The following is a 57,221-nucleotide window of genomic DNA, read 5'->3' on the forward strand; positions in this document are numbered from 1 at the left end:
TGAGGCCGCTACTGACAAGCCGAAATGTTGATACAGCAACAGGCGCCAAACAGTTTGTATCGCATTCAAGCTTTTAATCAGGCCAATGCCCAATAAAGAGGCGGGCAAAAGGCTGGCACGACAACTGCAATAACCTTCCTGAAGCGGTCAGGCGAAGGCTGCGCTACAGCGTAGAACTTCGACCTTATATATAAAGGGAGTATGTGCAGTGCGTGCGAAAGTTAGACTTACCGGTCACCCCCTGGGCAGTGCCGCCAGCGTCGCGGTAATGATGGCCCTGCTCAGCCCAGCGGTGTTCGCCGCAGAAGACTCCACCCTCGACACGGTAACCGTCACCGGCGCTGCCGCCACTGGCGCGCAGAAAGACCAGAAGCGCCTGCAAAAGGTCGCTGGCAACACCGCAGTGATCGACAACCGTCAGGTCGAGCAGGGCAGGGCGTCCAACGCCGAGGATGTCCTGGCCCTGCAACCCGGCGTGTTCGCCCAGGGCACCAGCGGTACGGCCGCGAACAAGATTTCGATCCGCGGCTCGGGCCTGAACACCTTCTACCAGGGCTACGTGCTGGGCACCAAGTTCCTCTTCGACGGCCTGCCAATCACCGGTCCCGGGGGCACCCAGGAAGACTTCCTCGACATGCAGGGGATCGACCACACCGAGGTACTCTACGGCGCCAACGCTTCGGAGTACGCCGCGCTGTCGCTGGGCGGGGCGATCAACTTCGTCAGCAAGACCGGCCGCACCGACCCCGGCAACTACGCCCGCTTCGAAGTCGGCAGCTACGGCTATCGCAAGCAGCAACTGAGCACTGGCGGGGTGGTTGGCGACACTGACTACTACATCAACGTCCTGCACAACGAACGCGATGGCTATCAGGACGACGCCAACAACGAAGGTCGCGGCCTTGCGGCCAACTTCGGCCATGTGTTCAGCCCCAAGCTTGAGACCCGCCTGTTCGTCAAATACCGCGAAGAGCAGCTCACCAACGGCAACACCCTGACCCGCCAGCAGCTCAAGCACGACCCACGCAGCAACCTTGCCCCGACCGGGCGCCGTAAAGACGGCACCACCTTCGTCGGCAACAAGACCACCTATACCTTCGATGACGGCAACAAGCTCGAAGTCGGCGCGTCGTACAACAACTACCCGCTGCTCAACGGCTGGCGCTACTCGCCGACCCCACAAGACTGGCGCTCCAAGGACATCAACCTTACCTTGCGCTACTTCCGTACCGGCGATCGTTTCCTCGGTTTGCCCAGCGACAGCAGCATCATCTTCAGCAATACCCGCGCCTATCTGGCCGACGTCAAGTCGCACAGCCGCGCCACCGGGGCGAAGATCCAGGAAACCAACTACACCGGCTCGCGCGACACGGTGCTGACCTTCGGCAACGAGCTGCAACTGAGCGATGACCTGTGGCTGTCCTCGGGCCTGTCGTTCGTCAACATCCGCCGTAAGGCCGAGATCGAATCGACCACGCTGACCACCGCCAACCCAAGCAACCTACCCACCAGCGTCGAGTACGTGGAGAACGACCTGGCCCCGCGCCTGGGCTTGCGCTATCAGATCAACCCTGAGTTCCAGGTGTTCGGCAACGTCAGCCGCAGCATCGATCCACCGGTAACCTGGCAACTGGGCAGTACCGGCAACCCGTTCCTCTACGATGTGCGGCCACAGAAGGCCACCACCTTCGAGGTCGGCGTGCGTGGCAGCCACGGCATCTTCGATGGCAGCCTGACCTTGTACCGCTCCTGGGTGCAGAAAGAGCTGCTGACCGTGGTGGTGCGTCAGGCCAGCGCCACTCAAGACCAGCTCACCGCCACCTCCAACGCCAGCCCGACCCTTCACCAGGGCATCGAGGCCGGCCTGAACGCGCTGCTCTGGAGCGGGGCCAACGGCGATACCATCGACCTGCGCCAGGCCTACACCCTCAACGACTTCAAATACCGCGACGACGACACCTTCGGCGGCAACGAGCTGCCCAGCCTGCCGCGCCAGGTCTATCAGGCCGAGCTGGCCTACCGCCAGGCCAGCGGCTTCTATGCCTCGCTCAACCTGCGCGCAGCGTCAAGCTACTACATCGACTATGCCAACACCTGGCAGGCGCCGTCGTACGTGCTGTGGGGCGCCAAGTTCGGCTACCAGGCGCCGAGCAAGAAGTGGGAGGTGTTCGCCGATCTGCGCAACCTCACCGACCAGCGCTACGCCAGTGCGGCCAACACGGCTTACAACGCCAATGGCCGCGACTCGGCCAACTTCTATCCGGGGGACGCCTTCTCGGTGACCACTGGCGTGGCGTTTCGTTTCTGATGGCCGCCGTCATGCATAAGCTACTTCGGCCGTGCCTGATGACCGGCGCGCTGCTGCTCGGCGCCTGCTCGCCACCGCCGCCTGGGCAAACTGCAGGCACGCTCAAGGGCGAGGCGGTGAGCGAGGTGAACGGGGTCATGCGTTACCCGGCCAGCGATTTTGTCGAGCAGCGCGAGGGGATACGCGGCGGCACCTTGCGGGTGTCGGCCGCCAGCGATTCGGGCAGCTTCGATATCCATGCGCTGTCGCACGGCAACATGCAGTGGCTGGGCAGGATTCTGTTCGATTGCCTGGTCTACCAGGCCGAGGACGGCACCCTGACGCCGTGGCTGGCGAAAAGCTGGGAGATCAGCGCCGATGGCCTGACCTACACCTTCCACCTGCGCGACGATGTCCGCTTCAGCGATGGCGAGCCGTTCAACGCCGAGGCGGTGCGGGTCAACCTTGAGCACATGCGTGATCCGGCGACCAAGTCGCCGTTGGCAGCAGCCTATATCGCGCCGTTTCTCAAGGGCCGGGTGGTGGATGAGTTCACCTTCGAGGCGACCCTGCGGGCGCCTTATGCGCCGTTTCTCGATGTGCTGTCGCAGGCCTGGCTGGGGATGATTTCGCCCAAGCAGATCCGCGAGGCGCCGCGCACGATCGCTACCCGGCCGATTGGCAGTGGGCCGTTCGTGCTCGACAACTATGTACGCGATCAAGGCGCGACGTTTTCGCGCCGGGATGATTACCACTGGGCGCCCGCAGCGATCAATCATCAGGGCGCGGCTTACCTGCAACGCATCGAGCTCAGTTATGTGCCCGAGGCGATGATCCGCTACACCTCGCTTGAGGCCAACGACAGCGATATGGCTCTGGACGCGCCGCCACAGAACGCCGCGGCGATTCGCGCCAATCCGGACCTGACCCTGCGCAGCCGCATCCGCAAGGGTAACCCCGCGCGCAGCATCACCTTCAATGTCGAGCGCGTGCCATTCGACGATGTGCGGGTGCGCCAGGCCGTGGCCAAGGCCATCGACCGCGATGGCCTGGCGTGGATCTCCGGTTTTGGTGAGTTCCTGGCCAAGGGCGACTTCCTCGCCGTGAACACCCCAGGCTATGACCCGATAGCACGTGATGCGCTGGCCTTCGACCCGGCACAAGCCAACCACTTGCTGGATGCTGCTGGCTGGACCGGGCGCGACGCCGAGGGGTTTCGTACCCGCGCCGGCCAGCGCCTGCAAGCGACCTTGCTGACCTACGACAACCCGGCGTTCCCAGCCAACGTCTCGGTGGCGGTGCAGGCCGACTTGCGCAAGATCGGCTTCGACATGGTGATCGAAGTGTTGCCGCTCACGCGGGTGATGGAGCTGCGCTATGCCGGCCGGTTCGATGCCATTGGCGGCGGCTACTGGCACACCAATACCGCCGATGGGCTGTTCATCCTCTATCACAGCCAGGCCATCCCCAGCGCGCGGATGATCGGCCAGAACGTCGGTCACTTTCGCGATGCGCTGCTCGACCAGTACCTGGGCCAGGCGCGGCAGAGCACTGATCCGCAGCAGCGGCGCACGCTGTATCGCCAAGCGCAGCAGCGCCTGGGCGAAACCGTACCAGCGGTGCCTTCGGTGGAGAGCCAGATGCTGTTGGCTTATCGCAAGGCAGTCGGCGGGGTGCTGTTCGATGGTTCGCACAATGTCCCTCTGTTCACCAGCGTGTGGCTGGCCAAGGAGCAACCATGAAACTTCTGGCACTGGTGCTAAGGCGCCTGCGTGACGGCCTGATCGTGCTGTGGGCGGCTGCCAGCCTGACGTTCATCGGCATGCAGCACAGCGGTGGCGATACCGCGCTGGCGATTCTCGGCGGCCCGGACGCCATGCCCACGCCGCAGATGCTCGCCCAGGTGCGCGCCGAGTACGGCCTCGATCAGCCGCTGTGGCTGCAGTACGGCAATTACCTGGGGCGCTTGGCCCACGGTGATCTGGGCGAGTCGTATCGCCTGCGCATTCCGGTCGGCCAGGCGATTGGCGAGCAACTGGGCGCGACCTTGGCCCTGGCCAGTAGCGCGGCAGTCCTGGCGGTGCTGCTCGCGCTGACTTCGGCGCTGCTGACTGCCAACCGTGGGCGGCGCCTGCGGGCGTTGGTGTCGGGCATCGAGTTGGTGCTGTCGGCAGCGCCGAACTTTGTCATCGGCACCGTGCTGTTGCTGGCCTTCGCCTTCTACTTCCACCTGTTGCCGCCATCGGGCTCGCGTGGCTGGCAGTCGCTGGTGCTGCCGAGCCTGGCCCTGGGCTTGCCGGTGGCGGCCGTGCTGGCCCAGGTGCTGCGCCAGTCGCTTGAGCAGGTGCTGGAACAACCCTTCATCACCCAAGCCCGCGCGCGCGGCATGTCCGACACCGGTGTCCGCCTGCGCCATGCCTTGCGCCATGCCCTGGTGCCGTTGGTGACCCTGGCCGGCTATGTGTTCGCCAGCCTGCTGGGCGGCGCCGTGGTGCTTGAACTGCTGTTCGGCCGCCAAGGCATTGGCCGCCTGATGCTCGACGCAACGGCCAACAAGGACGTGCCACTGGTGCTCGGCGTGACCTTGCTGGCCGCCGCCATCTACGTGCTGGTCAACCTGGTGGTGGATGTACTGACCCAGGCTATCGACCCGCGCACCGCGCACAACTGAAATCCCCGTGAAAGGAACCCACATGAGTCAACAAGCAAGCATTACCGACGCCGAACTCGATGCCCGTTTCGCGCCAATCTTTACCCGTATCGCCGCTGGCGCGGTTGAGCGTGAGCAGCAACGCACGCTGGCCCATGAGCCAGTGGCGTGGCTGCGCGAGGCCGGTTTCGGCGCGCTGCGTGTGCCGCAAAGCCATGGCGGGCTGGGTGCCAGCCTGGCGCAACTGCTGCGCCAGCTGGTGCGTCTGGGCCAGGCAGACTCCAACCTGCCGCAGATCCTGCGGGCGCATTTCGGTTTCGTCGAAGGGCGGCTGTCTTCCAACGATGCTGCGTCGCAGGACTACTGGTTCGCCCGGGTCGTGGCAGGCGAGCTGTGGGGCGCGGCCATGGCTGAGCGCACTGACAGCACCGGCAATACCGTGCAACTGACCCAGGGTGAAGAGGGCGATTACCGCCTCGACGGCGAGAAGTATTACTGCACTGGCACCCTGTATGCCGATTGGGTCGCGGCGGTGGCCAACCACGGCGACGAATTCGTCAGCCTGGCCGTGCCAACCCGCGCTCCTGGGGTCGAGGTGGTGGACGACTGGGATGGTTTTGGCCAGCGCCTGACCGGCAGCGGCACCACCCGTTTTCGCCAGGTGGCGGTGCCGCAGCGGCATGTGCTGCGGCGCTTCGCCAAGGGCGAGTTGCGCGCCGAATCCTACTTGACCGCGTTCTATCAGGTGGTGCACCTGGCCACCCTGGCCGGCATCGCCCGTGCCGTGCTGGCCGACGCAGTTGCCTTCGTCCAGGGCCGAACCCGCGCCTTCGGCGTACCCGGCCAATCGAAGCCAAGCGATGACCCACTGGTGCAGCGAGTGGTCGGTCGGCTGTCGAGTCTGGCCTTTGCAACCGAGGCGCAGGTCAGTGCCGTGGGCCATGGCCTGCAAGGGGTATTCGAGGCGGGCCAGGCTGGGGAGGTCCCTGAGCAGTTGTACACCGATGCCGAAGTACAGGCCTTCCAGGCCCAGCAGATCGTCCTGGCGCAAGTGCTTGAGGCCACCACCTTGCTGTTCGAGGTCGGCGGCGCTTCGGCGACCAGCAATGCCCGACGCCTGGATCGGCACTGGCGTAATGCACGCACCTTGGCCTCGCACAACCCGGCGATCTACCGCGAGCAGGCGTTGGGCGACTACTACCTCAATGGCGTCAGCCCAGCCGCCGCCTGGCGTGCCAAACAGGCTGCGGCCAGTGTAGGGCAGGGCGCAGGCGATGAAGCCAGCGCAGTCTGAACAGGAGAACGCACATGACACAGCAAAAGCAGATGAGCCTGGGCATGAATATCTTGGGTTTCGGCTCGCACTCCGGCGCCTGGCGCCAGGGCGAGGCCGCGATCGATGCCTATATCGACGTTGATTACTACCGCAACATCGCACGCATCTCCGAGCGCGGTTGCCTGGATGCGATCTTCCTCGCCGACGGCCCGGCGTTACCGCCGGATGTCGCCAGCCAGGCCGGTGGCCGTCTGGAGCCGACCATCCTGCTCACCGCCGTGGCTGGCGCCACCGAACGCATCGGGGTGATCGCCACGTGCTCGAGCACTTACAACGAGCCATTCAACCTGGCCCGACGGATAGCCTCGCTGGACCACATCAGCGGCGGCCGGGCGGCCTGGAACGTGGTGACCAATGCCGGTGACGCCGCCGCGCAGAACTTCGGCTACGCCGGCGCGCCACTGCATGTCGACCGCTATGGGCGGGCCGAAGAGTTCGTCGATGTCACCCTCAAGTTGTGGGACAGCTGGGAGGACGACGCGATCATCGGCGACCGTGCCAATGGCCGCTTCGCCGACCCAAGCAAGGTGCATACCCTGGATTTTCACGGCAAGCACTTCCAGGTCAAAGGCCCGCTCAACCTGCCTCGCTCGCCGCAAGGCCGGCCGGTGCTGGTACAGGCGGGCTCCTCCGAAGGCGGCAAGGCCTTGGGCTCGCGTTATGCCGATGCGATCTTCACCACCCAGACCACCTTGCCCGACGGGCTGGCCTTCTACCGCGAGATGAAATCCCGGGCCAAGGCCTGGGGGCGTAATCCGCAGCATTTGAAAATCATGCCGGGGCTGTCGACGGTGATCGGCAGCACCGAGGCCGAGGCGCATGCCCGCTTCGACCAGCTCAATGCCTGGCATGGCGAGCATGGCTTGCTGCAGCAGGTGGCGGGGCGGATCGGTATCGATGCCAGCAAACTGGACCCCGATGCGCCGCTGCCTTGGGCACGGATTGGCGCGGTGGCGGATTTTGAGCGCGGCTCGCACGGTTTTCTGGAAGCGCAGCTGAACTTGGCCCGGCGCGAGAACCTGACCATTCGCGAGCTTTCGCGGCGCATCCTGGTGGGCCATCGTCTGGCGGTCGGCACGCCCGAGCAAGTCGCCGACACCTTGGCCGAGTGGTTCCTGGCCGGGGCAGGGGATGGCTTCAACATCATGCCGGACATGTTCCCGTCCGGGGCGCAGGTGTTCGTCGAAGAGGTGGTGCCGCTGTTGCAGAAGCGTGGGTTGTTTCGCCGCGAGTATCACGGGCACACCTTGCGCGATCACCTGGGCTTGCCCAAGGCCGAGAACCAATATGCGCAGATAAAGGTGGCTCAAGCGTCGGCCTGATAACCGCTGCAAGCGCGTAACAGGCACCGCGCCCCTTGTAGGAGCCGGCGTAGCCTGCGATGGGCTGCAAAGCAGCCCGAAACGCTCAAATCCAACCCATTACCCAAGGACCACCGCATGCTCTACCGCCCGCTAGGCCACACCGATCTCCACGTCAGCCTGCTCAGCCTAGGCACCATGACCTGGGGCCACCAGAACAGCGAACCAGACGCCCATCAGCAACTGGACGCCGCGCTTGCCGCCGGCATCAACTTCATCGACACCGCCGAGATGTACCCCACTCCAACTCGCGCCGAAACCTGGACCACCACCGAGCGTTTCATCGGCACCTGGCTGGCCGCCCGCGGCAATCGCGACAAGCTCATCCTGGCCAGCAAGATCGCCGGCCCCTCGCGCGACCCCGCCGGGCAAACGCACATCCGCGACGGCCTTTCGCACCACGACCGACGCAACATCGTCGCGGCTCTCGATGGCAGCCTGAAACGCTTGCAGACCGACTATCTGGACCTCTATCAACTGCACTGGCCCGACCGCACCACCAACATCTTCGGCGCCCGCGAATACCCCTACGTCGACGACCACCCAGACAGCGCAGCCATCCAGGAAACCCTGGCGGTGCTCGATGAGCAGGTCAAGGCCGGCAAGATCCGCCACATCGGCGTGTCCAACGAAACCCCGTGGGGTGTCGCGCAGTTCCTGCGTCATGGCGAGGACCAGAGGTTGCCGCGCATTGCCAGCATCCAGAACCCCTACAGCCTGCTCAATCGCCTGTATGAGAACGGCCTGTCAGAGTTCAGCCACCGCGACGGCGTCAGCCTGCTGGCCTATTCGCCGCTGGCGTTTGGCGCGCTGACGGGCAAGTACCTCGATGGCGCTCGCCCGGAGGGTGCGCGTTTGTCTTCGGTGTATCGCACCTTCAACCGCTACGACAGCGCCGAGGCCAACAGCGCCATCGCCAGCTACGTCGATATCGCCCGTCGCCGGGGCCTGAGCCCTGCGCAGCTGGCCTTGGCCTTCGTCATTCGCCAGCCCTTCGTGGCCAGCGCCATCACTGGGCAGACCACACTGCTGCAGCTGCAGGAAAACCTCGGTGCGCTCGACCTGCAACTGGACGACGAGCTGTTGGCCGAGATCCAGGCTGTGCACCGCCGTATTCCCAACCCGGCGCCATGAACCAGGAGGCTGGATGAACGCAATTGCTCCCGATCCTGCGCTTGCGCGCGTGGCCCTGGCGCCACCCTTGAGCCGTTGGCGGCCAAGCCGCCCAGGATTATGCCTGGCCTGGGCGGTGCTTGGCCTGTTGCTGCTGGCAGTGGCGCTGCCCGGCTGGTTGGCGCCTGCCGACCCGCTGTTGGCCGATGCCCGTCTGGCCTATCAGCCACCGAGCACAGCGTTCTGGCTGGGCACCGATGAGAACGGCCGCGATGTGCTCAGCCGGTTGATTCACGGTGCACGCCCGTCGCTGTTTATCGGCTTGGCGGCAACTGCGGTGGGCCTCGGTCTGGGCACCCTGCTCGGGTTGCTGGCAGGCCTCGCGCCGGCGTGGCTGGACAACCTGCTGATGCGCGCAGTGGATGTGCTGCTGGCATTTCCCGACCTGCTGCTGGCACTGGTGATCATCACCCTGTTCGGCCAGGGCACCACCAACCTGATCCTCGCCGTGGGGATCGCCGCGGTGCCACGTTATGCACGCCTGGTGCGTGCGCAAACCTTGACGATCCGCCGCGCAGGCTTCGTCGAGGCGGCGCTGACCTTGGGGCGGCGGCCGCTGGCCGTGGTGCTCAGTCACGTGTTGCCCAATGCGGTACAACCGGTGCTGATCCTGGCCTGTATCGGCCTGGGCAGCGCGATCACGGCTGCCGCCGCCTTGAGCTTCCTTGGTTTCGGTGCGCCGCCTCCGGCGCCGGAATGGGGCGCGACGATGGCGGTGGCGCGTAACTTCATGGCCAATGCGCCCTGGCTGATGGCCTGGCCGGCGCTGGCGATTACCCTGACAGTGATTTCCATCAGCGCCATCGGCCGTGACTGGCTGCGGCGCAGCGAGGGCAAAAGCCTATGAGCGGCTCGGACAACGTTTCACCGTTGGTAGACATCCGCGGCTTGCGGGTGAGTTTCAAGGGCGTGCCAGTGGTGCACGGGGTCGATGTGCAGGTGCGTGCTGGACAATGCGTGGCGCTGGTGGGGGAATCGGGCTCGGGCAAGAGCGTCACTGCGCGCACCTTGGTCGGCCTGACCGGAGCCGGTGCGCAGGTTCAGGCGCAGCGCCTGGCCTACGCTGGCCGCGACTTGGCCGGTTTGGATGAGGCCAGTTGGCAGCGCCTGCGCGGCGGACAGATCGGCTTTGTCATGCAAGACGCCCTCGGCTCGCTCGATCCGCTGCGCCGGGTTGGCAACGAGATCGAGGAGGCGTTGTTGCTGCACACCCGCATTGGCCCTGAAGCGCGGCGCCTGCGGGTGCTGGAGCTGCTGCGCGAGGTCGGCGTGCCGGAACCGGAGGTGCGTGCCCGGCAGTATTCCTGGCAGCTGTCCGGCGGCTTGCGCCAACGTGCCTTGATCGCCTCGGCCATCGCCTGCAAGCCGCGCCTGCTGATCGCGGATGAGCCCACCACTGCATTGGATGCGACGGTGCAGGCGCAGATTCTCGCTTTGCTTGAGCAACTGCGCGGCGAGGACAACAGCCTGCTGATGGTCAGTCATGACTTGGCGGTAGTAGCCCGCCTGGCCGATTGGGTCGTAGTGATGCGCCAAGGTGAAGTGGTGGAGCAGGGCAGCGCCGAGCAGATTCTGCAAGACCCTCATGATCCCTACACCCAACGCCTGCTGACAGCTGCGCGAGCGGTGCATTTTCAGCGCCCGGCCACGCCTGCGCTGGCCTTGGTGGAGCCTGCCGTGAACACAGCTGAACAACCGGTCTTGCTTGAGGCGCGCAATTTGAGCAAGGCGTTCATTGGCCCCGATGGGCGTGCGCGCGAGGTGCTGAGCGATGTGTCGCTGCAACTGCGGGCGGGGCAGACCCTGGGCGTGGTCGGTGAGTCGGGATCAGGCAAGAGCACCCTGGGGCGAATTCTGCTTGGACTGGAGCGTCCGGACCAAGGCCAGGTGCAGTTTGCCGGGCAGGACTGGTTGGCCTTGTCCAACGATCAGCAGCGCCTGGCGCGCCAGGGTATTCAGGTGGTGTTTCAAGATCCCCTGGCCTCGTTCGATCCGCGCTATACCGTGCTACGAGTGCTGGCTGAGGCGTTGGCTCAGGCCGGAGTGCCGCGGGCCTTGCAGCGTACTGAGGCGGTGGCATTGCTGGAGCGGGTGCAACTGCCTGCGGGCGTGCTCGAACGCCGGCCGCTGGAGCTGTCGGGGGGGCAGCGTCAGCGCATCGCCATTGCTCGAGCGCTGGCGCTGAAGCCGCGGGTGTTGGTGTGTGATGAGCCAGTGTCGGCGTTGGACGTGTCGGTACAGGCGCGGATTCTGGCGCTGTTAGCAGAGCTCAAGGCTGAGTTGAACCTGGCGTGCCTGTTCATCTCGCATGACTTGGGGGTAGTTGAGCAGGTCAGTGACCAGGTGCTGGTGATGCAGGGTGGGCGCGTAGTCGAACAGGGGCAAGCGGGGCAGGTGCTCGGTCAGCCGCGTCACCCCTATACCCGTGCGCTGCTGGACGCGGTGCCGGGGTTGCCAGCGGCGCAGCCGCTGTGGGTGCGGCGGATTGCGGTGTGAGGTGAGCGGTTGCAGGGGGCAGTGCTGGCGTCATCGCGGGGCAAGCCCGCTCCCACGCCACGTTGACCCTCGTGTAGGATCGGGCTTGTCCCGCGATGAGGCAGGTAATGCCCCTACAGAACCTCAGCGGGCCAGCGCCGGATTTGGCTTGTAGAACAGAAACAACTTGGTCTCGGCGGTCTTGCGATAGGCCTTGGCCCAGTCCGGTCGCACTGTGCGGTCATGGAAGTACAGCGCCCCCCCGGTGGGGTCCTTGAGCTGCTGGTTGAGCGCTTTGCGGGCGATTTCTTTGGCAACGTCATAGCGCTGCTTTTCCTCGACCTGATCAGAGCGCCCGTCGCACCACCAGGAGAACTGGCAGCTCTTGGTTTCCACCCCTTGCTTGACCACCCCGCAGATGGTGTCCGGGAAGCCATCGTGGCCCAAGCGGTTGATCACCACGCTGGCCACCGCACTCATGTCGCGGGCATCCGCCTCCTTGGCTTCCCAATAGATGGTGCGCGCCAGGCAAGTGATGCTGTCGTCCATCGGCGATTGGCCAGCGGGATCGACGGCTTTGACTTCACTGGGGCTCAAGGTCTCGCTCTTTTTCGGCGGTGGCGCCTCCTCGACCACCTTCTCTTCCAGGGCTTGGGCCTTGTCTTCAGCGACCGCGGCCTTGGCGCTGTCAGCGGCATTGAGTGGGCCTGCAAGCAGGGTCAGGGCCAAGCCGAACAGCAGCGACGATAGGCGCATGGTCAAGCTTCCGAAATGTGAGCTGAATCTCAGTCTAGCTGCGACTTTTCAACTCAGCGTCAGGCTTAGCATCACCGGCAGGGTCAAGGCTGCAGCGACCGTCTGCAAGGCGATGATCGTCGCCATCAAGGGCGCATTGCCGCCCATCTGCCGGGCCATTACATAGGACGATGAGGCGGTCGGTAGCGCCTGGAACAACACCGCCACCACCGCCGCCTGGCCGCTCAGGCCGAGCAGGCGGCACAAGCCCCAGGTCGTCAAGGGTAACACCAGAAACTTGAACAGCGACGCCGCCAGCAGCGGCCGGACCTGTTGCCCCAGGCGCGCACCACCCAGCGCTGCGCCGACACACAGCAGCCCCAGGGGCAGGGCCGCCTGGCCGAGGGCCTTGATGGTCGGCTCCAGCCCCGCCGGCAAGCCAACCCCGGTGACCCGCAGCAATAGCCCGCCGGCACAGCCGATGATCAGCGGGTTGGCAAAAATCGCCCGCACTACCGTCGCAGGTGAGCTGTGGCGGGCACTGAATCGGGCAAACACCAGCACGCAGAGCAGGTTGACCAGCGGCACGATGGCAGCATTGGCCACCGCGGCCAGGGCGATCCCGGCGCTGCCGTAGATACCGGCGGCCAAGGTAGCGCCGATGTAGTTGTTAAAGCGCACGCCGCCTTGGAACACCGAGGTGAAGTCGGCGCCGTCATGGTTTACCGCCCCCTGATACAACACCAGCAAGGCCGCGCCCAGCAAGGTCGACAGCATCAGTACCCCCACCATGCCCAGCACCGGTACTCCATCGAGGTTGGCAGTGGCCAGGCCGTGTAGAAACAGGGACGGCAGCAGCACGTAATAGCTCAGGCGCTCAGCGCCAGGCCAGAAGCTCTCGGCGAGAAAACCCCGCACTCGCAGCCAGGTGCCAAGGGCAATCAGCAGGATGATCGGCACCAGTGTGGTCAGCAGCAGCTCAAGCATGGGCGGGGTTCCGTGGTCGGGTACCGGAGCAGCCTACTGCGTGCAGTCAGCAGAAAAAAACGTTGTTTTCTGCATCCATCGTTGAGAAAAACTTCATGTAGCGTCCAGAGCGGTCCTGAGCACTGCACTCAGGTGCCGCCGTTGGCTCTTGTCATGCTCCAGCAATACCATGCGCCGGGTCAGTTGCGGCTCGCCGAATGGCAGCCGGGTTGCAGCGGGCAAACGCTCCAGATCATCATCGGCGATCGGGATGATGGCCACACCCAGGCCCATTGCGGCCATGCGTGCCAGGGCCTCCTGGCTGTCCAATTCCATTTGCTCGTTGACCTGTAGGTGCTGCTTGCGCAGCTCTTGTTCGATCTGGCGGCCGGCCCAGGCGCGCTTGTCGAAGCGCAAGAACGGCTGGCTGGCGAGCAGTTGCGACAAACTTTGGCCTGCCAGTTCGGGGCTGGCGATAGCCCAGAAGCGATCCTCGAACAACGGCGTATAGCTCAGGCACTGCGGATACGGGCTGACCGGTTCGGTAGTGATCGCTGCATCCAGTTCGCCATCTTCTACCCGCCGTGCAAGTTCTGCCGACATGCCCGAGACCACGCTGACATGCAGCTGCGGGTGATGGGCCTTGATCCACAGCAGGGCCTTGGGCAGGCGCCGGGCCAGCACGGTGTGGATCGCGCCAATGCGCAAGCGCCCGCGCAGGCTGGGGCCGCTGGCCAGGGTGTCGGCCAGTTCGTCATAGGCGCTGAGGATGCCCTCGGCGCGGGCCACCGCCAGTTGCCCGGCTTCGGTCAGCATCACCTGGCGGCGGCTGCGGTCGAACAGCTCCACCTGCAGTTCATCCTCCAGGGTCTTGATGTGCAGGCTGACGGCTGAGGGGGTGAGGCTGAGCAGGTCGGCGGCGCGGGCGAAGGTGCCGTGACGGGCGATGGTCACCAGGGTGCGCAGGGCTTTGAGGGACACGCGGGCAGTGCTCCAACAGCTGAACTGGGACAACGCTACAAGCATGCGGCGGTGATTCGCAAGATTTGTTGGTTGCCTGTGCTGGCCTCTCGCGGGTAAACCCCACCGCTGGCTCGGCAGGCGCAAATGCTGCGCTGTAGCAGAAGCGCTCGATCACAGGGGCGCGTTGGCGAACGCGCCAGGTGGTGCTCGGACGTGGGGTGGTGTAGACCATTTGCTGCTCGGCGGAGGGGACTGGAATGTCTTCTATCTGCACAGAAGGCCAGGTGGGCTGAGAACATCGGGTGGTTTGCCCATGTTGGGTAAATTTATTATCTATGAAGGATCATGCGATGAGTCTTGATGTGCGTTTCGTGTATTACCGTAATTTCCGCTTCGACGGACAGTTTCATGTGCGCTGCACCGGCGCCGACCTGGATAAAATCAGAAGCATCCGTTATGTGCTGGAAAAGACCGGCCCCGATGGCCGCCCTGTACAGCTCGATAGCAAGTCGGTGTACTCCCAGGCCCAGAGTGGTCAACTGGTCGATCACGGTTGCCCGGCTACCCTGCGCAGCGAACCTGCGGTGGGTACTTTTACCATCAAACCGACAATCAGCCTGCGGGCTGCTGGGCAGAGCCCGCAGGTGTGGGAACCATTGGCCATTGTCGTCAACCACGGCGAGCTGAGCAGAGGGATTCTTGACGACGTGCCTCTTGCCGGCGTTAACAGTAGGCGCAGGCGCTCGGTAGGGGCAGAGTCCGTTATCGACTCTGCCGGGCACATTCCGCTGCCGAATGATCCGTATGGGCAATCGCTGGAACCGTTCGCAGAGGTCGCGCCGGGCAAAGCGTACCCAACCTTGATAATCAAGTTCGTCGAAGGTGGCTGGGCGCAATTTGTCGCTGAGCTTGAGCCAGGTTCTGGTTCGCAATTGGTGCGGCTCTGGCCGAAATTGAAAGAGGTCATCAGCCTCCAGCCTTTTCTTGCCCCTCTGGAGCGTGATGAGGAAAAAGTCCAGGCGCTGCGCAACTTTTACTATCTTGAGCAGCCTGCCAGTATGCTCAACGATACCTACACGGCGCTGCTCAAGACCTTGGCTGCCTTGGAATATGTTGAAGTCCTTGAGTTCGTGCCCGCCGATAGCGCACCTGGCAATGTCCTGCTGGGGGCGGCGGCCGTGGTGGCGACATTGATCACCGGGGCGGCTGTAGTAGCTGGCAATCAGGCGTATGACGATGCCCAGCCGACACCTGACTTCGAGTCACAGCAAACCTATCTGGATGAACCCGGCCCGCGATATCGGGGGATGAACATCCGCAAGGCATGGGCACAGCAGGTGACCGGTAACGGCGCTCGAGTGCACTTCTCGGACGCTGGGCTGTTTCCCAATCATGAAGATCTGCGGGGCAACTCTAATCTGAAGATCGTTTCACTGCTGCCCAATGGCAATCCCAGCCATGGCACTCAATCAGTCGGGATCCTGCTGGCGACGGCAAACGGGGTCGGCATGACCGGAATTTGCCATGGCGCCGAATTGTACTTGTACAACAATTTCGCGAAGGACCAGTATGGGCGCATCCGCACACCCAAGGACTTGCTTCGTCACGTCGAGCCGGGTGATATCGTGACGATCAACCGTCAGTCTGCTCATGGCGATGTGTTATGGACCTTCTTGCCTTCGATCCATGAGCGGGCCTGGTGGGAGGCGACCAAAGCCCTCACGGAGCGTGGAGCGGTAGTTATCTTCGCCGCAGCCAACGGCAGCACCAAAACCAATGCCAGTAAAGGCACTACAGCCAACTATGGGGTTGATCTGTCGCAATGGCGGTTCTTCAATGACTATGGTGAAGCCGATGCGATCTTGATCGGAGCTTGCCAATCATGGGATGGCAAACCTCACCAATACTCCAACTACGCCTACCGGGGGCGGATGCTCAATAGCTGGGGGGACAGTGTGGCCACCCTCAGTGGCGGCGGGGAGCTGCAAAATAAATCCGCCCCTGATCGGGTCTATACGGACAACTACGGCGGGACTTCGAGTGCCACCCCATTGGTGGCCGGGGCGCTGAGCTTGATTCAGTCATACGCGATAGAGCAGCATCACATCTATCTGAATGCTGATCAGATGCATTTGCTGGTCATGGCCACAGGTTACCTGGACGCAACCTTGCCGCATTCACAAGTTTTGCCTATGGGCCGGCGACCAAACGTACACGCGGCACTGCAATTGCTTGACCGCATTGTCGGCGGCGGGCGCTTCCTTGCGCCCAAAGATGAGCTCTGAACCGCAGCTGACTTAGGTCAAACCCGGAATTGATCCATCAGCCCTTGCTGCTGGTTGGCCAGGCTGTTGAGCGACTGACTGACCCGTGCCGACTCGTTGGCCTGGCCTGACAGCGATTCGGTGACATCGCGGATGGTCGCCACGTTGCTGTTGATCTCCTCGGCCACCGCGCTTTGTTCTTCGGCGGCCGAGGCGATTTGCAGGTTCATGTCGGTGATTACCGTTACCGCCTGGCCGATGCGCTGCAGTGCGGTGACCGCTTGGCCAACCTGTTCGACACCGCCCTGGGCCTGGCGGTAGCTGCTGTCCATGGCGCCGACCACTTCCTGGGTGCCAGCTTGTAGGGCTTCGATGACCTGGCGGGTTTCTTCCACCGACTCCTGGGTGCGGCGGGCGAGGTTGCGCACTTCGTCGGCGACCACGGCAAAACCGCGCCCGGCTTCACCGGCACGGGCCGCTTCGATCGCGGCGTTGAGCGCCAGCAGGTTGGTCTGCTCGGCGATCGAGCGGATCACTTCGAGTACCGAGCCGATCTTCTCGCTGTTTTGCGCCAGGCCTTCGACCTGGCCCATGGCACTGCTCATGTCGGCGGCCAGGGCATCGATGCTGCTGGTGGTACGGTCGATCACCGCCAGGCCGTCGCGGGTTGCCTGGTCCGCTTCCCGTGCCGCTTGCGCGGCCTGGGCGGCGCTGCGGGCGACGTCCTGGGCAGTGGCGCTCATCTCGTGCGAGGCGGTAGCCACCTGGTCGACCTGGCGATACTGCTGCTCCATGCCGGCGCTGGTCTGGCTGGCGATCGCCGCCGACTGGTCCGCCGTACCTCGGGCGGCTTGCACCGAGCGTTTGACCTCGGCAATGGTCGGTTGCAGTTTGTCCAGGAAGCGGTTGAACCAACCGGCCAGCTCACCCAGCTCATCGCGTTTGTCGTATTGCAGGCGGCGGGTCAGGTCGCCTTCGCCGCTGGCAATGTCCTTGAGCATGGCTGCCACGCCAAGGATTGGCCGGGTTACGCCACGGGCCATCAGCCACACCAGCAACAAACCGGCAATCGCCGCGGCCAAGCCCAGGCCCAGTTCCAGCAGGGTGCCGCTGGTATTGAGGGCATCGAGTTCGGCTTTGAGCGCCTCGGCAGGGCCGGTGAGGGCGCTTTCCGGTACATCGAGCAGCACGCCCCAAGGCTTGGCATCCGGGATCGGGGTAAAGACGGCCAGCACTTTCAGGCGTTGTTGATCGTGGAGGATCTGCAACTTGCCCTCGGCCAGCTTGCGTACCAGCTCTGCGCCTTGGCTGCGGTCGACTTCGTCGAAGCGCTGGGCCAGTTTGCTGGCATCGGCACTGTAGCCAGCCAGCAGGCCCACTGGGCTTAGGATGCCGACGGTGGTGCGCCCGTCATAGAGGTTGCGGCTGGCGTCCTGGCTGAGCGCTTGCAGACTGTTGAGGTTGATGTCGATGGACAGGGTAGCGATGACCTTGCCCTTGACCGACAGCGGGAAGACGATGCTGGTCATCAGCACTTGCTGGCCGTCGATGCTATAGAAGTACGGCTCGACCACGCACACCTTGCCGGTGCTGCGCGGGCATACCCACCAGGTGTTGGCCGGCTGACCGCTGGGGCCGACTTCAGTGTTGGCCATGTCCGCTTCCGGCAGGGCCATGGCCGTCAGCTGACCGGCGCGCGGTTGCGACCAATACAAGGCGAAACGCCCGGTTTCGTTACTGCCCAACTCGCTTTGGCCGGCGAACAGGCTGTCTTTGCCGTCCAGTGCACCGGGTTCGAATACCAGCGACAGGCCGAGCAAATCCGGGTTGGCCTGCAGCGCCGCGCGCACCTGGGCGGTCATGTCCTGGCGCAGGTCAAAGGCGTCGAGGAAGCGTTTTTCCGCCTGCTCGCGCAGGAACAGCACCTGGCGGGCGAAGCCTGCGCCGTACTGGTAGGCATCCATGAACTGGCGGCGAATGTTCAGGGCTTGTACTTCACCCTGCGACTCGATGCGGGCCTGGGCCGATTCGGAGAGCATCTTCATGCTGCTCGCCTTGACCAGGTCAGAGCTGTGGTCCATGCGGTACAGCGAGAGGCCGACCAGCAAGCTGACGATGCCTGCCAGGCACAGGCCGGCGAGCAGGGTGATCTTCCACTGGATAGACAGTTGTCGCAAAGGCATTGGCAAATCCCTTCTAATAATTCTGGGGCTGCCGACTGTGTCGGCGTTTGCCTGTTTTTCTTTATTCAAACGTTCAATATAAAAGTCGTATTGCCAAGCGACGCCGATCTAGCGTCAATCGAAATAGTTACAAGCGGCCACCTTGAGCGCTTTGACAAGCGCGCATGGCTGCTTCAGAGTGTGCGCCCTTCATAACAATATCCCCTGGTCCGGCCACTGCTTTGGGCAGCTTGTCGCCGGAACCGTCGCTTTTTGTCTGTCGTAAACGAGGTAAGCCACACCATGAATGCAGTCATTGCCGCGGTCGGCATCATGCTGATATTGAGCCTGTCCCGCGTGCATGTGGTCATCGCCCTGATCATTGGCGCCCTGACCGGTGGCCTGGTCGGCGGCCTGGGTATCGAAGGTACGCTCAAGGCGTTCAATGGCGGCTTGGGTGGTGGTGCGACGGTGGCCCTGTCTTATGCCCTGCTAGGCGCGTTTGCCGTGGCCATCGCCAAATCAGGCTTGGCCCATGCCTTGGCCGATCGCGCCTTGGCGATGATCGAGCGGCAAGGCCACAGCAATGGCGGCAAGGTCAAGTGGCTGCTGATCGGCCTGATGCTGGTGGTGGCGATTTCCTCGCAGAATATCCTGCCTATCCACATCGCTTTCATTCCGCTGCTGGTACCGCCACTCCTGTATGTATTGACGCGCCTGCGCATCGATCGGCGCTTGATCGCCTGCGTGATCACCTTCGGCCTGATCACCCCTTACATGTTCCTGCCGGTCGGCTTTGGCAACATCTTCCTCAATGAAATCCTGCTGGCCAACGTCGCCCGTGCCGGTGTCGATGTCAGTGCGGTCAATGTCACCCACGCCATGGCCATTCCTGCGGCCGGCATGCTGGCTGGGTTGTTGCTGGCGGTGCTATTCAGCTATCGCAAGAAGCGTGATTACGATTTGGCGAAAATCGAGCAGGTCGAGCAGGTCAGCGTCAGCTACAACCCTTTGACCCTGCTGGTCGCGCTGGGGGCCATCGGTGCGGCGTTCATCATCCAGCTGTGGTTGGACTCGATGATCATCGGCGCCATGGTCGGCTTCTTGATCTTCTCGCTGTCAGGCATCGTGCGTTGGAAAGACACCGACGATCTGTTCACCGAGGGCATGAAGATGATGGCCATGATTGGCTTCATCATGATTGCCGCTTCAGGTTTTGCTGACGTGATGAAAGCCACTGGCGAAGTCAAAAGCCTGGTGGAGACTTCAGCGCAGTGGATCGACCACAGCAAGAGCATCGGTGCCTTGCTGATGCTGTTGGTGGGCTTGCTGGTGACCATGGGCATCGGTTCATCGTTTTCCACCGTGCCGATTCTGGCCGCGATCTTCGTGCCGCTGTGCGTGCAGTTGGGCTTCGACCCGATCGCTACGGTGTGCATCGTCGGCACTGCCGGCGCCTTGGGCGACGCGGGTTCACCGGCATCGGACTCGACCTTGGGGCCTACTTCGGGGTTGAACGTCGATGGCCAGCACCACCACATCTGGGACACCGTGGTGCCAACCTTCATTCACTACAACCTGCCGCTGCTGGCCTTTGGCTGGATAGCAGCGATGGTGCTGTAAGGTGAAAGCGAGCGTCAGCCTTTATTGCTGAACGGCGAGATGCGGTTAAGGACGGTACTGCCGTCCTTGCTGCGGGTCAGGTAGACCGGCAGCACCTTGGGCAGGTTGTCTACCAGGCGGCTGACTTCGCGGGTGTTGTAGACACCGCTGACGCGAATCGTGCCGGTGCTTTCATCGGCCAGCAGCAAAGGTTTGTCCAGATAGCGGTTGATCACCGGCAGGGCCTGGGACAGGCTGAGGTTATCCAGGATCAACTTGCCGTTACGCCAGGCCAAGCTGTTGTCGTAATCGTCGCTTTGCGCCAACTGCGGCTCGAAATCGCCCAGGTGATAGCTGGCCTGCATGCCGGGGCCAAGGCGATAGCCACCCTCGGCACCGTTGCTGCTGACCAGCACCGAGCCTTCCACCAACGTCACTTTGACCTGATCCTGATACTTCCACACGTTGAACTGAGTGCCAGTGACCCGGGTCTGGCCGTGACCTGCACGGACAATGAACGGGTGGTTGCTGTCGTGGCTGACCTTGAAGAATGCCTCACCCTTGATCAAGGTGACCTGGCGTTGGTCCTTGAAATTGAAGTAACGCAATTCGCTGTTCAGGTTCAACTCGACCACGCTGCCGTCACTGAGCCTGACCTGTTGCTGGCGGTCACTGGCCTCGAAGTGCTGATAGTGATTGGGCAACCAGCCTTGTTCCCAGCCGACCCAGCCAGCCAGGGGCAGCGCTAGCAAGGCAAGCGCAGCGGCCGAGGCCAATGGCCGCCAACTACGGCTGGGGCGAGGGCGGCGTGCGGCAAGGTCGACCACTGGCGGGTGGCGTGGCAGCAGGTCGGCGGTGCACCAGATGTCCTGCATCGCCCGGTATTCTTCGACATGCCGAGGGTCTGCCGCCAACCACTGATCGAAGGCCTCGCGCTCAGCCGCCGTGCAGTCTTCGGCGTTCAGGCGCATGCACCAATGCGCGGCGGCATCGGTAATGGCATCTTCTTCATTGGGGCTGAGGCGGTCTTGGTTCATTGCGGCTCCCGGTTTTGCGCATTCTACCCTTGCAGGGGGGGTGCCGAGAACCGAGATAATGGCGAATGACTATCAGATACGAGATTTTTCGTCGGTTTTATGGGTGTTTTCCTACAGCGCGATGAGTGCTGGACGGGTTGCCAGCACTCATTTTGTTTGCGTATTGCAGGCTCAGGCCAGTTCCAGCCAGATCGGCGCATGGTCCGACGGCTTTTCCATCGCACGCAGGTCGTAATCCACGCCTGCGGCTTTAAGTCGCGGCAGCAAACCCTGGGAGGCCATGATCAGGTCGATGCGCAGGCCGCGTTTGGGTTCGTCTTCAAAACCGCGGCTGCGGTAGTCGAACCAGCTGAAGCGGTCGTCGACGTCCGGATGCAGGTGGCGGAAACTGTCGATCAGGCCCCAGCCCTTGAGGCGTTCCATCCATTCACGCTCTTCAGGGAGGAAGCTGCACTTGCCGGTCTTCAGCCAGCGTTTGGCGTTCTCGGCACCGATACCGATGTCGCAGTCCTGCGGCGAGATGTTCACATCACCCATCACCACCAGTGGCTGCTGGTTGTCGAACTGGCTTTCCAGCAGCGTCTGCAGATCGCTATAGAAGCGTTGCTTGGCGGGGAACTTGGTGGGGTGGTCACGGCTTTCACCTTGTGGGAAGTAGCCGTTCATGATGGTGATGGGCGTGCCATCGGCATCAGCGAAGGTGCCCCAGATGAAGCGGCGCTGGGCATCTTCTTCATCGCTGGCAAAACCTTTGACCAGCGACAGCGGCGCTTGGCGCGAGAGCAAGGCGACGCCGTAGTGGCCTTTCTGGCCATGGAAATGCACGTGATAGCCCAGGGCCTGGACCTCAGCCAGGGGAAACTGCTCGTCACTGACCTTGGTTTCCTGCAGGCCGATCACATCGGGTTGATGCTTCTCGATCAGTGCCGCCAGCTGGTGCGGGCGGGCGCGCAGGCCGTTGATGTTGAACGAGACGATCTTCATGGCAAGCCATTCCTGGTAAAAGCGGCGATGCTAGCCGACATCGGCCGCGGCCACCAGCATGGCGGCCAATGGTGGACACTGCTAACGTGCTTGGTGAGGTGAACCAAGCAGTGCTGATGCACCTCCAAGGCGCGTATGCCTAATTCAAGGAGGAGTGTCTGCAATGCCCGATCAAACCCCTGTTGCGGCCCGCATCTGTCAGCTCGACGAGGGCTACAGCCGCGAAGTGCGTTCGCTGCTGTATCACGCCTATCGACACGAGCCGACCTTTGCCTACCTGTTCGAGGCTCAGCGCCCGGGCTACGAGCGGCGCTTGCGGGTCATGGTGCGTGAGTGGGTACGCCAGCACTTTTATTTGAAGCTGCCAGCCATTGGCCTGCTGGTCGAGGATCGCTTGGCGGGTGTCGCGCTGATCGTCCCGCCATTGCGGCGCTTGGGCGTGGCTGACAGTTGGCTGTGGCGTCTACGCATGATCCTTGGCACCGGGGTGCGCTGCACGCGGCGTTATCTGGATTACCAGGCGGCGTTGGCGGCGTGCCTGCCTTCTGACCAAGTGCACGTGCTGCCCTTGCTGGGGGTGCATCCACAGTTCCAGGGCCAGCACCATGGTGAGCAATTGTTACAGGCCGTGCATGATTGGTGCGCCGACGATCCGCATACCCAGGGCGTAGTGCTCGATACCGGCAACGCCCACTACCTGGCGTTCTATCAACGGCAGGGCTATCAGGAGATTGGTGAAATTGCTGTAGGACCAATCCGAGAAAGAGTGTTCTTTCACCCGAATCCTTTGTCATCAAAGTCAGCAATTGCCTGACCTGCAGCCGCAGGCGGCTCCCTTGACGGCCGGGCTCTGGTAGCATGCCCCGCATGACGTATTCAGGACGATTAAGCTGGGGCCTGCTCTTGTTGGCCGCCAGCAGCACAGTATGGGCGCAGAGCGAATTGTTGGTGCGGGTGAAGCCGGCCAACAAGGCGCTCAAGGCCAATATCGAAGGTTATATCGGTAGCCTTGGCGAGCGCGATGAAGAGGCCTTGCTGCGCTTTAGTCGTGGTGCCGAGGAGCAGGCGCGCAAGGCCGCTCAGGCCTTGGGCTACTACCAGGCGCAGATCGATACCGAGGTCAAGCCGCCAACCGATCAAGACAAATCCCCGCAACTGATCATTCGCATCGAGCCCGGCGAGCCGGTGCGCTTGCGCAACGTGACTGTGCGCATCGAGGGCCCGGCCACTGAACTCAAAGCCTTCCGAATCCCCAGCAGCAGCGCCTTGCGGGCTGGCGAGCCGCTCAACCATGGGCACTATGAAGATGCCAAGCGGCTGATCCAGAACCAGGCCTCGCGCTACGGGTTTTTCAGGGGGCAATTTACTCAGCAGCAGCTGGCCGTCGACCCCCAGGCGGGGGTGGCGGATATCGACCTGGTCTACCAAAGCGGGCCCCGTTATCGCCTGGGCGCTGTCACCTTCAGTGGCGACTCACCGCTGGACGATGACCTGTTGCAGCGCATGGTGTCGTTCAAGCCCGGTACGCCGTATGACTCGCAGCTGATCGCCGAACTCAACAATGACCTGCAATCGAGCGGCTATTTCGAAGGCGTGCGGGTCGACGCTGCGCCCACCGCTGCGGTGGCTGAAGACATTCCGGTGGCGGTCCAACTGGAAATCCGCAAGCCTCGGACCATGGGCCTGGGCCTGGGCTTTTCGACCGATGTCGGCCCACGTGGCAAGGCTAACTGGACCCGCCACTGGGTCAACCCGCAAGGCCACAGCTATGGCTGGGAAACCGAGCTGTCGGCGCCACGCCAGAACGTCGGCCTGTGGTACGACGTGCCGCTCGATCCGCCCCTGACCGACAAACTGCGCTTCGCCGGCGGCTATCAGAATGAAGAGATCGCTGGCACCGACACGCTCAGCAAACTTTTGACGGTAGGTCCTGAGTGGCATAGCAAACTACCGAGTGGCTGGCAGCGGGTGATCTCGCTCAAGTACCAGCGTGAAGAGTACAAGTTGGGCGATGACTCAGGACTGAGCAATCTGCTGATGCCTGGCGTGAGCTTTTCCTACTTGCGCAGTGACAACCGCATTGATCCGCACAATGGCTATCGCTTGCAGTTCGATCTGCAAGCCGCCAAGGAAGGGTTGCTCTCTGACACCAACCTGCTGCACGGCAACGTGCTGCTCAAGGGGCTGACCACGCTGGGCGAGAATCACCGCTTCCTCGCCCGGGTGCAGTTCGGTGGCAGTGCCACCAACGGTTATCAAAACAACATCCCCCCGTCGCTGCGCTTCTTCGCCGGTGGCGACCAGAGCGTGCGCGGCTACGACTATCAGAGCCTGTCGCCAAAAAACAGCGATGGCGACCGCATTGGCGGTCGCTATATGGTCGCTGGCAGCGCCGAGTACCAGTACTCGCTGACCGAAAAGTGGCGAGTGGCGACCTTTATCGATCAGGGCAACTCGTTCAATTCGCTGGAGCTGCCGAGTCTCAAGACCGGTGTCGGCTTTGGCGTGCGTTGGGTTTCGCCGGTTGGGCCGTTGCGCCTGGACCTGGCCAAGGCGTTGGACGACGACGGTGGTATTCGCCTGCACTTTTCCATGGGGCCTGAGCTGTGACGCGTGCTTTGAACTATGTGTTGTTGACCATGCTCGGCCTGGTGCTGCTGATCACCCTGGCGCTTGGCCTGGTGCTGGGCACCCAGGCTGGCAGCCGTTGGGTACTGGGGTTGGTGCCCGGGCTTGAGGTCAGCGACTTTGAGGGGCGCCTGGGCGCAAACTGGCAGGCCAGCCGCTTGAACTGGGTCGAGGGTGGTAGCCGGGTTGAAGTCCTGGCGCCACAACTGGCGTGGTCACCGGCGTGCCTGCTGCGCGCGACCTTGTGTATCGACAGGCTGCAGGCTGAGCGGGTCGACATGGCGTTCGCCCCAAGTGAAGCGCCTGCAGATAGCGGGCCGATCCAACTGCCCGGTTTGCGCTTGCCGTTGGCGATCGAGCTGGGCGAGGTCAAACTGGGCCAATTACGCCTGGATGGCAGCGACCTGCTGGGCGACTTGCAACTGGCCGCGCACTGGACAGCCAACGGCTTGCGCATCGACAGCCTGCAGTTGCAGCGCGAAGACCTGCACCTGAGCCTGCAAGGTGACTTGCTGCCTGAAGGTGAGTGGCCATTGCAGCTTAATGGCAGCGTGCAGTTGCCAGCGGTAGAAGGGCAGGCCTGGCAGCTGGCACTGACTGCCAAAGGCGAGTTGCAGAAAACTCTCAACCTCGACGCCACCAGCAGCGGCTATCTGAACGCCCATTTGACGGGTGAGTTACAAGCGCTGGCCGAGCACTTGCCGGCGAAATTGAGCATCCGTTCCGACGCGTTCAAACCTGCCGGTTCGCTGCCTGACACCTTGCAGCTGAATCAACTGCGCCTGGATGCCAGCGGCGACTTGCGCAAAGGTTACCAACTGACAGGTTCGGCTAATCTGCCCGCCGAGCAGGGCCCTATAGCCCTGGCCCTGGCTGGGCAGGTGGATGCCAAAGGGGCACAGCTTGCCGCCCTTGACCTCACAGCCAGCGAGACTCAGCGGGTCAAGCTGCAAGCCAATGCCGACTGGCAGCAGGGGCTGGTAGCCGATGCGCAGATCGACTGGGTGGATTTCCCCTGGCTGCGGCTCTACCCACTGCAAGAGGCGCCGCAAGTTACCCTCAAGCGCTTCAATGCCCAAGTGAACTACCGCGATGGCAATTATCAGGGCGCATTCAAGGGCGATCTCGACGGGCCGGCAGGTGCCTTCAACCTGGCCAGTCCGTTCGAGGGTGATTTGACTCAAGTGCGTCTGCCCCAACTGGCCCTGAGCGCAGGGCAGGGCAAGGCTGCCGGCAGTGTGGCGGTGCGCTTTGCCGATACCTTGGCCTGGGATGTCGACCTGCAGCTGTCGGCGCTCGATCCGGCTTACTGGCTGGCCGAGTTGCCAGGCACGCTGGCGGGGCCATTGCGCACAAAAGGCGAGTTGAACAACGAGCAATTACAGCTGCAAGCGCAACTGGACCTCAAGGGGCGCCTACGCGGTCAGCCGGCTGTGCTCAAGGCCGAGGCCCAAGGCGCCGGTGAAAGCTGGACCCTGGGCACGCTGGCGGTGCAACTAGGTGATAACCGCATCAATGGCAGTGGCAGCTTGCAGCAGCGCCTGGCGGGGCGTATCGACCTGGATCTGCCGCGCTTAGGTCAGCTGTGGCCACGCTTGCAAGGGCAAGTCAAAGGTCGCCTGGACCTGGCCGGCACCCTGGCGGCGCCGCAAGGCACCCTGACCCTGCAAGGTCAGCAGCTGGCTCAAGCCGACAACCGCCTGCAGCGGCTTGACCTGGATGCACGCCTGGACAGCGCCCAGCGCGCGCAGATCAGCTTGAAGGCCGGCAACATCCGCCTGGGTGACACCTCGCTGGGCAACCTGGATGTCGCGGGCAAAGGGGATATCCGCCAGCAGGCTGTGACCCTGGCGCTCAATGGCCCTCAGCTCAAACTCGACCTGGCCGCAGACGGTCAGTTGGCCAAGGGTGACTGGCGCGGCAGGCTGGCCAGTGGGCGCATTCAGGCCGGTGGGCAGGACTGGCAGCTGCAAGCCCCGGCACGCCTGCAGCGTTTGGCCAACGGCCAGCTGGACTTCGGTGCGCACTGCTGGCGTGCCGGTCAGGCCAGCCTGTGCGGCGAGGATCAGCGCCTGGCGCCGGAGCCGCGCTTGCGCTATCACCTCAAGCAATTCCCGATCGAAAGCCTGGCCCAGTGGTTGCCCAAGGATTTCGCCTGGCAGGGCCAGCTGAATGCGGACATCAATCTGGATATCCCTGCCAGCGGCCCCAAGGGCAGCATTCGTGTCGATGCCAGCGGCGGCACCTTGCGGGTACGTGACGGTGAGCGTTGGCTCGATTTCCCTTATCAGGTGCTGCGCCTGGACAGCACCCTTAATCCTCGTCGGGTCGACACCGTGCTGAATTTCCGCGGTGAGCGCCTCGGCGAGCTGGCCCTGTCGACCCGACTTGATCCGCTGGGCAAGAATAAACCGCTGTCAGGTGATTTCCGTCTGTCGGGCCTGGATCTGTCGATCGCCCGGCCATTCGTGCCGATGGTCGAGCGCCTTGCTGGGCAGCTCAATGGCAGTGGTCGCTTGTCCGGCTCGCTGCTGGCGCCCCAGGTCAATGGCAACCTGGCGCTCACCGGGGGCGAGGTGAGCGGTGCCGAGTTGCCGGTCAGCCTCGAGGATTTGTCGCTGCAAGCATTGATCGCCGGCGAGCAAGTGCAATTGCAAGGTGGCTGGCGCAGTGGTGCGGCGGGTCGTGGCCAGCTCAGTGGCAACCTCACCTGGGGCCAGGCGCTGAACATGGACCTACGCCTGCAAGGCCAGCAATTGCCGGTGACGGTCGAGCCTTACGCCGCCCTCGAGGTGGCGCCAGACCTGACCATTCGCTTGGCAGGCGAAAAACTGGCGATCACCGGCAAGGTGCATGTGCCAAAAGGCCAAATCACCGTGCGCGAGCTGCCGCCTTCGACGGTCAAGGTCTCGGACGATACCGTGATCATCGGTCACCAGACCGAACAGGGTGCGCCCCCCATGGCAGTGGCCATGGACATTGACGTCGAGGTGGGTCGGGAAAAACTCTCCTTCAGCGGCTTCGGGCTCACCGCCAACTTGCTTGGCCACGTTCATATTGGCGACAACATGGACACCCGCGGCGAGCTCAGCCTGGCTGATGGTCGCTACCGCGCCTATGGCCAGCGCCTGACCATCCGCCGCGCCCGGCTGTTGTTCGCAGGGCCTATCGACCAGCCTTATCTGGACATCGAAGCGATTCGCCAGGTCGATGATGTTATCGCCGGTATTCGTCTGAGCGGCAGCGCCGAGCAGCCAACTACTCAGGTGTTTTCAGAGCCGGCGATGAGCCAGGAGCAGGCCCTGTCTTACCTGATTCTCGGACGGCCGCTGGGTAATACCGGTGAAGACAACAACATGCTTGCCCAGGCCGCATTGGGCTTGGGCCTGGCGGGCAGTGCGGGGATTACCGGCAGCTTGGCCTCGGGCCTGGGTATCGAGGATTTCCAGCTCGACACCGAAGGCTCGGGTAACAGCACCAGCGTAGTCGCCAGCGGCAATCTGACTGAGCGTCTGAGCCTACGCTATGGGGTGGGGGTGTTCGAGCCAGCCAACACCATCGCACTGCGCTACAAGCTGAGCAAGAAGGTTTATCTTGAAGCTGCCAGTGGTTTGGCCAGCTCTTTGGATATCTTCTACAAGCGCGACTTCTGACCAATACCTTGAAAATGCACTCAGCCCGCCTGGATAACAGCATCGTTATCCAGGCGGGCTGAGTGTACCTGTCTGAACGTGCCTTAGGCTCTGTACGAAAAGCCTTGATACTCGGTGATGCTGCGTTGAAAACAGCCTCGGAATGCTCATTTACAACCCGTAAACTCCGCTTCCTCGGCTGTTTTCGCCTTGCCTGACCTTCGTCTCAAGACTTTTCATACAGACCCTAGCCCGCGTGCGCTTCTTGGCGACGAATGTTGCCGATCTGGCGCAGGCTCAGGCCGTACTTGTCAGCCAGCAGGCTGCGCGACAAGCCGTTGGCACTTTCCTTCTGGATCTGCTGGTTGCGCAGTTGGCGCAGGAAATGATCGGCCTTGGGAATCTCCAGGGCTACGCCGGCAAAACGCTTGATCAAGGCATCCAGAGCGGCGGGTGGCAGTACGTCAGCCAGCTTGGTGCGTTCTCGGTGCTTGGGAATGTACTTTGGCCGCCCACCATAGGCGCAGGTCAATTGGTAGGCGTTGTCGATGCCGATACAGTCGATCAGGGCCTGCAACGAATGTGGCAGCTGGGTGACGTCGATGCAAGTCAGGTTTGGAAATTCCATGTGAGGCTCCCTCAGAATTGTTGTGGTGGCGCCGCGCTTGGGCATCCATGACCGGTAGAGCGATTGCCACTGGCCGTGGCTGTGGCTCGGTTCGATTGTCGGTGAGCGTCAAACTCGGCCGCTAGGCGACAAGCGAGCCAGAGGCTGTAGCCTGAGTGAATGCATCGTGAAGGGAATTAGGGAGCCCTATGTAGGACAACTCCACGGCACCCTGCTACAGGCCTTGATTTTCGGTGCATGCATTGCACGATGGTGCTCATGGGTAGCACTACCCTCCGGCAGCGGGGGCGCTCGCCAGGCAGGGGCAAAGTGGCGTAGGGGTTATGCAGGGTGAAAATCGCACGCAGCTGCTAAGCAGCAGGCACGTTCAGCAGGAAATACACGCCTGTGGCCAATGGCGTTGTATCATTGCCGCGGCTCGTTGCGAGCCACATGTCCCTGATGTTGCAAGGAACTTTCCATGACACACGTGCAGCGCCTTAAATATTCGATCCTGATCATCCTGGTGGTATTGGGGCTGATGCTGGGCCTGTCCCATCTGCAAAAGCAGGGGACGATCAGCGAGCAAACCTTCCAGTACCTGGCGATTGCCATCGCGGTAATCGTGGTGGTGATCAATGGGATCTTGCGGCGCAAGGTCAAGCCCTGAACCTGGCCGGCCGGCCTACCTTGGCCGGCCATGCGCTCAGCGGGCGGCGGGCTGTTCCAGCACGGCGCGGGCCTGGGGATTGAGGCTGTAGCATTTATCCGAGCCGAGGGTAATCACGCCTTCGGCGCACAGGCGCTTGAGCACTTCACGGACGCTCAGAAACGACAGCGGAATATCCAGCTGCTCAAGTTGCGCATGAATGCCACGCACGCCAATGCTGCGGCCATTGCGGTCGGCCGAGTGCAGGGCATCGATGACTTTGAGCCTGATCAGGCTGGTGCGCAGGCCATAGGCGCGCAGCAGTTCGCGAATCTGCCCGTTACCGACGCGCTCTTCGCCCTCGACAAGCCGCGCCGCGCCGACGTTGCCAGGGCCGTGAGCGGTCTGCAGTGACGCTTGGGGGTTGTACATGTGAATGCTCCTTTTCGTGGACTGTCCCGAATTCATGGGTGCCTCACTTATAAAGACGAATGAGATTGGCAAAACTGCAGTCCTGGATGAAAAAAAATCCAACGCGCCTAGATGAAGACGTTCCAGGGCCTCGCCAGCCGTAAAATTTTCATCCGGCCATTCGTCTGAACGGGATGACTCCAGAATCCGAGGATTGCCCGTGTACTCTCTTTCGCGTCCCTTGACTCACCTCTGCCTGGCGGCTGCCCTGGTGGCCAGCAGCATCGCCGTCCACGCTAGGGAAGCCGCAGGCGATGCCAGCGCGCAGATCCGCCGCACCAGCTTTGGGGTCCCGCATATCCTGGCTAACAACGAACGCGGCCTGGGTTACGGCATTGGCTATGCCTATGCCCAGGACAACCTCTGCCTGTTGGCCAATGAAGTGCTCACCGTCAACGGTGAGCGCTCACGTTTCCTTGGCGCGCAGGGCAAGACGTTCGAGCAGCGCGATAATCTCGCTAGCGACCTGTTCTTCACCTGGTTGAATACGCCCATTGCGGTCAGCGGCTTCCTCCAGGCGCAGCCGGCGTCGGTGCGCGATTTGCTTGAGGGGTATGCCAGCGGCTTCAACCGCGCCCTAGGTGAGCGCAAGGCCCGGGGCCTGCCCGCCGAATGTGGTGCAGGCGATTGGGTGCGGCCAATCACCAGCCTTGATCTGGTGAAGTTGACGCGCCGGTTGCTGGTAGAAGGGGGCGCCGGTCAGTTCGTCGAGGCGCTGGTCGGCGCTGCGCCGCCTAAACTTGCCGCGCAGCGTCCGGTAAGCGACTTCAGCCTGGCCTTGGAGCGCCAGCAGCGATTTGCCTCGGAGCGTGGTAGCAACGCAGTTGCGGTGGGCTCGCAGCGCTCGGCCAACGGCCGCGGCCTGTTGCTGGCCAATCCGCACTTCCCATGGATGGGCGGCATGCGCTTCTATCAAATGCAGTTGACCATTCCAGGTGAGCTCGATGTCATGGGCGCCGCGTTGCCGGGGCTGCCGCTGGTGAACATCGGCTTCAATCGTCATTTGGCCTGGACCCACACCGTCGACACTTCCAAGCACTTTACCCTGTACCGGCTGGAACTCGACCCGAACGACGCGACCCGCTATCTGCTGGACGGCAAGTCGTTGCCGCTTGCTCGCCAGACCTTGACTGTCTCGGTCAAAGGCCAGGACGGCACGCTCAGCCAGGTCGAGCGCCAGGTCTACGCGTCGAGTTTCGGTCCAGTGGTGCAGTGGCCAGGCAAGCTGGACTGGGACAATCGCCATGCCTACAGCTTGCGCGATGCCAACCTGGACAACACGCGGGTGCTGCAGCAGTGGTATCAGATCAACCGTGCCGACAGTCTCCAAGCGCTGAAAGCCTCCGTTGCGCAGCTTCAGGGGATTCCCTGGGTCAATACACTGGCAGTGGACGAGGCTGGCCAGGCGCTGTACCTGAACCAGTCGGTGGTCCCGTTTGTCGACCAAGACCTCCTTGCCCAGTGCAGCAACCCAGCGCTCGCAGGCCCTGCGGTGGTCTTGGACGGTTCGCGCAGTGCCTGCCAATGGAAGATCGATCCGCAGGCAGCGCAGCCCGGCATCACCCCTGCACATCTGTTGCCGAGCCTGGAGCGTCGCGATTTCGTGCAGAACTCCAACGACCCGGCGTGGATGGCTAATCCTGCGCAACCGCTGACTGGCTTCTCGCCGCTGATCAGCCGCGATGATCAAGCGTTGAGCTTGCGTGGCCGGTTTGCCCTGCAGCGTTTGCAAGGTAAGCAAAAGCTCGGCGTGCAACAGCTGCAGGACATGGTGCTCGATGATGAGGTATACGCCGCAAGCCTGCTGTTGCCCGATCTGCTGGACTGGTGCAAATCAGCCGAGGCTGACGTAGCGGCGCTGTGTGCCAGCCTGAACGCCTGGAATGGCAAGGCCGATCTGGATGCCGGCATTGGCTTGTTGCACTTCCACAACCTGTTTGCCGCGCTTGCCGAGCATCCACAAAGCTGGCGCGTAGCCTTTGATCCGACTGATCCGCAGCACACACCACGCGGCCTTGCGGTTGAGCAGGCGGCGGTGCGCAAGCTGCTGCATCAAGCGGCATTGGACTCTTTGCAGCAACTGGCCGAGGCCGGTGTGGGCAATGACAGTCGCTGGGGGCAGATCCAGCATTCGCTCGACGGTACGCCGGTGCCCGGCGGCCCGCAGGCGCTTGGGGTGTACAACGCGATGTACAGCGTCGCGCAAGGGCAGGGCAAGCGCCTGGTGGTCAGCGGTACCAGCTATTTGCAGGTGGTCAGCTTCACTGAGCAGGGGCCGCAGGCCCGAGGCTTGTTGGCGTTCTCCCAGTCCAGCGAGGCGGGCTCGGCGCATTCTGCCGACCAGACACGTGCATTCTCGGCCAAGCAGTTGCCGCCAATTGCGTTTACCGACGCGCAGATCAAGGCCGATCCGCAGTACCGTCAGTACGTGATCAGCGAGCGAGACAAGGCTGCACTGGCCACTTCTACACGCTAGTCAGGTAGCAGCGATGGCCTCTTTGCACTCAACCGCAGCGGCGAAGAGGCCAGGCTACCTGTAATGAACCCTGGTTATGGCTTGTCTGCCTGCCGCCACACCAGCTCCGAAGTGTCGTAACCCTGCTCACGGGCAATCGCCAATAGTTTGTCTTGAGTTTCACCGCTGACTGTCGGGGTACGCGACAGCAGCCAGAGGTACTCGCGATTGGGATGGCCAACCAGCGCCACGCGATAATCCTGATCGTGGTACAGCACCCAATATTCGCCCTTGGTCAACCCTGGCGCCAGGCGGCTGAACCAGTTGTCGAACCTGACCCAAAGCTTGTCGGTCTTGCCCGCTTGCTGCGGCTCGGCGACGCCTTGGGCCTCATTCCATTGGCCATCGGCTTCCCGGCAACGGTTGTCGACACCGACCCGTCCATCCTCGCGCAGGCTATAGCGCGCCTCGGACTGTACGCAGTTACGCTGGAAGAACATCGGCAAGCGCGCCAGTTCGTACCAGGTGCCCTGGTACTGCTGCAGGTCTACCTGCATGGTGCTCGGCGGTTTCGGGTCATCGCTTGAACTTGCGCAACCCACTAAAGCTAGGGTTAGGCATGAGAGCAGCAACGTGGTTCGCATCGACATCGGCAACCTCCTGGAATGGTCTGAGCTGAAAAAAGACCCAGTGTCTGTTGGACGGGGCCTGATGGCAAAAAGTTGTATCGAACGTCAAGCGCGGGTGAAACGGATGATCTGCCTGGCACAATAGGCACCTGTCACAATTACCCCAAACAAGCGCAAGGTCTGCATGGCCAGCACAAGGCCGACGTCTGCATGGGTTTCCACGGCAATGATCGCCATCGCATCCAGCCCTCCGGGACTGGTGGCCAGGTACATCGAGAGAAAGTCGCTGCCGGTCGCCCGCGCCAGCAGCCAGGCGCAGCCGGCGCACAATATGATCAGCACCACTGCCCCGGCAATCATGCTCGGCAACCGACGCCACACGTAGCGCACCGTTGGCCGGTCAAAGCGCAGGCCGATATAGCAGCCGATCGCGCCATAGGCGCACGCCAGCAACCAGCCGGGCAGGGTGATCAGCAGCAGCCCGCTCAGTTGCAGTACCGCACCGAGCACCAGCGGCAGCAACAGCGCCCCAGCCGGTAGCGTGGTGCCGAGGGTCACGCCCAGCACAACGACCCCCAGGCTCAGCAGTAGTTGGCCTACTTGCGGCCCCGGCAGGCTGGCGCCAGTGCTGGCTGCAACGCCCGCGCCGTTCGTTGCGCCGAGCAGGTGGCTGACCAGCGCGCCGATCATGACCACGCACACCACCCTGACGTACTGCATGGTGGCGACCACCCGTGCATCGGCACCGTTCTCCTCGGCCATCGACACCATCGCCGAGGCCGCGCCGGGTGCGGTACCCCAGGCGGCGGTAGTAGCCGAGATGCCGCCATAACGCACAGTGCCCAAGCCGACCAGCGCGCTCAGCAGCACAGTCAGCGCGGTGGCCAGCAGCATGACGTGCCAAGACTGCGCCAGCGAAGCCAACACGGTCCAGGTCACCGAGTGAGCGACCATCAACCCTACGCAGCCCTGGCTTAAGCGAAACACGTGCCGATGCAAGCGTAGTTGCGCGCCAGATACGCCAAAGGCAATCGCCACCAGCATCGGCCCGAGGAATAGACCGGCCGGCACCGCCAACGTATGCAGCAACTGGCCGACCCCGCCTGCACAAACGATGAGCGCCAGCCAGAGCAGGATTCGTGAAGGGAAGGCCAGGCCAGCTAAGAAGGTCTGCAAGGTCGATATGCTCCAGAACGCGTTTGACGGAGAAAATTATCGACGTGGCAATTGATCAAGTCTATTTTCTACTTTCGATGAATCGATAACTGAAATTCATGAATCATGGATCTACGCGACCTCACCTATTTTGAAACCATCGCCGAACTGGGCCACCTCGGGCGGGCTGCCGAGAAGCTCAACCGCAGCCAGCCGGCCTTGAGTAAAAGCATCCAGCGCCTGGAGGAGTCGCTGGGCACGCGGCTGTTCCAGCGCGACGGTCGGCGCATCAAGTTGACCGACGTCGGCCAGCTGTTGCTCGAGCGCGCCCGGCAGTTGCAGCTGAGCATTGCCGAAACCGAACGAGAGGTGCGCGACTTCGCCGGTGGCCTGGTCGGTAACATCCGCCTGGGCTGCGCCGCGAGCATGGCCGAATACTTGCTGCCACAGCTCACCGAATCGTTGCTGCAGCGCGCGCCGCAGTTGACCTTGCAGCTGTCGATCGCTCAAGACGATGTGCTGCGCGAATCTCTGCGCACCGGCCGCCTGGATGCGATCATCTGCCCGCTAATCGTCGATGACCCGCAATTTCGCAGCTACCCGATCCTGGAGGATGAAGCGGTAGTGGTCGCCAGTGCCGATCACCCGGTATTCGGCACAGCGATTGCCCTCAAGGATCTGTGTCAGTACCGCTGGGTGCTGCCAGGCAGCACGGTGACCTCCCGGCGCTGGCTCGACAATGTGTTCATCGCCCGCCACCTGCCAGCGCCGCAGGTGCAGATCGAGACCAACACGGTCTCGCTGCTGCCACGTCTGATCGCCCGTACCGGGCTGCTCAGTTTCGTCGCCCGCGAAACCCTGGAGCATGGCCAGGGCATGTCGCGCTTGCGCGAAGTGCCGCTGCTGGAAACCACCATGAGCCGTACCGTCGCGGTATCGGTACGCGCCGAAGGCTATCTGCCGCCTGCTGCTGGGGCGATGGTCGACCTGCTGCGCGATAACGGCCGCAGCTTTTTCAGAGAGGATTGATCCGCCTAGGGCTGGGCTGTCCAGACGGCCAGTTTGTAGCCGTCTGGAGCGATGAAGTGGCGCCTGGCTTATCTTGCGCTTTCAAGATCGTGCGCCTGTGGTTGGTTTTCTAACGCCCCTGAGATCGAGCGCCACCCGCGCGGCGCTCGATCTCAGGGGCGCTAGAAAATAACGACAAGCACCGACGCTCAGCGCAAAGCACTCGCCAGAAACGGCGCCGTGCGGCTGTGCCGATGCTTGGCCACCGCCTCAGGCTCACCGCTTACCACCACTTTGCCCCCCGCAGCCCCAGCACCCGGCCCGATATCGATCACCCAGTCGCTCTGCGCAACCACCCGCATATCATGCTCGACCACCACCACCGTGTGCCCGGCGTCGACCAGGCGGTTGAGTTGCACCAGCAGGCGATCGACATCTTGCGGATGCAGGCCATTGGTCGGTTCATCCAGCACATACAACGTCGCGCCGCGCGCCGTGCGCTGCAACTCGGTGGCCAGCTTGATCCGTTGTGCCTCGCCACCAGACAGTTCGGTGGCGGGCTGCCCCAGGCGCAGGTAACCCAGGCCGATGTCCTGCAGCACCTGCAAGCTGCGGCGGATACCGGGCTGTTCGGCGAATACCTCAACGGCTTGGTCAACGGTCATCTGCAGCACCTGGGCGATGTTCATGTCCTGCCAGGTCACCGCCAGGGTTTCGGGGTTATAGCGCGCACCGTGGCAGGTGGGGCAGGGTGCGTAGACGCTGGGCATGAACAGCAACTCGACGCTGACAAAGCCTTCCCCCTCGCAGGTTTCGCAGCGACCTTTGGCGACATTGAACGAAAAGCGCCCGGCATCGAAACCTTGCGCCTTGGCCTGCTCGGTGGCCGCGAACAGCTTGCGCACGTGATCGAACAACCCGGTGTAGGTCGCCAGGTTGGAGCGCGGGGTGCGGCCGATCGGTTTCTGGTCAACCTTGACCAGGCGCTTGATCTGCTCCATCCCGGCCACGATCTGGCCAGTGCTGGTCGGCTGCGGTTCATCTTCCAGGCTCTGTTCTTCAGCTTCCTCAGACTGCTGCGGCTGGCCCAGGTGGGCGCCGACCAGTTCCAGCAGTGCCTGGCTGACCAGGCTCGATTTGCCCGATCCGGAGATGCCGGTGACGGCGCTGAAGCAGCCCAGTGGAAACTGTGCGCTGAGCGCATCGAGGTTGTTGCGGGTGATGCCTTCCAGGCGTAGCCAGGCGTGTGCCTGGCGAGGCTGATGTTGGCGGCTGGCCTGCTCTGCGAACAGGTAGGCGCGGGTGCGCGATGCCTGCACCTGGCGCAAGCCTTCGGGTGGGCCACTGTAGAGAATCTGCCCGCCATGCTCGCCGGCAGCCGGGCCGACATCGACCAGCCAGTCGGCACGGCGCATGGTGTCCAGGTCATGCTCGACGACGAACACCGAGTTGCCGCTGGACTTGAGCCGCTGCAAGGCGGCATAGAGCGCTTGGCTATCGGCCGGGTGCAGGCCGGCGGAAGGTTCGTCGAGCACGTAGATCACGCCGAACAGCTGCGAATTGAGCTGGGTGGCCAGGCGCAGGCGTTGCAGCTCACCGGAGGACAGCGTCGGCGTGCTGCGTTCCAGCGCCAGGTAGCCCAGGCCCAAGTCGATGAGGGTGTCGATGCGCTCCAGCAACTCGGCGGCGATACGTTGTGCGGCCAGGCGCTTTTCCAGCGACAGGTTGGGCGTGTGCCGTACATCCGGGCCGCCGCTGTGCGCAGGCTCACCCTTGGCCGCGCGTTGTTGGCGGGCTGCGCGGGTTTGTTGGTGGGTGAGGGTTTCTGAGGTTTGTTCAGGCTGCTGCAGATAGTCGGCTGCGGCAACTTGCCTGAGCACTTTGGCCAGGTCTTGTAGTGGCATCTGTGACAGCTCGGCGATATCCAGGCCGGCGAAGGTCACGGTCAGTGCCTCGCGCTTGAGGCGTTTGCCTGCGCACAGCGGGCAGGGGCTGGGGCGCATGAACTGAGAGACACGCTTGCGCATCTGCGCGCTTTGCGACTGCATGAAGGTGTGCAGCACGTAGCGCCGGGCGCCACTGAAGGTGCCCTGGTAGCTGGGTTCGAGCTTGCGCTTGAGTGCAGCGCGGGTTTGCCCTGGGGTCAGGCCGGCATACACCGGTACGGTCGGCGTTTGTTCGGTGAACAGAATCCAGTCGCGTTGCTCCTGGGGCAGGTCGCGCCAGGGAATATCCACGTCGTAGCCCAAGGTCACGAGGATGTCGCGCAGGTTCTGCCCTTGCCAGGCCATCGGCCAGGCTGCGACTGCGCGTTCACGTATGGTCAGCGAAGGGTCCGGGACCATGCTCGCTTCGGTCACCTCGTAGACCCGGCCCAGGCCATGACATTCGGGGCAGGCACCTTGCGGGGTGTTGGGCGAAAAGTCCTCGGCGTAGAGCATCGGTTGCTCGGCCGGATAGCTGCCGGCGCGCGAGTAAAGCATGCGGATCGAGCTTGAGAGGGTGGTGACGCTGCCCACCGAGGAGCGGGCGCTGGGCGTGCCGCGTTGCTGCTGCAAGGCCACCGCTGGCGGCAGGCCTTCGATGGCGTCGACATCCGGTACGCCAACCTGGTCGATCAGGCGCCTGGCGTACGGCGCGACAGATTCGAAGTAGCGGCGCTGGGCTTCGGCGTAGAGCGTCGAGAAGGCCAGCGAGGATTTGCCGGAGCCGGACACCCCGGTGAACACCACCAGTGCGTCGCGGGGGATGTCGACGTCTACGTTCTGCAGATTGTGCTCGCGGGCGCCACGCACCCTGACGAAGCCGGAGTGTTGCGGCATGCGGCAGTCCTTTTGCGTAAAGGTTCTACCTTAGCGTGTTTGCCGGGATCTTGGGACTACATGCCTCTGCATGACCCTTGTAGGAGCTGGCTTGTCGGGGCGCCGAACCGCTGCGATGGGCCGCAAAGCGGACCCAAAATGGCATGCCAACAGATTTTCTACAGGCTGCAAGCATTATTGATCACTGCTGCTGATCCCAACCAAGGTGTAGGCTGAACCTCACATCCACCGCAGACTTCGCGTAAAGCCAGGAGCCCCTATGTCAGTAGAAAAAGTAGCTATCGTAACCGCCGGCGGCAGCGGCATGGGCGCCGCCGCCGCCAAGCGTCTGGCCGCCGATGGCTTCAAGGTCGCCATCCTGTCTTCGTCCGGCAAAGGTGAAGCGCTGGCCCAGGAGCTGGGCGGCATTGGCGTCACCGGCAGCAACCAGTCCAACGCAGACCTGCAGCGTCTGGTCGACGCGGTCATGGAAAAATGGGGGCGGATTGATGTGTTGGTCAACAGCGCCGGTCACGGCCCGCGTGCACCGATCCTGGAGATCAGCGACGAAGACTGGCACCAGGGCATGGAAACCTACCTGCTCAATGTCATTCGCCCAAGCCGCTTGGTCACGCCGATCATGCAGGCCCAGAAAGGCGGGGTAATCATCAATATTTCCACCGCCTGGGCGTTCGAGCCGAGCGAGTTGTTCCCTACTTCGGCGGTGTTCCGTTCAGGCTTGGCAGCCTTCAGCAAAATCTTCGCCGACAACTTTGCCGGCGATAACGTGCGCATCAACAATGTATTGCCCGGCTGGATCGACAGCCTGCCGGCCACTGAGCAGCGGCGCGACAGTGTTCCGCTCAAGCGCTATGGCACCAGCGAGGAAATCGCTGCCACCATCGCCTTCCTGGCCAGCGAAGGGGCGGCCTACATCACCGGGCAGAACATCCGCGTCGATGGCGGGGTGACCCGCAGCGTTTGATGACCAGGCGCGCCCCACGCCGTGCGATCGGCGGCCGGGCGCGCCCATTGGGCAGCACTGTCAAAGCGCTGGGTTACTGGACGTTGTTCAGCTTGATCACATCACCGGAAACCTTGGTGGTGTAGCCATTCAGGACCCAGGCCCAGAACCACTTTTCCTGCACTTGGGTATTGATCAGCGCATCGCCGCCCTTGGCCTTGATCGCCGCGTCCTGTGCACGGACAAAGCGGCTGTTCTGACGAATCGGGATAAGGCCGAACAGCATCAGGCCGGTGGCGCTGGCTTCACTGTGACCCAGCACGGTGTACTGGCTGCTGTCATAGTGGGCCGATTTGATCGGGGCACCGGTGCAACCTGCCAGAACCAGGCCGAATGCGCATGCGGCTACAACTTTACTGAGGTACTTCACTGAACAGCTCCATGGTCCAAAGCCCAGGATCCAATTCCCGGGGGGGCGACACTCTAGCCGGACGATCAACCACTGGTAAAGCGGGGCGTTTTGCCAGCAAGGCGTGGCCGAGCGTGTCTAGGGCGTGCCGTTGCGACCATGCAGGCGAAAACCAGGTCGCTCGCTGAGCCGCTCATAATAGGCCGTGACTGCTGGCAGCGGTGGGTGGGCAAAAGGTGTTGCGAACCAGCGGTGGACCGACAGGCCGATGGGAATGTCGGCCAGTGAAAAGGCGTCGCCGGCCACGTAAGCCCCTGTTGCTTCGAGCTGCTGATCGAGTATCTGCATGTAGTTGGACCATTGCGCCAAGCCTGCGGCAAGCGCCTGGCCATCCTGGTGCGCAGGCGAATGCCTGACCAATGACATGAAGGCATAGCTCCAGGAGCGATTCAGATCGGAGGCCTGCCAATCGATCCATTGATCCACGCGTGCCCTGGCCCTGGCTTCGGCCGGATAGAGCGCGCTCTGGCCATCACGTGTGGCCAGGTAGCGGATGATGCTGTTCGATTCCCACAGGGTGAAGTCGCCATCCTGGATAACCGGAACCATGGCATTGGGGTTCAGCGCCAGAAACTCAGGCAGCACTGTCGGTTTGAAGCCCGCGCCCCAGTCCTCTCGTTCAAAGCCGATGTTCATTTCCGCGCAGGCCCATAGCACCTTGCGCACGTTGATCGAGGCCGCTCTGCCCAGTATCCGTAACATGTGGTCGTCCTTGTCTGGCGAGAAATCAATCGTCTATGACAGTCGTACAGCGGTCAACCCGTCGCCGCCCAGGTTCATGGATTGGGTAACTCGAAGCCGGCGATAGCTCGGCCAACTTTCACCGCCTGCGCCCGTAGTACCCGCATCAGGTGCAGCGCTGCTTGCGACGGTGGCTCGAAGCGCGAATAGACGAAGCTGATGTCGAAGTAGATTTCCTCGGCCAGTGGCACCACCGTCAAGCCGCTGTCTTGCGCCACGAACTCATCGATGATGCTCAGGCCCATGCCTTGCTTGACCAACGCCACCGCCTCGACAGCGTTGGTGAACGATAGCAGCGAGTGCAGGTGCAAACCGCGGTGCTCGATCTGTTGCGCGAGCAGTTGGCCAAACGGCATGTCGGGCCTGAACAGCAGCAGTGGCTGGCCCTCAAGCTGCTGCAGCGACAGCACTGGCTGCTGCGCCAGCGGATGGTCGCCAGCCATCACCACCACCATGCGCCCGCGCATGAATGCCTGCGAATGCAGATGGTCATGCACTACTGGCAAGGCGGCGATCGACAGGTCGACTTTCTTCGACAGGATCTGGTTGGGCATCTCGTTCATCAACGAGGTCTGCCACTCGATGTTCAGTGACGGCGACTCAAGCTTGAGCTGCGCCAGCGCCGTGGGGAGGACCACCGTCGACAATGACGCGCTGCACGACAGGCGCAGGTTGCGCTGTGAGCCAGAACCTAGTGACAGCGCGCACTCGTTGACCGCCAACGCTGCCTGATAGACCCGCTCGACCTCGCGAAACAGGATCTGTGCCTCGCCAGTGGGCACCAGCCGATTGTTGATTCGCTCGAACAAGCGGTAAGCCAGGCGGTCCTCGATGTAGCCGATCAACTTGCTCACCGCAGGCTGGGAGACATACAGCATTTTCGCGGCAGCGCTGATCGAGCCGGTCAGCATCACCGCGCGAAACACCTCCATATGGCGCAGCTTGAACACCATCGCGCTGGACGCTGCAGCTTCTCTGCCGGGGAGCATGGTCATTACCTTTGGTTATGGTTTTCGCCATCTGTGTATGAGCGTTAGCACACTGCCGGCAGTATCGTTAGCCCAAGCCCGCCGCCGTGTTGGCGAACAATAACAAGATCTGCAAAACGCTGCAGAGGCCTTGCCGCTCTGAGCTGCGCAGGCCTTGTAGGCGCGGGCTTGCCCGCGAATACGATTCTGGATTCACTGACGTATTCGCGGGTAAGCCCGCTCCTACAGGGGGCGCATTAACTCAGCAATGGAGGGCCGTGCCAGGGGAGAGCCGCGTGAACATCTTTGACGAGCCCAAGATCGATTGCCATAACCATTTGTTTGATCCTGCGCGATTTCCTTATCACCCCGCGGCACCCTATGCCCCCTCCGGCCAGGAGGTCGCAACGCTTGAGCAATTTAGCCAGCTGATGGATGCCTACGGCGTGCGTCACGCCCTGCTGGTCGGGCCGAACAGTGGCTATCACACCGACAACCGCTGCCTGTTGCACGCGTTGGCAGCTGGCCAGGGGCGCTTGCGCGGCGTGGCGGTGGTCGAGCCTGACATCGGCATCGATCAGCTGGCGGCGCTACAGGAGCAGGGCGTGGTCGGGGTGGCGTTCAATCCTGCGCTCTACGGGGTTCAGGTCATGCAGGGCGCACAAGCCTGTTTGGGCAAGCTCGCCGAGCTGGGCATGTTTGCCCAAGTGCAGGTTTGTGAAGACCAGTTGCTGCACCTGCAAGGGCTGCTTGAGCGAAACCCAGTACGTGTGCTGATCGACCATTGTGGCCGCCCGGATGTGCGCGCTGGCCTGCAACAGTCGGGCTTTCAGGCGTTGCTCAAGCTGGCGAGCTGCGGGCGGGTCAGCGTCAAGTTGTCCGGTATGCAGAAATTCGCCGCCAGCGAGGATCTGCTTGGGCAGAGCAGGGCCTACGTGCATGCCTTGATCGCCGCCTTTGGGCCCGATGCCTGCGTCTGGGGTTCTGACTGGCCCTTCATTCGGCAACGTTCGCGGGTCGATTACGGCCCGCTGCTGAAACTGGCAGAGCAGCTGATGCCCGACCTGCAACTGCGCCGCAAGATCATGTGGGACACCCCACGACGCTTGTTCGGTTTTACCTGACGCGCGCGAGCGGATGCTCCCCAGGGGTTCGCCTGGGCATTGATGACATACCAATAACAAGAGACCCGACATCATGAACTCAGAGCAAAAGATTGGCTTGGCGGTGTTCGACACCCCAGCTCAGCAACATGCCAAGACCCGTACCCGTTTCATGATCCTGGCGCTGATCTCCGGCGGTACCATGATCAACTACCTGGACCGCAGCGTGATGGGCATCGCCGCGCCCAGTATCAGCGCTGACCTGGGCCTGAATGCGGCCATGATGGGGCTGATTTTCTCGGCATTTTCCTGGACCTACGCCGCCGCGCAGATCCCCGGTGGCATCCTCATCGATCGCCTTGGCACCAAGCTCACCTACTGGCTGGCGCTGACATTGTGGTCGTTGTTCACCGGCTTGCAGGGCTTGGCCCAGGGCTTTTTGTCACTGCTTGGCTTTCGCTTTCTGGTGGGCATCACCGAAGCGCCGTGCTTTCCCACTAACAGCCGGGTGGTTGCCACCTGGTTCCCGCAGAGCGAACGGGCCCGGGCGACCAGCATCTATACCTTCGCCGAGTACATTGGCCTGGCCTTCCTCACGCCGCTGCTGTTCTGGGTATTGCATGCCTATGGCTGGCGCTTCCTGCTGATGGCGGTCGGTTTGCTGGGCATCCTCTATGGCTTGGTATGGTGGCGCGAATACCACGAACCACACCAGTCGAGCACAGCCAACCAGGCCGAGCTTGATTACATCGAGCAGGGCGGCGGGGTGGTCGATGGTGGTCAGAAGGCCCACGTGTTCCAGTGGTCGCAGATCCCGGCGCTGCTCAAGCATCGCAACATGCTCGGCATTTGCCTGGGGCAGTTCGCCTGCAATTCGACCAACGTGTTTTTCCTCACCTGGTTCCCGACCTACCTGGTCACCGAGCGGCACATGCCCTGGCTGAAAGTCGGTTGGGTCGCGGTACTGCCGTTCATTGCTGCGTCGCTGGGGACGCTGGTCGGCGGCTGGCTGTCGGATGCCTTGCTGCGTCGCGGCTACTCGCTGAACGTTGCCCGCAAGCTGCCGGTAATCGCTGGCCTGCTGACCGCTTCGGTGATCGTTTTGGCCAACTATGTCGAGTCGGACGCCTTGGTCATCGCCATCCTCTGCATCGCCTACTTCGCCCAAGGCATGTCGGCGCTGGCCTGGATGATCGTTTCCGACATCGCCCCCAAGGGCCTGCTGGGCTTGAGCGGCGGCCTGTTCAATTTGTTCGCCAATGCCGCCGGCATCGTCACCCCGTTGACCATCGGCATTATCGTCAGCGCCACCGGCTCGTTCGTCTGGGCCTTGGCGTTCGTTTCCACCATCACCGCGCTGGGTGCGCTGTGTTACCTGTTCATGGTCAGCGACCTGCGTCGCCTGCCCGAAATCCCGTGTGTCGAGAAAGGAGCAAAGCAATGAGCCAGTATCTGGAAGGGCAGGCTGCAATCATCACCGGCGGTATGCGTGGCATTGGTCTGGCGATCGCCCGGCGCTTGCACGCGGCGGGCGCGCGTATCGTCATCTGGGACTTGGCAGTGGAGGGCTGGGACAGTATCGAAAACGGCTTTGAGCCGGCGCTACGCCAGGCCGTCGATGTCTCGTCATTGTCCTCGGTGCAGGCGGCGTTCGCCGAAGTACTCGAGCGCCTGGGGCAGGTCGATATCCTGGTCAACAACGCCGGTATCAATGGCCCGGTGGTGCCTTCGTGGGAGTACCCGGCGGATGCCTGGGACAAGGTCATCGCCATCGACTTGAACGGCGTGTTCTATTGCTGTCGCACCGCCATCGCGCACATGCGTGAGCGCGGCTATGGACGCATCGTCAACATTGCCTCGATGGCTGGCAAGGAGGGCGTTCAGTACATCTCGGCGTACTCGGCGGCCAAGGCTGGGGTGATCGCCTTCACCAAGTCCGCAGCCAAGGAGCTGGCCCAGGATGGCGTGCTGCTCAACTGCGTGGCGCCGGCGATGGTCGAGACGCCGTTGCTGGCCGAGATGACCCAAGCGCACATTGATGCGAGCAAGGCCAAGATCCCCATGGGTCGCTTCCTCAAAGCCGAAGAGATCGCCAACATGGTGACTTGGATCGCGGGGCCGGAATGCAGCTTTACCACAGGCTTTGTGTTCGATCTGAGCGGGGGCAGGGCAACTTATTGAGGCCGCTGTTTGCTTCACGGGGCACTGCGGTTGAGCGTGCCATGCGGCGCCAAGCGTGGCAGCAGGTAATCGAGCAGGGCCCTGACCTTAGGCAGGCTTTCACGGCTCTTGAGCCATACCAGGTTCATCGGCAAGCCATCGGTGGCCAGCTGTGGCAGCACCTCGACCAGCGCGCCTGAATCGAGGTGGCGCTGAGTGAGCCAGGTCGGCAACTGGCCGATGCCATGGCCGGCCAGCACTGCCGCGACTTCCCCTTCACCATCGCCAACGGCAATGCGCGCCTGCACCGTTCGGCGCTCCATCTCGCCCGGCTGGCGCCCTTTGAAATACCAGGGGCTGACCAACCCGTCCGCCTGGCCGTAGCCCACGCAGTGGTGCGCATCCAGATCGCGCTCGCTGCGGGGGACGCCATGGCGCTCAAGGTAGGCGGGCGCTGCGCAAAAAATCAGCCGTTGCGCGCCGAAGTAGCGATGGCCGAGGTTCGCCGGCCACGCATCCGGCCCGCCTATGCGCACGACGATATCGATGCCTTCGTGAACCGGATCGACGAACCGGTCCGAGAACGAAATGTGCGGCTGCAGCAACGGGTGCAGGCCAATGAAATCGAGGATCAGCGGCAGCACGTGCATCCTGCCGTAGGAGGCCGGCAGGTCGATCCGCACTTTGCCGTGCGGCTCATTGCCCGCGCTGACCAGCACGTGCTCGACCTCTTCCAGATCTGCCAGTACCGCGGTGCAGGTGCGATAGAACGCGGTGCCGGCTTCAGTCAGTGACAATGTGCGGGTGGTGCGGTTGAACAGGCGCACCCCCAGTCTGCCCTCCAGGCGCGCGACACTTTTACTGACCGCTGAACTGGTCAGGTTGAGTCGTTCAGCCGCTGCGGTAAAGCTGCCAAGGTCGGCGACCGCGACGAACACGTCGATGCCCTTGAGCCGTTCAGACGAGTACATGCCACGCTCCAATTGATGAATTAAATTCCACTCACTTGAGAAATCTTTGCGCAGATCACCGAAGATTTCTTCAATAGGCTAACCCACACGCAGCATTACTCACTACCTGTGGAGACTTTTCGTGAGCCTGTTCAACGCATTTCAACTCGGCGATACCGTTCTTAGAAACCGCTTCGTCATGGCCCCGATGACCCGTTCGCGTTCACCGGGCGATGTCGCCAATGCACTTACCGCGCTGTACTACACCCAGCGCGCCAGCTCCGGCCTGATCGTGTCCGAGGGCACGCCGATCTCGCGTGAAGGCCAGGGTTACTTGTTCAACCCAGGTATCTACACCCCTGAACAGATCGCTGGCTGGCGCCTGGTGACTGATTCGGTACACAGCGTTGGCGGCAAGATTTTCGCCCAGCTGTGGCATGTTGGGCGGGTGTCGCACACCTCGATCCAGGAAGGTGGCAAGGCACCGGTCAGTTCAACCAGCAAAACGGCTGAGGGCGCGTTCGCCTTTGGCTATGCAGACAACGGCGAGCCAGGTTTCGTCTCGACCTCCCAACCACAAGCGCTGTCGAGCGAAGCGGTCGGCCGGGTGGTGCGCGATTTTGCCCAGGCTGCGGCTAATGCGATTGAAGCAGGCTTTGACGGCGTGGAAATTCATGGCGCCAACGGTTACCTGCTGGAGCAGTTCCTCAACCCCAAGGTCAATGACCGCACTGATCAGTACGGCGCGCAGAACCTGGATAACCGCCTGCGTTTCGTCTTCGAAGTGGTCGACGCCGTGTGCCAGCGAATTGGCGCCGGGCGCGTGGGTATTCGTTTCTCGCCGTACGGGCAGTTGATGGACATGCCGCTGTACGATGAGATCGACCAGACCTACAGCGCGCTGTGTGCCGGCTTGGGCGAGCGCGGCATCGCCTATATCCATGTGATGGACCAGACCCACTTCTTCCTGCGTGCCGAAACGGCCGTAGCACGGGAAGATGCGCTCAAAGCGTTGCTGGTCAGTTGCCGCAAAGACCTCAAGTCGACCCGCTTGATTCTGGCCGGTGACCTTACCCTGCAACGTGCGCAAGCGCTGGTGGCGTCGGGGCTGATCGACCTGGCTGGGTTTGGCCAGCCATTCATTGCCAATCCGGATCTGGTTGCACGGCTGGAAAATGGCTGGCCGCTGGCGGTGGCGAACAAGGACACCTACTACGGTGGTGGCGCAGAAGGCTACATCGACTATCCGCCGTATCTGGGCTGAGTGAAGGCGTTTCAGGGGCTTACCGTTGTGCTGCTGGAGGGGGGGCTGGGCTGGCCTCATCGCGGGGCAAGCCCGCTCCTACGCAGGCGGCGCCACACCGATGGGAGCGGGCTTGTCCCGCGATAGGGCCACAGCAGGCGGCGTGTTCTCATGTAGTCAGGCAAAACCTGTAGTAAAAAATTAATGAGAAGTATTATCATGCACGGCTTTCCTCGCTGCCCAGGAGAACCCGTTCATGCCGCCCTCCAGCTCAAACGATGTCGGTGAGCTCTACCTCCAGCACCACAGCTGGATCGTAGCCATGCTCCGGCGTCGCCTGGGCAATCGCGAGCAAGCGTTGGATATCGCCCAGGACACCTTCGTCAAACTGTTGCGCAGCGAACTGCCACCGCTGCTGCGCGAACCGCGTGCCTACCTGTGTACGGTCGCCAGTCGCCTGTGCCTGCAGCATTTTCGCCGGCAGGCGCTGGAGGCGGCCTATCTCGACAGCCTGGCGCTGATCGAGCCCCAGCATCAGCCTTCGGAAGAAACCCGCTTGTTGGTGCTTGAGGCGCTCGATGCCGTGGGCCAGGTACTCGACGGTCTCGGTAGCCGGGTACGGGAAATCTTCCTGCTGTCGCAACTCGATGGCCTGACCTACCCGCAAATCGCCGAGCAGTTGGGGCTGACTGTCAACGTGGTGCAAAAGGCCATGCTCAAGGCCTATCGGCACTGCTATGCAGCGGTCTACCAGCAATGACGCCGCTGGCCTCGGACGAATCATCCCTGGACCCGCACGTGGTCGAGCAGGCGATGCTGTGGATGGTGCGTCTGCAATCGGGTGTCAGCAGCGCAGGCGAGCAGCTGGCTTGCCAGCGCTGGCGCCAGGAAAGCCCTGCCCACGAGCAGGCCTGGCAGCGCCTCAATGGCATTGGCCAGGGCCTGCGCGATGGCACTCGCGGGTTATCGGCAGGCAACGTCCGCGGGCTGCTCCAGGCCCGTGCGTTGACTTCGCGCAGAGCCGTGCTCAAAGGCTTTGCTGGCGCGGGGGTGTTGATCGCAAGCGGCTACGGGGTCAGCCAACGTAGCCTCATGCCAACCCTGTTCAGTGACTACGGCACCTCGACAGGTGAGCGGCGCAGCCTGTCATTTGACTCGGGCGTGGCGGTGCAACTGGATACCCGCAGTGCACTCGACAGTGAGTTCGCAGCCGGCCTGAGGGTGCTAACCCTCAACCAGGGGCGGATGCTGCTAACGCTGCAGCAGGGCGCGCAGGTCGCTCTGCGCACTGCTGATGTTTGGGTCCGGCCACAGCCGCTGTCGCGCCTGCTGGTCAGCCAGGAGCGCTCCGCGACCCTGGTGCAGTTACTCGATGGCGGGGCACGGGTCGAGCAGCCGCGCGGGCAACGCTTCGAGCTGCGCGCTGGCTGGCAGCAAAGGTTCAGCGACTCGCTCGCCGGTGCCCTGGCGCCATTGCCGGCAGGCGCTGCAGCGTGGACCCAGGGGCTGCTGCTGGCCGAGCGCTTGCCACTTGGGCAACTGCTCACGGAACTGGACCGCTATCGGCCCGGCGTACTGCGCTGCGATCCACGCATCGCCAACCTGCAGGTCAGTGGTTCGTTCTCCATCGATCAGCCGGAGGCCAGCCTGGATCTGCTGACCCAGGTTTTGCCGATTCGCGTGCAACGGGTATTCGGCTATTGGGCCAGCGTCGTGCCGGCTTGAATTATTTTCCATCGATTAGGCAGGTTTTGCTGCGTCACGCATCAAGACAAGGGAAGGCACTGATTAGCCAGTGTCATGACCCCACTGTTTTCCAAGGATTGTCTCGATGCAAACTCGCCTTACTCCCCTTGCAGCTGCCGTGCGCGGCGTGTTGTTCGGCCTTGCCGTGGCCTGTGTCCAGCCTGTCGCGCAGGCGGCCCAAGCCACTGTCGAGCAGGCCGACGTGCGCAGCTATGACATTGCAGCAGGAAGCCTGGACAGCGTATTAGGCCAGTTCGGTCAGCAAGCGGGGGTAATGGTTGCGGTGGATTCGCAGCTCTCCAATGGCCTGAACAGTCCTGGTCTGCGCGGCCAATTCGCGCTCGACCAGGCGCTTGCGCAACTGATCGCCGGGACTGGCCTGCAGCCAGTGACAGTGGCGCCGGGGCGCTATCGTTTGATCGCTCAGGTCAGCTCAACCGGTGCCATGGAGCTGGGCGCAACCAGCATCAGTGCCGCAGGGTTGGGTGCCACCACCGAAGGCACCGGCTCCTATACCACCGGCTCGACCAGCACCGCGACCAAGTTGAACCTGTCGATTCGCGAAACCCCGCAGACCATCAGCGTGATCACCCGCCAGCGCATGGACGATCAGCAACTGCACAGCATGTCCGAGGTACTCAACCAGACCCCTGGGGTGACCATGTCCCAGGACGGCGGCGAGCGCTTCAACATCTACTCGCGCGGCAGCGCGATCAATACCTATCAGTTCGACGGCGTCACCACCTACCAGGAAAACCAGACCCGTAACATGCCCAGCACGCTGATGGACATGGCCATCTACGACCGGGTCGAAGTGGTGCGCGGCGCCACCGGCTTGATGACAGGTGCGGGCGATCCGAGTGGGGTGGTCAACGTCGTGCGCAAGCGCCCGACCCGCGACTTTCAGGCCTACCTGCAGGGCGGGCTAGGCTCGTGGGATTACCAGCGCCTGGAGGCGGATGTCTCCGGTCCGTTGACCGCGACCGGCAACCTGCGCGGGCGAGTGGTTGCGGCCAAGCAGCTGAACAACACCTTCATGCAGTGGTACCAACAGGACCGCGACATTCTCTATGGCGTGCTCGAAGCCGACCTGACTGACAGCACCGTGCTGCGCTTTAGCATCGACCACCAGCGCTACCGGCCGACCGGTGCGCAGGGCGTGCCGATGATCTACACCAACGGCCAGCAGACAGATTTCTCCCGTTCGAAAAGCTCCGGCGCGCGCTGGAACTCCGATCGCTTCGAGACCAACAACTACACCCTGGGCATTGAGCAGCAACTGGCCAACGATTGGCAGTTGAAGGTCGCCACCACCTTCATGGATGTCGACCGCGACACCTTTGGCGGCTCCTATTCGAGCTCGACCAACCGCGCCTACATCACCCCTGAAGGGATCGCGACCATTGACCAGTCCTGGGCCCAAGCCACCCAGCACCAACGCGCTGTGGACGCCACCGTGCAAGGGCCGTTCGAGCTGCTGGGGCAAACTCATGAGTTGATCGTCGGCGCCAACTACCTGGACTACGTCAACCATCATTACGCAAGCAGCGGCCCCGATGTGCTGGTCGACTACGACCACTGGAACAACGAGCTGCCAAAGCCCGACCGGGACGGATTCACGCCGTTCATGACCTATGACGTCGACACCCGCCAGAGCGGCTATTTTGCGGCGGGGCGCTTCAACCTCAGCGACAGCCTGCACCTGATCCTCGGCGCGCGGGTCAGCAACTACCGCTACAACTATTACCTCGAACTGCTCAGCAGCAGTGCCGCTCCCCAAGACTACTCGATGACCGAGCGCGGCGTGGTCACGCCCTATGCCGGACTGGTCTACGACCTCACCGCCGAGCAGTCGGTGTATGTCAGCTACACCGACATCTTCAAGCCGCAATCGAGCCAGGACAGCAGCGGCAAGGTGCTGGATCCAGTGGTGGGCAAGAACTACGAACTGGGTTGGAAGGGCGAGTTCTACGAGGGCCGACTCAATGCCAACGTGGCGGCCTACCTGATCAAGCGCGACAACGTCGCCGAACTGGATGCCGGCCAGACGGTGCCGGGCACCGGCAATGATGCCTACAAGGCGGTCAGTGGCGCCAAGACCAAAGGTCTCGACCTGGAGCTGTCCGGCGAGCTCACCCCAGGCTGGGAATTGCAGGCCGGCTACAGCCACTCGCGAACCGAGGATGCCCAAGGCCAGCGCCTGACGACCCAGCTGCCGCTGGATACCTTCCGCCTGTGGACCACCTACAAGCTAGCCGGTGACTGGAACCGCCTGACCGTAGGCGGCGGGGCTAGCTGGAACTCCAGCAACTCGCTGTACTTCAGCCGCTACAACAGCCGCGTCGGCCAAGACGATTACGCCGTGTTCAACCTGATGGCGCGCTATCGCCTGAGCGATCATCTGTCGACCACCTTGAACCTGAACAACCTGTTCGATGAGAAGTACTACTCCGGCTTTTCCGGCAGCTACGGGCACTATGGCGCGCCGCGTAACGTGATGATGAATGTGCGTTATGACTTTTGAGGTGAGCGCTGGCTGCCAAACAGCCTTGCCCTCGGACTAGCAGTTTTGCCAGTACCGAGCAAGCGCCCGGCACTGTACGTTCTGCAGACATCAGAGCGATACAGATGCAACGTCTGCGCTGGGCGCAGGGAGGCAAGCGCTATGACCGTACCAGAGCCAGCGGTAACTTATCCTGCGCCTATCGACATTGATGACTTGATGGACAAAATTGCTGTCCAGCGACCGTACTTCGCTTTTGATTCGCTCTACCGAAATTCGTCGGTCCCAGGTTGGGACATCTGGGGCGACTTTAGGCCAGAACAACCTCTAGGGCACGAAGAAGGGCCACTCGCAGTCGCGGAGGCTGGCCGACATCTGGCGATTCTGGGTACATGCGCCGCGTTCTTGGCTCAGCCAGTGGATGAGCGGATTTACTATCTGGCAAGTCACGCGGTTTGGACGTCGAGCAAGTCTCGGCCTGATGTGCAGCCGCAATCGACACTCACTGCCCGCGCTCGTGTGGTGGCGCGGTTTCAGATCAAGAAGCACGATAGGGTTCGAGTAGAGACCGAACTGTTGTTTGGCAGTGAGGTGATTGGCGCACTCACGGTGACTTACCAGGTGCTGCCCGAAAGAACTTTTGAGAAATGCTTCAAGAACCATCACACGGCTCAAAGTCCTGCAGTCACCAGTTCTCCCTATCGTCAGGGGTTACTCACCAAAACGGTATCCAGCAAGCCCCATGCGATCATGCTTCGCAGCACCGATTTCTCGGCCGCGCAGTGCCCTGGGCACTTTTCTCACTATCCCATGTGGCCCGTAGCAGTGGTGGCTTATGGCTTGACTCAGGCGCTCTCGCAACTGCTGGACAAGCGCTTGAAGCGAGGATTTAGCTTCAGGGTTCAAGAAGCGAGGTTGTCTGCCTACACCTTGGTCCCGGCTTCTGAGCCGCTGAGCTTCCGAGCCGGGTTGAAGTTTCTTTCGAGAAACAAGCGCTCAGCCCGGATCAGCTGTTGCGCCTACCTGGGTACAGAAGCTATTGCCAGACTGGAAGCACGTATCGCGATCGAACTGCAGGTTAAAACCGCGCGAAAGCCCACGCCTAAGAAAAAGCCCAAGAAAGGCGAGCGCTGGAGGTGATGTTTAGCCAGTCGGGCGAACCGCATTGCTCAATGCTCAAATCACCCGCGCACTGTGCAACGCCTCCAGCGCTTCCCCGCGCAACCGTGCCAGGCGTTCGTCGCGTCGGTCACGCGGGTAGTCAAGCTTGACCCGCAACTCGCGGCACACCGTACCTGGGCGATTGCCAATCACCAGCACCCGATCACTCAGGTACAGCGCCTCATCCACATCGTGGGTTACCACCAGCAAGGCAATCCGGTGCCGCCGGGCCAGGTCCAGCAGCAGGTCTTGGAGCTTGAAGCGGGTAAAGGCGTCCACTGCACTGAACGGTTCATCCAGCAACAGCAACTGCGGTTGCCCGTACAGCCCGCGGGCGATCGCTACCCGTTGCGCCATGCCACCTGACAAGGCCTTGGGCAGGGCAGCGGCAAAGCCATCCAGGCCGACCTCTTCGATCAGCCCCGCTACGCGGGCGCGGTCGTAGCCTTGGTCTTGGCTAAAACCGATGTTTTCGGCCACGCTCAGCCAGGGCATCAATCGCGGCTCCTGGAAGACGAAACCGACCTGCTCGGGCCGGCTGTGCAGTACGCCGGTAAAGTCCTGATCGAGTTGTGCCACCAATCTGAGTAGGGTGCTCTTGCCGCAGCCGCTAGGGCCGAGCAGGCTGACGATTTCACCCGGTTGCAGTTGTAGCTGGACTTGCCCCAGCACTGGGGTCGCACCGAATGCTTTGCCTTCCACCTGCAGGTCAAGCAGTGGTTCAACGGGCGGGGCTGGCTCGGCAATGCGCAGAGGTTGGTTCATGCTTCAGACTCCTGTATCCGTACCGTCGAACGTGTCGCGCCAGGTCAGCCAGCGCTGTTCCAGACTCGCCAGCAGGCCATCGCTGAGCTTGCCCAGCAGCGCCAGGACAATGATCGCCGCCAGTACCAGATCTGGTCGTGAGGTTTCCCGGCCATCGCTGAGCAGGTAGCCAAGGCCACGGGTCGCGGCAATCAGCTCGGCGGCAACGAGGAACATCCAGCTCAGGCTCAGTGCGCTGCGCAAACCGGTGAATACGCCCGGTAGGGCGGCCGGCAGCAAAATACGTCGGGCCAGTCGCAACGGGCTGAAGCCATACATGCGCCCGACCTCAACCAGTTTGCGATCGATATTGCGGATCGCTGCCACGCCGTTGAGGTACACCGGAAAAAACGCGCCAATGGCAATCAACGTGACTTTCGAGGTTTCGCCAATCCCCAGCCACAGCAGCAACAGCGGCACCCAGGCCAGGCTGGGAATCGCTCTCAGGCTGGCAAAGGTTGGCTCAAGCCAGGCTTCGGCCTCGCGGCTAAGGCCAACCCAGGCGGCAAACAGTAGCCCAAGTACCGCACCGATGGCGAAGCCGGCCAATACCCGAGACAGGCTGGCACCGATGTGTTTCCACAACGCACCATCGGCCAGGTGCAGCAGGGTCTGGGCCACTTCGCTGGGAGCCGGCATCTGGTAGGCGGCGATCCAACCAAGGCGCACCACAGCTTCGAGCAGCAGGATGATCAGCACCGGCAAGGCCAGGCCCTTGGCTCGGCGCCGCCAGTGGCTCGGTTGCACGGCAGGCGCAATTACCCCCGGCGCCAGGGGCTTGCTGGAGATGCTCATCACTGGATGCTGGCCTTGGCGAAGGATGGATCGATCAGTTGGTCGATCACCTGGTTGACGTCAACACCACGCTTGACCAAGGCTTCGGAGACCAGAATGGGGGCTGCGGCCTTGGAGGCGCTGATGTCCTGATCAGTCAGTTGCGGCGCGGAAAGGTCGGTCCGCGACAGCTGAAGTTTGGCCACATCCAGCGGCAGCTTGGACTCATCGGCCAACAGCTTGGCGAACTCGTCAGGGTGAGCGATGGCCCAGTGGCGCGCCTGTTCGTAGGCTTTGATCACTGTGGCGATAGTCTGTGGGTGTTGCTGGGCGAACGTGTCGGTGACGCTGACCACGCCGTAGCTGTTGAAGTCTTTGTTGCGATAGAGCAGGCGCGAGCCGGCTTGCAGTTCGCTGGCGGCCATGTGCGGGTCCAGGCCTGCCCAGGCGTCGACGTCGCCTTTTTCCAAAGCGGTGCGCCCGTCCGGATGTTGTAGGTGCAGCAGTTCGACGTCGTCCTTCTCGATGCCGGCCTTGGCCAAGGCGCGCAGGGTGAACAGGTACGGATCAGTGCCCTTGGTGGCTGCGATCTTTTTACCTTTGAGCGCTTCGAGGTTTTGCAACGGTGAGTCTTTGCTGACCACCAGTGCGGTCCATTCGGCGCGGCTGTAGACGTACACCGACTTGATCGGGCTGCCATTGGCGCGGGCCAGCACGGCCGAGAGGCTGGCCGACGAGCCGAAGTCGGCGCCGCCGCTGTTGAGATATTCCAGCGAGCGGTTGCTGCCTTGGCTGAACACCCAGCTCACTTTCGAGTCGGGCAGGGCTTTTTCCAGCCAACCGAAATGCTTCAGGACCAGGCTCACGGGTGAGTAGTAGGCGTAGTCCAGGCGCACTTCCTTGGGGGCGGTTTCAGCCTGGGCGCTGGGGTTCAGCGCCAGCGCGAACAGGCCGGCGGCGGCCAGGGTCTTGAGGGCGTGGGGAAGGGACAGGGCGAGGGTGGTCAGGCGCATCGGCAAGATCCAAACAGTCGAAGAGGATCAACACCGGTTGCACGGGGCATGCCATTCGGCCATCTCCCAGCTGGACGGGGCTCGGCGGCGGGGTAGGGAGCACCTGACTGTGGCGTGAGGCGCAGTCTGTTGATTCGCTGTTGCCTGGCCAACAGTGTGTGGGGCTGCATGCCTGCCGCCACGCGACTGTGCATTAGGTACTGTGAGGGGCCGCTGGCGGCCGGCGGATTCTGGTCCAGACTGGTTGAACTCTCCTGTCATTGATGACGTAGGCTCGCACATGATCGAGCGCCGCCCCGGGCGGTTGTGGTTGCTGGTCCTGTGTTGGGTGTTGAGCCCCAAGCTGGCCCTGGCAGCCGACGACTGTCGATACCTGACCGCCACAGGCAATCCTGAATATCCCCCCTATCTGTGGCGTGATCCAGACAACCCAGAGCAGCTGATCGGCGCCAATGCCGACTTGCTCAAGCACCTGGCCAATGCGCTTGGGCTCCAGGTGCAGGTGGTCTATAGCGGCCCCTGGTCACGGGCCCAGGAAGATGTGCGCACCGGCAGTATCGACATGATGGCCGGCTACTTCATCACCCAAGCCCGGCAACAGACCATGGACTTCATCACGCCCGCGTTTCTCTCGACCCCCAGCGTGGTTTGGGTGCGCCGGGGTGAAGGCTTTGCCTATCACGGTTGGGCTGACCTCAAAGGGCGCAATGGCGGCACCTTGGTCAACAACAGCCATGGCCAGGCCTTCGACGACTACGCCAAGGCCAACCTCAACCTCGAAGCGGTGCCCAGCGCCAGCCAGGCGTTCCTGAAATTGGTGCACAAGCGCAACGACTACCTGATCTATGAGCAGTATCCAGGCATGGCGCTGGCGCAGACATTGGGCTTGGACAAGGGGTTGCAGGTCCTGCAGCCGCCGGTTTCCAGTGAGGGATTGTACCTGGCGCTGTCGCAGGCATCGCCCTGCAACCAGCCACGGCTGCGCGAGCAGCTGGCGCAGAAGATGGCAGAGATCGTCGCCAGCGACTTACCCCAGCAATGGCTGCAGCGAAATCTGCAAGTGTGGCAGCGCCAGCAGCCGCCGCGAGCCGAGCCCCAGCGCTGAACTCAACCGATCCCCGCTTGATTTCGCCGCAAGCATTCTGCTTCGGCATCGGCGCGCAGGTTGAAGGTTGGCTTGAGCCTCATTTTCTCAACGTTGTCGTAGAGGTCGAAGCCGGTGCACAGGCCTGAATAGAAACGCACACCCCGCTCAAGGTATGGCTTTTCCATAGGCACAGCCGGAACTACAACGAAACGCGGTCGCATGTTAAGTGCCTCCCCAGGCAATTGAATTAACTATTAGCTTCGGACATGCAAGCTCGCAAGAAGGCTCATGCTGGGGCGACCGACGGTATTATTCTGTTTCGCTCTAAGCTTGAGCGGTTGGCAATGGTCGCCGAATGCCGTCGAGCAGCAACTGCACCGCAGCCAACCCTTGCTCAAGTCGCTCAGGTTGGTCAGCGCCATTGGCAATCCACACTGCGGTTTCCGCCAAGGCGCCTTGAATCATCGATGCCAAGGCTTGAGGGGCGGTCGCGACGACGATGTTTTCGGCCATCAAGCCTTCGAGCAGCACCTGCAAAGAACTCACGCAGTGCAACTGCGCCGCTGGCGTGGGGGCGCCAAGCACGGCGCGCGCATCACGTAGCACGATGCGTTGAATCTCAGGTTCGCGGGCCATCTCCAGGTAGGCGCGACAACGGTTGCTGAACCCGGCCCAAGGGTCTTCGGCGTGGTCCGATATGGCTTGCAGGCGGGCGTCCATCTCGGCGTCGATGTGCCCGACCACTGCTTGGAACAAGCCCTTTTTGTCGCCGAAATGATGATACAGCGCACCACGGGTCAGCCCGGCTTGGGCGGTCAGGTCATCCAGTGAGACTTCGCTATAACCCTGCTCGCTAAATACCCGGCGTGCGGTTTCGATGAGTAGGGCGCGGGTCTGTTCCATCTGTGCGCGGGTGCGTCTGACCATGCTATCTCCTGGGTGAAGGGCTTTACATACGATTCGTATGATAATAGAGTTTTTAAACATGCGGTGTGTATGTATAACTCGGCCTAGCGTTTCGGGCCCTATCGATAAGGATCATCGGGCATGGCAAATCCATACCGCGAGCTGTTTCAAGTGCCGGGCGCCAAGGGCTTTACCCTGGCCGGGCTGTTGGCCCGTCTGCCATTGCCCATGACTGGCGTCGGCATCATCACCATGCTGTCGCAATTGCGCGACAGTTATGCCCTGGCCGGCGCGGTGTCGGCCACTTTTGTGCTGACCTTTGCTCTGCTCTCGCCACAGGTTTCACGCTTGGTCGATCAACACGGCCAGCGGCGGGTGTTGCCGCTGGCCGCTGCGCTGAGCGTGCTGGGGATTTTGCTGCTGCTGGCTTGCAGCTATTGGCAGGCGCCGGTCTGGGCGCTGCTGGCCAGCGCGGCGTTGGCCGGCTGCATGCCGAGCATGTCGGCCATGGTGCGCGCGCGCTGGACGGCGCTGTATCGCGGCCAGGCCAATCTCCAGACGGCCTACGCGTTAGAGACGGTCCTCGATGAAGTCACTTT

At 62.5% G+C, this 57,221-nt stretch carries 47 protein-coding genes and 1 pseudogene (1 of these 48 running past the window's edge); 27 read left to right on the forward strand and 21 right to left on the reverse strand.

Annotated elements, in window-relative coordinates:
* Positions 1-208 precede the first annotated feature (208 nt).
* The 8 genes from ACF8K2_RS24990 (at position 209) to ACF8K2_RS25025 (ending at position 11,303) form a co-directional block, all read left to right on the forward strand.
* A complete protein-coding gene (locus ACF8K2_RS24990) occupies positions 209-2,308 on the forward strand; it encodes a TonB-dependent receptor family protein (RefSeq protein ID WP_392468447.1) in 2,100 nt (699 codons plus the stop codon).
* Positions 2,309-2,319: 11 nt separating this feature from the next.
* A complete protein-coding gene (locus ACF8K2_RS24995; protein WP_392468450.1) occupies positions 2,320-4,029 on the forward strand; it encodes an ABC transporter substrate-binding protein in 1,710 nt (569 codons plus the stop codon).
* Positions 4,026-4,958, forward strand: a complete 933-nt coding sequence (locus tag ACF8K2_RS25000) for an ABC transporter permease (RefSeq protein WP_392468455.1) — start codon at positions 4,026-4,028, stop codon at positions 4,956-4,958. Before ACF8K2_RS24995 ends, ACF8K2_RS25000 begins: the two co-directional genes overlap by 4 nt.
* A gap of 22 nt (positions 4,959-4,980) precedes the next feature.
* Positions 4,981-6,231, forward strand: coding sequence for an acyl-CoA dehydrogenase family protein (locus ACF8K2_RS25005; protein ID WP_392468458.1), 1,251 nt, complete (start codon positions 4,981-4,983; stop codon positions 6,229-6,231).
* Positions 6,232-6,245: 14 nt separating this feature from the next.
* On the forward strand, positions 6,246-7,595 hold the full coding sequence (locus ACF8K2_RS25010; protein ID WP_392468461.1) for an LLM class flavin-dependent oxidoreductase: 1,350 nt from the start codon (positions 6,246-6,248) through the stop codon (positions 7,593-7,595).
* A 117-nt stretch (positions 7,596-7,712) separates the two neighbouring features.
* Positions 7,713-8,768, forward strand: coding sequence for an NADP(H)-dependent aldo-keto reductase (locus ACF8K2_RS25015; protein WP_392468464.1), 1,056 nt, complete (start codon positions 7,713-7,715; stop codon positions 8,766-8,768).
* Positions 8,769-8,781: 13 nt separating this feature from the next.
* Positions 8,782-9,654, forward strand: coding sequence for an ABC transporter permease (locus ACF8K2_RS25020; RefSeq protein WP_186555205.1), 873 nt, complete (start codon positions 8,782-8,784; stop codon positions 9,652-9,654).
* On the forward strand, positions 9,651-11,303 hold the full coding sequence (locus ACF8K2_RS25025; protein WP_392468467.1) for a dipeptide ABC transporter ATP-binding protein: 1,653 nt from the start codon (positions 9,651-9,653) through the stop codon (positions 11,301-11,303). The genes ACF8K2_RS25020 and ACF8K2_RS25025 overlap by 4 nt, the downstream gene beginning before the upstream one ends.
* Before the next feature lie 123 nt (positions 11,304-11,426).
* On the opposite strand, the gene ACF8K2_RS25030 is transcribed toward ACF8K2_RS25025, so the two are convergent.
* The 3 genes from ACF8K2_RS25030 to ACF8K2_RS25040 all read right to left on the reverse strand — a co-directional run bounded on the left by ACF8K2_RS25030 (position 11,427) and on the right by ACF8K2_RS25040 (position 13,964).
* Complete coding sequence (locus ACF8K2_RS25030; protein WP_392468470.1) at positions 11,427-12,038, reverse strand: cell wall hydrolase; 612 nt, start codon at positions 12,036-12,038, stop codon at positions 11,427-11,429.
* A gap of 48 nt (positions 12,039-12,086) precedes the next feature.
* Positions 12,087-13,004 carry an AEC family transporter gene (locus ACF8K2_RS25035; protein WP_392468472.1) on the reverse strand — a complete coding sequence of 306 codons (918 nt, stop codon included), beginning with the start codon at positions 13,002-13,004 and terminating at the stop codon, positions 12,087-12,089.
* A gap of 93 nt (positions 13,005-13,097) precedes the next feature.
* Positions 13,098-13,964: a LysR family transcriptional regulator gene (locus ACF8K2_RS25040; protein WP_392468475.1), complete on the reverse strand. Its 867-nt coding sequence runs from the start codon at positions 13,962-13,964 to the stop codon at positions 13,098-13,100.
* Positions 13,965-14,296: 332 nt separating this feature from the next.
* On the opposite strand from ACF8K2_RS25040, the gene ACF8K2_RS25045 reads away from it, so the two are divergent.
* A complete protein-coding gene (locus tag ACF8K2_RS25045; RefSeq protein WP_392468478.1) occupies positions 14,297-16,231 on the forward strand; it encodes a S8 family serine peptidase in 1,935 nt (644 codons plus the stop codon).
* 17 nt (positions 16,232-16,248) lie between these two features.
* Here ACF8K2_RS25045 and ACF8K2_RS25050 read toward each other — a convergent pair whose 3' ends face one another.
* Together ACF8K2_RS25050 and ACF8K2_RS25055 are read right to left on the reverse strand one after the other, a co-directional pair.
* Positions 16,249-17,004, reverse strand: a complete 756-nt coding sequence (locus tag ACF8K2_RS25050; RefSeq protein ID WP_372353286.1) for a methyl-accepting chemotaxis protein — start codon at positions 17,002-17,004, stop codon at positions 16,249-16,251.
* 102 nt (positions 17,005-17,106) lie between these two features.
* A pseudogene (locus ACF8K2_RS25055) lies at positions 17,107-18,393 on the reverse strand (HAMP domain-containing protein); the annotation flags it as partial.
* Between the two features lie 282 nt (positions 18,394-18,675).
* On the opposite strand from ACF8K2_RS25055, the gene ACF8K2_RS25060 reads away from it, so the two are divergent.
* On the forward strand, positions 18,676-19,995 hold the full coding sequence (locus ACF8K2_RS25060; RefSeq protein ID WP_392468481.1) for a Na+/H+ antiporter family protein: 1,320 nt from the start codon (positions 18,676-18,678) through the stop codon (positions 19,993-19,995).
* 14 nt (positions 19,996-20,009) lie between these two features.
* Here the strand turns inward: ACF8K2_RS25060 and ACF8K2_RS25065 are convergent, their stop codons facing one another.
* Positions 20,010-21,011 carry a FecR family protein gene (locus ACF8K2_RS25065; protein ID WP_186555213.1) on the reverse strand — a complete coding sequence of 334 codons (1,002 nt, stop codon included), beginning with the start codon at positions 21,009-21,011 and terminating at the stop codon, positions 20,010-20,012.
* 171 nt (positions 21,012-21,182) lie between these two features.
* Positions 21,183-21,995: an exodeoxyribonuclease III gene (gene xthA, locus ACF8K2_RS25070; RefSeq protein ID WP_392468484.1), complete on the reverse strand. Its 813-nt coding sequence runs from the start codon at positions 21,993-21,995 to the stop codon at positions 21,183-21,185.
* 163 nt (positions 21,996-22,158) lie between these two features.
* Here xthA and ACF8K2_RS25075 point away from each other — a divergent pair, with 163 nt between their 5' ends.
* From ACF8K2_RS25075 to ACF8K2_RS25085, 3 genes are read left to right on the forward strand one after another with little or no spacing between them, the layout of a single operon-like run.
* Positions 22,159-22,809 carry a GNAT family N-acetyltransferase gene (locus ACF8K2_RS25075; protein WP_392468487.1) on the forward strand — a complete coding sequence of 217 codons (651 nt, stop codon included), beginning with the start codon at positions 22,159-22,161 and terminating at the stop codon, positions 22,807-22,809.
* A gap of 53 nt (positions 22,810-22,862) precedes the next feature.
* Positions 22,863-24,605 carry an autotransporter assembly complex family protein gene (locus ACF8K2_RS25080; protein ID WP_392468489.1) on the forward strand — a complete coding sequence of 581 codons (1,743 nt, stop codon included), beginning with the start codon at positions 22,863-22,865 and terminating at the stop codon, positions 24,603-24,605.
* 29 nt (positions 24,606-24,634) lie between these two features.
* The gene (locus ACF8K2_RS25085) at positions 24,635-28,276 is read left to right on the forward strand and encodes a translocation/assembly module TamB domain-containing protein (protein ID WP_392468754.1); all 3,642 of its coding nucleotides are present in this window, start codon (positions 24,635-24,637) and stop codon (positions 28,274-28,276) included.
* 226 nt (positions 28,277-28,502) lie between these two features.
* Here the strand turns inward: ACF8K2_RS25085 and ACF8K2_RS25090 are convergent, their stop codons facing one another.
* Complete coding sequence (locus tag ACF8K2_RS25090) at positions 28,503-28,883, reverse strand: Mor transcription activator family protein (RefSeq protein ID WP_392468492.1); 381 nt, start codon at positions 28,881-28,883, stop codon at positions 28,503-28,505.
* Between the two features lie 460 nt (positions 28,884-29,343).
* On the opposite strand from ACF8K2_RS25090, the gene ACF8K2_RS25095 reads away from it, so the two are divergent.
* A complete protein-coding gene (locus ACF8K2_RS25095; protein ID WP_186555218.1) occupies positions 29,344-29,532 on the forward strand; it encodes a hypothetical protein in 189 nt (62 codons plus the stop codon).
* Between the two features lie 36 nt (positions 29,533-29,568).
* Here ACF8K2_RS25095 and ACF8K2_RS25100 read toward each other — a convergent pair whose 3' ends face one another.
* On the reverse strand, positions 29,569-29,943 hold the full coding sequence (locus ACF8K2_RS25100) for a fe2+ zn2+ uptake regulation protein (protein WP_368972075.1): 375 nt from the start codon (positions 29,941-29,943) through the stop codon (positions 29,569-29,571).
* A gap of 199 nt (positions 29,944-30,142) precedes the next feature.
* On the opposite strand from ACF8K2_RS25100, the gene ACF8K2_RS25105 reads away from it, so the two are divergent.
* On the forward strand, positions 30,143-32,458 hold the full coding sequence (locus ACF8K2_RS25105) for an acylase (protein WP_392468494.1): 2,316 nt from the start codon (positions 30,143-30,145) through the stop codon (positions 32,456-32,458).
* 74 nt (positions 32,459-32,532) lie between these two features.
* Here the strand turns inward: ACF8K2_RS25105 and ACF8K2_RS25110 are convergent, their stop codons facing one another.
* Both ACF8K2_RS25110 and ACF8K2_RS25115 read right to left on the reverse strand, forming a co-directional pair.
* Complete coding sequence (locus ACF8K2_RS25110; RefSeq protein ID WP_392468497.1) at positions 32,533-33,087, reverse strand: lipocalin family protein; 555 nt, start codon at positions 33,085-33,087, stop codon at positions 32,533-32,535.
* Between the two features lie 84 nt (positions 33,088-33,171).
* The gene (locus ACF8K2_RS25115) at positions 33,172-34,242 is read right to left on the reverse strand and encodes an AbrB family transcriptional regulator (protein ID WP_392468499.1); all 1,071 of its coding nucleotides are present in this window, start codon (positions 34,240-34,242) and stop codon (positions 33,172-33,174) included.
* Between the two features lie 105 nt (positions 34,243-34,347).
* On the opposite strand from ACF8K2_RS25115, the gene ACF8K2_RS25120 reads away from it, so the two are divergent.
* The gene (locus ACF8K2_RS25120) at positions 34,348-35,250 is read left to right on the forward strand and encodes a LysR family transcriptional regulator (RefSeq protein WP_392468502.1); all 903 of its coding nucleotides are present in this window, start codon (positions 34,348-34,350) and stop codon (positions 35,248-35,250) included.
* Between the two features lie 188 nt (positions 35,251-35,438).
* Here ACF8K2_RS25120 and uvrA read toward each other — a convergent pair whose 3' ends face one another.
* Complete coding sequence (gene uvrA, locus ACF8K2_RS25125) at positions 35,439-38,051, reverse strand: excinuclease ABC subunit UvrA (RefSeq protein ID WP_392468505.1); 2,613 nt, start codon at positions 38,049-38,051, stop codon at positions 35,439-35,441.
* Between the two features lie 259 nt (positions 38,052-38,310).
* Here uvrA and ACF8K2_RS25130 point away from each other — a divergent pair, with 259 nt between their 5' ends.
* Positions 38,311-39,015, forward strand: a complete 705-nt coding sequence (locus ACF8K2_RS25130; RefSeq protein WP_264234400.1) for an SDR family oxidoreductase — start codon at positions 38,311-38,313, stop codon at positions 39,013-39,015.
* 73 nt (positions 39,016-39,088) lie between these two features.
* On the opposite strand, the gene ACF8K2_RS25135 is transcribed toward ACF8K2_RS25130, so the two are convergent.
* From ACF8K2_RS25135 to ACF8K2_RS25145, 3 genes are all read right to left on the reverse strand, one after another.
* Positions 39,089-39,424, reverse strand: a complete 336-nt coding sequence (locus ACF8K2_RS25135; protein WP_186553497.1) for a hypothetical protein — start codon at positions 39,422-39,424, stop codon at positions 39,089-39,091.
* 117 nt (positions 39,425-39,541) lie between these two features.
* Positions 39,542-40,165, reverse strand: a complete 624-nt coding sequence (locus ACF8K2_RS25140) for a glutathione S-transferase family protein (protein ID WP_392468509.1) — start codon at positions 40,163-40,165, stop codon at positions 39,542-39,544.
* A gap of 74 nt (positions 40,166-40,239) precedes the next feature.
* Positions 40,240-41,193, reverse strand: coding sequence for a LysR family transcriptional regulator (locus tag ACF8K2_RS25145; RefSeq protein ID WP_392468514.1), 954 nt, complete (start codon positions 41,191-41,193; stop codon positions 40,240-40,242).
* Between the two features lie 275 nt (positions 41,194-41,468).
* On the opposite strand from ACF8K2_RS25145, the gene ACF8K2_RS25150 reads away from it, so the two are divergent.
* The 3 genes from ACF8K2_RS25150 (at position 41,469) to ACF8K2_RS25160 (ending at position 44,456) form a co-directional block, all read left to right on the forward strand.
* Positions 41,469-42,296 (forward strand): amidohydrolase family protein, encoded by an 828-nt coding sequence (locus ACF8K2_RS25150; protein WP_392468516.1) that lies wholly within the window; start codon positions 41,469-41,471, stop codon positions 42,294-42,296.
* A gap of 73 nt (positions 42,297-42,369) precedes the next feature.
* Positions 42,370-43,719 carry an MFS transporter gene (locus ACF8K2_RS25155; protein WP_392468517.1) on the forward strand — a complete coding sequence of 450 codons (1,350 nt, stop codon included), beginning with the start codon at positions 42,370-42,372 and terminating at the stop codon, positions 43,717-43,719.
* Complete coding sequence (locus ACF8K2_RS25160; protein WP_392468519.1) at positions 43,716-44,456, forward strand: SDR family NAD(P)-dependent oxidoreductase; 741 nt, start codon at positions 43,716-43,718, stop codon at positions 44,454-44,456. Before ACF8K2_RS25155 ends, ACF8K2_RS25160 begins: the two co-directional genes overlap by 4 nt.
* Positions 44,457-44,470: 14 nt before the next feature.
* On the opposite strand, the gene ACF8K2_RS25165 is transcribed toward ACF8K2_RS25160, so the two are convergent.
* Positions 44,471-45,406: a LysR family transcriptional regulator gene (locus ACF8K2_RS25165; protein ID WP_186553495.1), complete on the reverse strand. Its 936-nt coding sequence runs from the start codon at positions 45,404-45,406 to the stop codon at positions 44,471-44,473.
* Between the two features lie 121 nt (positions 45,407-45,527).
* Between ACF8K2_RS25165 and ACF8K2_RS25170 the strand changes: the two genes are divergently transcribed.
* From ACF8K2_RS25170 to ACF8K2_RS25190, 5 genes are all read left to right on the forward strand, one after another.
* Entirely contained in the window at positions 45,528-46,649 is a 1,122-nt protein-coding gene (locus ACF8K2_RS25170) for an alkene reductase (protein WP_392468522.1), read from the forward strand.
* A 235-nt stretch (positions 46,650-46,884) separates the two neighbouring features.
* Complete coding sequence (locus ACF8K2_RS25175) at positions 46,885-47,388, forward strand: sigma-70 family RNA polymerase sigma factor (protein ID WP_392468525.1); 504 nt, start codon at positions 46,885-46,887, stop codon at positions 47,386-47,388.
* Positions 47,385-48,353, forward strand: a complete 969-nt coding sequence (locus ACF8K2_RS25180; protein WP_392468527.1) for a DUF4880 domain-containing protein — start codon at positions 47,385-47,387, stop codon at positions 48,351-48,353. The genes ACF8K2_RS25175 and ACF8K2_RS25180 overlap by 4 nt, the downstream gene beginning before the upstream one ends.
* A 106-nt stretch (positions 48,354-48,459) precedes the next feature.
* Positions 48,460-50,898, forward strand: a complete 2,439-nt coding sequence (locus tag ACF8K2_RS25185) for a TonB-dependent siderophore receptor (RefSeq protein ID WP_392468530.1) — start codon at positions 48,460-48,462, stop codon at positions 50,896-50,898.
* 141 nt (positions 50,899-51,039) lie between these two features.
* Positions 51,040-52,017, forward strand: a complete 978-nt coding sequence (locus ACF8K2_RS25190; RefSeq protein WP_392468532.1) for a hypothetical protein — start codon at positions 51,040-51,042, stop codon at positions 52,015-52,017.
* 36 nt (positions 52,018-52,053) lie between these two features.
* Here the strand turns inward: ACF8K2_RS25190 and ACF8K2_RS25195 are convergent, their stop codons facing one another.
* The 3 genes from ACF8K2_RS25195 to ACF8K2_RS25205 are packed head-to-tail and all read right to left on the reverse strand — an operon-like array spanning position 52,054 to position 54,635.
* On the reverse strand, positions 52,054-52,803 hold the full coding sequence (locus tag ACF8K2_RS25195; RefSeq protein ID WP_392468533.1) for an ABC transporter ATP-binding protein: 750 nt from the start codon (positions 52,801-52,803) through the stop codon (positions 52,054-52,056).
* Between the two features lie 3 nt (positions 52,804-52,806).
* Positions 52,807-53,637, reverse strand: coding sequence for an ABC transporter permease (locus tag ACF8K2_RS25200; RefSeq protein WP_392468536.1), 831 nt, complete (start codon positions 53,635-53,637; stop codon positions 52,807-52,809).
* Positions 53,637-54,635, reverse strand: coding sequence for an aliphatic sulfonate ABC transporter substrate-binding protein (locus ACF8K2_RS25205; RefSeq protein ID WP_392468538.1), 999 nt, complete (start codon positions 54,633-54,635; stop codon positions 53,637-53,639). The genes ACF8K2_RS25200 and ACF8K2_RS25205 overlap by 1 nt, the downstream gene beginning before the upstream one ends.
* Positions 54,636-54,909: 274 nt before the next feature.
* Between ACF8K2_RS25205 and ACF8K2_RS25210 the strand changes: the two genes are divergently transcribed.
* A complete protein-coding gene (locus tag ACF8K2_RS25210; protein ID WP_392468540.1) occupies positions 54,910-55,734 on the forward strand; it encodes a substrate-binding periplasmic protein in 825 nt (274 codons plus the stop codon).
* Between the two features lie 2 nt (positions 55,735-55,736).
* On the opposite strand, the gene ACF8K2_RS25215 is transcribed toward ACF8K2_RS25210, so the two are convergent.
* Together ACF8K2_RS25215 and ACF8K2_RS25220 are read right to left on the reverse strand one after the other, a co-directional pair.
* Positions 55,737-55,901 carry a hypothetical protein gene (locus ACF8K2_RS25215; RefSeq protein ID WP_225915593.1) on the reverse strand — a complete coding sequence of 55 codons (165 nt, stop codon included), beginning with the start codon at positions 55,899-55,901 and terminating at the stop codon, positions 55,737-55,739.
* A 139-nt stretch (positions 55,902-56,040) separates the two neighbouring features.
* On the reverse strand, positions 56,041-56,643 hold the full coding sequence (locus ACF8K2_RS25220; RefSeq protein WP_392468542.1) for a TetR/AcrR family transcriptional regulator: 603 nt from the start codon (positions 56,641-56,643) through the stop codon (positions 56,041-56,043).
* A gap of 120 nt (positions 56,644-56,763) precedes the next feature.
* Between ACF8K2_RS25220 and ACF8K2_RS25225 the strand changes: the two genes are divergently transcribed.
* Positions 56,764-57,221, forward strand: the beginning of a protein-coding gene (locus ACF8K2_RS25225; protein ID WP_392468544.1) for an MFS transporter. The gene runs 742 nt beyond the window's last position; only the first 458 of its 1,200 coding nucleotides appear in the window; it begins with the start codon at positions 56,764-56,766; its stop codon lies beyond the right edge, outside the window.

Source organism: Pseudomonas sp. xss_2, assembly GCF_043104195.1.
Lineage (GTDB): Bacteria > Pseudomonadota > Gammaproteobacteria > Pseudomonadales > Pseudomonadaceae > Aquipseudomonas > Aquipseudomonas urmiensis.

What these genes read in the sequence shown, in the direction of transcription:
- ACF8K2_RS25090 (WP_392468492.1), bottom strand. Translation starts at nt 28,883, where the DNA reads ATGGAATTTCCAAACCTGACTTGCATCGACGTCACCCAGCTGCCACAT.
- ACF8K2_RS25185 (WP_392468530.1), top strand. Translation starts at nt 48,460, where the DNA reads ATGCAAACTCGCCTTACTCCCCTTGCAGCTGCCGTGCGCGGCGTGTTG.
- ACF8K2_RS25160 (WP_392468519.1), top strand. Translation starts at nt 43,716, where the DNA reads ATGAGCCAGTATCTGGAAGGGCAGGCTGCAATCATCACCGGCGGTATG.
- ACF8K2_RS25130 (WP_264234400.1), top strand. Translation starts at nt 38,311, where the DNA reads ATGTCAGTAGAAAAAGTAGCTATCGTAACCGCCGGCGGCAGCGGCATG.
- ACF8K2_RS25180 (WP_392468527.1), top strand. Translation starts at nt 47,385, where the DNA reads ATGACGCCGCTGGCCTCGGACGAATCATCCCTGGACCCGCACGTGGTC.
- ACF8K2_RS25045 (WP_392468478.1), top strand. Translation starts at nt 14,297, where the DNA reads ATGAGTCTTGATGTGCGTTTCGTGTATTACCGTAATTTCCGCTTCGAC.
- ACF8K2_RS25095 (WP_186555218.1), top strand. Translation starts at nt 29,344, where the DNA reads ATGACACACGTGCAGCGCCTTAAATATTCGATCCTGATCATCCTGGTG.
- ACF8K2_RS25075 (WP_392468487.1), top strand. Translation starts at nt 22,159, where the DNA reads ATGCCCGATCAAACCCCTGTTGCGGCCCGCATCTGTCAGCTCGACGAG.
- ACF8K2_RS25030 (WP_392468470.1), bottom strand. Translation starts at nt 12,038, where the DNA reads ATGCGCCTATCGTCGCTGCTGTTCGGCTTGGCCCTGACCCTGCTTGCA.
- ACF8K2_RS25000 (WP_392468455.1), top strand. Translation starts at nt 4,026, where the DNA reads ATGAAACTTCTGGCACTGGTGCTAAGGCGCCTGCGTGACGGCCTGATC.
- ACF8K2_RS25035 (WP_392468472.1), bottom strand. Translation starts at nt 13,004, where the DNA reads ATGCTTGAGCTGCTGCTGACCACACTGGTGCCGATCATCCTGCTGATT.
- ACF8K2_RS25145 (WP_392468514.1), bottom strand. Translation starts at nt 41,193, where the DNA reads ATGCTCCCCGGCAGAGAAGCTGCAGCGTCCAGCGCGATGGTGTTCAAG.
- ACF8K2_RS25100 (WP_368972075.1), bottom strand. Translation starts at nt 29,943, where the DNA reads ATGTACAACCCCCAAGCGTCACTGCAGACCGCTCACGGCCCTGGCAAC.
- ACF8K2_RS25080 (WP_392468489.1), top strand. Translation starts at nt 22,863, where the DNA reads ATGACGTATTCAGGACGATTAAGCTGGGGCCTGCTCTTGTTGGCCGCC.
- ACF8K2_RS25020 (WP_186555205.1), top strand. Translation starts at nt 8,782, where the DNA reads ATGAACGCAATTGCTCCCGATCCTGCGCTTGCGCGCGTGGCCCTGGCG.
- ACF8K2_RS24995 (WP_392468450.1), top strand. Translation starts at nt 2,320, where the DNA reads ATGCATAAGCTACTTCGGCCGTGCCTGATGACCGGCGCGCTGCTGCTC.
- ACF8K2_RS25005 (WP_392468458.1), top strand. Translation starts at nt 4,981, where the DNA reads ATGAGTCAACAAGCAAGCATTACCGACGCCGAACTCGATGCCCGTTTC.
- ACF8K2_RS25155 (WP_392468517.1), top strand. Translation starts at nt 42,370, where the DNA reads ATGAACTCAGAGCAAAAGATTGGCTTGGCGGTGTTCGACACCCCAGCT.
- ACF8K2_RS25210 (WP_392468540.1), top strand. Translation starts at nt 54,910, where the DNA reads ATGATCGAGCGCCGCCCCGGGCGGTTGTGGTTGCTGGTCCTGTGTTGG.
- ACF8K2_RS25025 (WP_392468467.1), top strand. Translation starts at nt 9,651, where the DNA reads ATGAGCGGCTCGGACAACGTTTCACCGTTGGTAGACATCCGCGGCTTG.
- ACF8K2_RS25200 (WP_392468536.1), bottom strand. Translation starts at nt 53,637, where the DNA reads ATGAGCATCTCCAGCAAGCCCCTGGCGCCGGGGGTAATTGCGCCTGCC.
- ACF8K2_RS25215 (WP_225915593.1), bottom strand. Translation starts at nt 55,901, where the DNA reads ATGGAAAAGCCATACCTTGAGCGGGGTGTGCGTTTCTATTCAGGCCTG.
- xthA (WP_392468484.1), bottom strand. Translation starts at nt 21,995, where the DNA reads ATGAAGATCGTCTCGTTCAACATCAACGGCCTGCGCGCCCGCCCGCAC.
- ACF8K2_RS25190 (WP_392468532.1), top strand. Translation starts at nt 51,040, where the DNA reads ATGACCGTACCAGAGCCAGCGGTAACTTATCCTGCGCCTATCGACATT.
- ACF8K2_RS25220 (WP_392468542.1), bottom strand. Translation starts at nt 56,643, where the DNA reads ATGGTCAGACGCACCCGCGCACAGATGGAACAGACCCGCGCCCTACTC.
- ACF8K2_RS25010 (WP_392468461.1), top strand. Translation starts at nt 6,246, where the DNA reads ATGACACAGCAAAAGCAGATGAGCCTGGGCATGAATATCTTGGGTTTC.
- ACF8K2_RS25110 (WP_392468497.1), bottom strand. Translation starts at nt 33,087, where the DNA reads ATGTCGATGCGAACCACGTTGCTGCTCTCATGCCTAACCCTAGCTTTA.
- uvrA (WP_392468505.1), bottom strand. Translation starts at nt 38,051, where the DNA reads ATGCCGCAACACTCCGGCTTCGTCAGGGTGCGTGGCGCCCGCGAGCAC.
- ACF8K2_RS25175 (WP_392468525.1), top strand. Translation starts at nt 46,885, where the DNA reads ATGCCGCCCTCCAGCTCAAACGATGTCGGTGAGCTCTACCTCCAGCAC.
- ACF8K2_RS25195 (WP_392468533.1), bottom strand. Translation starts at nt 52,803, where the DNA reads ATGAACCAACCTCTGCGCATTGCCGAGCCAGCCCCGCCCGTTGAACCA.
- ACF8K2_RS25120 (WP_392468502.1), top strand. Translation starts at nt 34,348, where the DNA reads ATGGATCTACGCGACCTCACCTATTTTGAAACCATCGCCGAACTGGGC.
- ACF8K2_RS25050 (WP_372353286.1), bottom strand. Translation starts at nt 17,004, where the DNA reads ATGGAGCAGCAGTATCGCCAGGTCGACCAGGTGGCTACCGCCTCGCAC.
- ACF8K2_RS25060 (WP_392468481.1), top strand. Translation starts at nt 18,676, where the DNA reads ATGAATGCAGTCATTGCCGCGGTCGGCATCATGCTGATATTGAGCCTG.
- ACF8K2_RS25015 (WP_392468464.1), top strand. Translation starts at nt 7,713, where the DNA reads ATGCTCTACCGCCCGCTAGGCCACACCGATCTCCACGTCAGCCTGCTC.
- ACF8K2_RS25065 (WP_186555213.1), bottom strand. Translation starts at nt 21,011, where the DNA reads ATGAACCAAGACCGCCTCAGCCCCAATGAAGAAGATGCCATTACCGAT.
- ACF8K2_RS25140 (WP_392468509.1), bottom strand. Translation starts at nt 40,165, where the DNA reads ATGTTACGGATACTGGGCAGAGCGGCCTCGATCAACGTGCGCAAGGTG.
- ACF8K2_RS25165 (WP_186553495.1), bottom strand. Translation starts at nt 45,406, where the DNA reads ATGTACTCGTCTGAACGGCTCAAGGGCATCGACGTGTTCGTCGCGGTC.
- ACF8K2_RS25085 (WP_392468754.1), top strand. Translation starts at nt 24,635, where the DNA reads ATGCTCGGCCTGGTGCTGCTGATCACCCTGGCGCTTGGCCTGGTGCTG.